This window comes from Bacillus sp. ISL-78 (assembly GCF_018613455.1).
Lineage (GTDB): Bacteria > Bacillota > Bacilli > Bacillales > DSM-1321 > Peribacillus > Peribacillus frigoritolerans.
In genome coordinates this window covers 345,596-403,266 of the sequence record NZ_JAGGQC010000003.1, presented here as the reverse complement: position 1 = coordinate 403,266, position 57,671 = coordinate 345,596, and the positions used below count along the sequence as shown (strand labels likewise).

Annotated in this window: 56 protein-coding genes, 1 pseudogene and 2 riboswitches (2 of these 59 running past the window's edge); of the genes and pseudogenes, 27 read left to right on the top strand and 30 right to left on the bottom strand. The window is 42.2% G+C overall.

The window, feature by feature from the left end; genetic code table 11:
* Positions 1-147: the 3' end of a MocR-like pyridoxine biosynthesis transcription factor PdxR gene (gene pdxR / locus J7I96_RS04440; RefSeq protein ID WP_214925505.1), read on the top strand. It extends 1,245 nt beyond the left edge of the window; 147 of the gene's 1,392 nt are visible here — the last part of the coding sequence; the start codon falls outside the window, past its left edge; the stop codon is at positions 145-147.
* A 65-nt stretch (positions 148-212) separates the two neighbouring features.
* On the opposite strand, the gene J7I96_RS04435 is transcribed toward pdxR, so the two are convergent.
* Entirely contained in the window at positions 213-632 is a 420-nt protein-coding gene (locus J7I96_RS04435) for a MarR family winged helix-turn-helix transcriptional regulator (RefSeq protein WP_034314851.1), read from the bottom strand.
* Positions 633-1,288: 656 nt separating this feature from the next.
* Positions 1,289-1,492, bottom strand: a complete 204-nt coding sequence (locus J7I96_RS04430) for a hypothetical protein (RefSeq protein WP_082196735.1) — start codon at positions 1,490-1,492, stop codon at positions 1,289-1,291.
* A gap of 127 nt (positions 1,493-1,619) precedes the next feature.
* On the opposite strand from J7I96_RS04430, the gene ytvI reads away from it, so the two are divergent.
* Complete coding sequence (gene ytvI, locus J7I96_RS04425; protein WP_214769712.1) at positions 1,620-2,663, top strand: sporulation integral membrane protein YtvI; 1,044 nt, start codon at positions 1,620-1,622, stop codon at positions 2,661-2,663.
* Positions 2,664-3,006: 343 nt separating this feature from the next.
* Here the strand turns inward: ytvI and J7I96_RS04420 are convergent, their stop codons facing one another.
* Positions 3,007-4,359: a hemolysin family protein gene (locus tag J7I96_RS04420; RefSeq protein WP_214769709.1), complete on the bottom strand. Its 1,353-nt coding sequence runs from the start codon at positions 4,357-4,359 to the stop codon at positions 3,007-3,009.
* A gap of 616 nt (positions 4,360-4,975) precedes the next feature.
* On the opposite strand from J7I96_RS04420, the gene J7I96_RS04415 reads away from it, so the two are divergent.
* From J7I96_RS04415 to uptA, 4 genes are all read left to right on the top strand, one after another.
* Positions 4,976-5,548, top strand: coding sequence for a YitT family protein (locus tag J7I96_RS04415; RefSeq protein WP_251025119.1), 573 nt, complete (start codon positions 4,976-4,978; stop codon positions 5,546-5,548).
* Between the two features lie 94 nt (positions 5,549-5,642).
* Complete coding sequence (locus tag J7I96_RS04410; RefSeq protein ID WP_214769706.1) at positions 5,643-6,356, top strand: FixH family protein; 714 nt, start codon at positions 5,643-5,645, stop codon at positions 6,354-6,356.
* Positions 6,357-6,448: 92 nt separating this feature from the next.
* Positions 6,449-6,613, top strand: a complete 165-nt coding sequence (locus tag J7I96_RS04405; RefSeq protein ID WP_214769703.1) for an Lmo0850 family protein — start codon at positions 6,449-6,451, stop codon at positions 6,611-6,613.
* A gap of 161 nt (positions 6,614-6,774) precedes the next feature.
* Complete coding sequence (uptA, locus tag J7I96_RS04400) at positions 6,775-7,404, top strand: undecaprenyl phosphate transporter UptA (protein ID WP_214770163.1); 630 nt, start codon at positions 6,775-6,777, stop codon at positions 7,402-7,404.
* A 56-nt stretch (positions 7,405-7,460) separates the two neighbouring features.
* Here uptA and J7I96_RS04395 read toward each other — a convergent pair whose 3' ends face one another.
* The 4 genes from J7I96_RS04395 to J7I96_RS04380 all read right to left on the bottom strand — a co-directional run bounded on the left by J7I96_RS04395 (position 7,461) and on the right by J7I96_RS04380 (position 12,322).
* Positions 7,461-8,792 carry a hemolysin family protein gene (locus tag J7I96_RS04395; protein WP_214769700.1) on the bottom strand — a complete coding sequence of 444 codons (1,332 nt, stop codon included), beginning with the start codon at positions 8,790-8,792 and terminating at the stop codon, positions 7,461-7,463.
* Between the two features lie 275 nt (positions 8,793-9,067).
* The gene (locus J7I96_RS04390; RefSeq protein WP_214925508.1) at positions 9,068-10,177 is read right to left on the bottom strand and encodes a sensor histidine kinase; all 1,110 of its coding nucleotides are present in this window, start codon (positions 10,175-10,177) and stop codon (positions 9,068-9,070) included.
* Positions 10,178-10,412: 235 nt separating this feature from the next.
* Entirely contained in the window at positions 10,413-11,306 is an 894-nt protein-coding gene (locus tag J7I96_RS04385) for a cation diffusion facilitator family transporter (RefSeq protein ID WP_396020050.1), read from the bottom strand.
* 491 nt (positions 11,307-11,797) lie between these two features.
* A complete protein-coding gene (locus J7I96_RS04380) occupies positions 11,798-12,322 on the bottom strand; it encodes a universal stress protein (protein WP_214769691.1) in 525 nt (174 codons plus the stop codon).
* Between the two features lie 319 nt (positions 12,323-12,641).
* Here J7I96_RS04380 and J7I96_RS04375 point away from each other — a divergent pair, with 319 nt between their 5' ends.
* Complete coding sequence (locus tag J7I96_RS04375) at positions 12,642-14,639, top strand: transglycosylase domain-containing protein (protein WP_214925511.1); 1,998 nt, start codon at positions 12,642-12,644, stop codon at positions 14,637-14,639.
* A 190-nt stretch (positions 14,640-14,829) separates the two neighbouring features.
* Here J7I96_RS04375 and J7I96_RS04370 read toward each other — a convergent pair whose 3' ends face one another.
* Positions 14,830-15,138 carry a hypothetical protein gene (locus tag J7I96_RS04370; protein WP_214769685.1) on the bottom strand — a complete coding sequence of 103 codons (309 nt, stop codon included), beginning with the start codon at positions 15,136-15,138 and terminating at the stop codon, positions 14,830-14,832.
* Positions 15,139-15,331: 193 nt separating this feature from the next.
* Here J7I96_RS04370 and iadA point away from each other — a divergent pair, with 193 nt between their 5' ends.
* The 6 genes from iadA to J7I96_RS04340 all read left to right on the top strand — a co-directional run bounded on the left by iadA (position 15,332) and on the right by J7I96_RS04340 (position 23,659).
* A complete protein-coding gene (gene iadA / locus J7I96_RS04365; protein WP_063577152.1) occupies positions 15,332-16,507 on the top strand; it encodes a beta-aspartyl-peptidase in 1,176 nt (391 codons plus the stop codon).
* A 618-nt stretch (positions 16,508-17,125) separates the two neighbouring features.
* Entirely contained in the window at positions 17,126-18,238 is a 1,113-nt protein-coding gene (pdhA, locus tag J7I96_RS04360; RefSeq protein ID WP_251025117.1) for a pyruvate dehydrogenase (acetyl-transferring) E1 component subunit alpha, read from the top strand.
* Positions 18,238-19,221 (top strand): alpha-ketoacid dehydrogenase subunit beta, encoded by a 984-nt coding sequence (locus J7I96_RS04355; protein ID WP_214770160.1) that lies wholly within the window; start codon positions 18,238-18,240, stop codon positions 19,219-19,221. Before pdhA ends, J7I96_RS04355 begins: the two co-directional genes overlap by 1 nt.
* Before the next feature lie 26 nt (positions 19,222-19,247).
* Positions 19,248-20,504, top strand: coding sequence for a dihydrolipoamide acetyltransferase family protein (locus J7I96_RS04350; RefSeq protein ID WP_214769682.1), 1,257 nt, complete (start codon positions 19,248-19,250; stop codon positions 20,502-20,504).
* Positions 20,505-21,929 carry a dihydrolipoyl dehydrogenase gene (gene lpdA, locus J7I96_RS04345; protein ID WP_214769679.1) on the top strand — a complete coding sequence of 475 codons (1,425 nt, stop codon included), beginning with the start codon at positions 20,505-20,507 and terminating at the stop codon, positions 21,927-21,929. It begins immediately after the preceding gene.
* A gap of 350 nt (positions 21,930-22,279) precedes the next feature.
* A complete protein-coding gene (locus tag J7I96_RS04340) occupies positions 22,280-23,659 on the top strand; it encodes an amino acid permease (RefSeq protein WP_214769676.1) in 1,380 nt (459 codons plus the stop codon).
* A 90-nt stretch (positions 23,660-23,749) separates the two neighbouring features.
* Here J7I96_RS04340 and hisC read toward each other — a convergent pair whose 3' ends face one another.
* Positions 23,750-24,862 (bottom strand): histidinol-phosphate transaminase, encoded by a 1,113-nt coding sequence (gene hisC / locus J7I96_RS04335; protein WP_214769673.1) that lies wholly within the window; start codon positions 24,860-24,862, stop codon positions 23,750-23,752.
* A gap of 173 nt (positions 24,863-25,035) precedes the next feature.
* Here hisC and J7I96_RS04330 point away from each other — a divergent pair, with 173 nt between their 5' ends.
* Positions 25,036-25,503 (top strand): Lrp/AsnC family transcriptional regulator, encoded by a 468-nt coding sequence (locus J7I96_RS04330; RefSeq protein ID WP_048687446.1) that lies wholly within the window; start codon positions 25,036-25,038, stop codon positions 25,501-25,503.
* Positions 25,504-25,618: 115 nt separating this feature from the next.
* Here the strand turns inward: J7I96_RS04330 and J7I96_RS04325 are convergent, their stop codons facing one another.
* Positions 25,619-26,017, bottom strand: a complete 399-nt coding sequence (locus J7I96_RS04325; RefSeq protein WP_214769670.1) for a carboxymuconolactone decarboxylase family protein — start codon at positions 26,015-26,017, stop codon at positions 25,619-25,621.
* A gap of 118 nt (positions 26,018-26,135) precedes the next feature.
* Between J7I96_RS04325 and J7I96_RS04320 the strand changes: the two genes are divergently transcribed.
* The 3 genes and pseudogenes from J7I96_RS04320 to J7I96_RS04310 all read left to right on the top strand — a co-directional run.
* Positions 26,136-26,564, top strand: coding sequence for an Lrp/AsnC family transcriptional regulator (locus J7I96_RS04320; RefSeq protein ID WP_214770154.1), 429 nt, complete (start codon positions 26,136-26,138; stop codon positions 26,562-26,564).
* 223 nt (positions 26,565-26,787) lie between these two features.
* Positions 26,788-27,720, top strand: a complete 933-nt coding sequence (locus tag J7I96_RS04315) for a catalase family peroxidase (RefSeq protein WP_214769667.1) — start codon at positions 26,788-26,790, stop codon at positions 27,718-27,720.
* A gap of 117 nt (positions 27,721-27,837) precedes the next feature.
* Positions 27,838-27,927: pseudogene (locus J7I96_RS04310) on the top strand (transposase); the annotation flags it as partial.
* Positions 27,928-27,981: 54 nt separating this feature from the next.
* Here J7I96_RS04310 and J7I96_RS04305 read toward each other — a convergent pair.
* Together J7I96_RS04305 and J7I96_RS04300 are read right to left on the bottom strand one after the other, a co-directional pair.
* The gene (locus J7I96_RS04305) at positions 27,982-29,652 is read right to left on the bottom strand and encodes an ABC1 kinase family protein (RefSeq protein ID WP_214769664.1); all 1,671 of its coding nucleotides are present in this window, start codon (positions 29,650-29,652) and stop codon (positions 27,982-27,984) included.
* A 14-nt stretch (positions 29,653-29,666) separates the two neighbouring features.
* Entirely contained in the window at positions 29,667-29,969 is a 303-nt protein-coding gene (locus J7I96_RS04300; protein ID WP_214769661.1) for a phasin family protein, read from the bottom strand.
* A 243-nt stretch (positions 29,970-30,212) separates the two neighbouring features.
* On the opposite strand from J7I96_RS04300, the gene J7I96_RS04295 reads away from it, so the two are divergent.
* Complete coding sequence (locus J7I96_RS04295; protein ID WP_214770151.1) at positions 30,213-30,962, top strand: glucose 1-dehydrogenase; 750 nt, start codon at positions 30,213-30,215, stop codon at positions 30,960-30,962.
* Between the two features lies 1 nt (position 30,963).
* On the opposite strand, the gene J7I96_RS04290 is transcribed toward J7I96_RS04295, so the two are convergent.
* Both J7I96_RS04290 and J7I96_RS04285 read right to left on the bottom strand, forming a co-directional pair.
* The gene (locus J7I96_RS04290; RefSeq protein ID WP_222620127.1) at positions 30,964-31,170 is read right to left on the bottom strand and encodes a hypothetical protein; all 207 of its coding nucleotides are present in this window, start codon (positions 31,168-31,170) and stop codon (positions 30,964-30,966) included.
* 88 nt (positions 31,171-31,258) lie between these two features.
* On the bottom strand, positions 31,259-32,050 hold the full coding sequence (locus tag J7I96_RS04285; protein WP_214769658.1) for a TIGR00266 family protein: 792 nt from the start codon (positions 32,048-32,050) through the stop codon (positions 31,259-31,261).
* A gap of 190 nt (positions 32,051-32,240) precedes the next feature.
* Here J7I96_RS04285 and glpK point away from each other — a divergent pair, with 190 nt between their 5' ends.
* Together glpK and J7I96_RS04275 are read left to right on the top strand one after the other, a co-directional pair.
* Positions 32,241-33,731: a glycerol kinase GlpK gene (glpK, locus tag J7I96_RS04280; RefSeq protein ID WP_214769626.1), complete on the top strand. Its 1,491-nt coding sequence runs from the start codon at positions 32,241-32,243 to the stop codon at positions 33,729-33,731.
* A gap of 68 nt (positions 33,732-33,799) precedes the next feature.
* Positions 33,800-34,267 (top strand): CBS domain-containing protein, encoded by a 468-nt coding sequence (locus J7I96_RS04275; RefSeq protein ID WP_214769613.1) that lies wholly within the window; start codon positions 33,800-33,802, stop codon positions 34,265-34,267.
* A 53-nt stretch (positions 34,268-34,320) separates the two neighbouring features.
* Here the strand turns inward: J7I96_RS04275 and J7I96_RS04270 are convergent, their stop codons facing one another.
* The 4 genes from J7I96_RS04270 to J7I96_RS04255 form a co-directional block, all read right to left on the bottom strand.
* On the bottom strand, positions 34,321-36,432 hold the full coding sequence (locus tag J7I96_RS04270) for a peptidoglycan D,D-transpeptidase FtsI family protein (RefSeq protein ID WP_214770148.1): 2,112 nt from the start codon (positions 36,430-36,432) through the stop codon (positions 34,321-34,323).
* 372 nt (positions 36,433-36,804) lie between these two features.
* Positions 36,805-37,158: a hypothetical protein gene (locus J7I96_RS04265; RefSeq protein WP_214769610.1), complete on the bottom strand. Its 354-nt coding sequence runs from the start codon at positions 37,156-37,158 to the stop codon at positions 36,805-36,807.
* A 74-nt stretch (positions 37,159-37,232) separates the two neighbouring features.
* On the bottom strand, positions 37,233-38,414 hold the full coding sequence (locus J7I96_RS04260; protein WP_214769607.1) for a DUF2515 family protein: 1,182 nt from the start codon (positions 38,412-38,414) through the stop codon (positions 37,233-37,235).
* Positions 38,415-38,435: 21 nt separating this feature from the next.
* Positions 38,436-38,603, bottom strand: a complete 168-nt coding sequence (locus J7I96_RS04255; RefSeq protein ID WP_214769604.1) for a hypothetical protein — start codon at positions 38,601-38,603, stop codon at positions 38,436-38,438.
* A 507-nt stretch (positions 38,604-39,110) separates the two neighbouring features.
* Here J7I96_RS04255 and J7I96_RS04250 point away from each other — a divergent pair.
* The 3 genes from J7I96_RS04250 to J7I96_RS04240 all read left to right on the top strand — a co-directional run bounded on the left by J7I96_RS04250 (position 39,111) and on the right by J7I96_RS04240 (position 43,262).
* Positions 39,111-40,862, top strand: coding sequence for an ABC transporter ATP-binding protein (locus J7I96_RS04250; RefSeq protein WP_214769601.1), 1,752 nt, complete (start codon positions 39,111-39,113; stop codon positions 40,860-40,862).
* Positions 40,859-42,877, top strand: a complete 2,019-nt coding sequence (locus tag J7I96_RS04245; protein WP_214925513.1) for an ABC transporter ATP-binding protein — start codon at positions 40,859-40,861, stop codon at positions 42,875-42,877. Before J7I96_RS04250 ends, J7I96_RS04245 begins: the two co-directional genes overlap by 4 nt.
* Before the next feature lie 136 nt (positions 42,878-43,013).
* A complete protein-coding gene (locus J7I96_RS04240; protein ID WP_214769586.1) occupies positions 43,014-43,262 on the top strand; it encodes a type B 50S ribosomal protein L31 in 249 nt (82 codons plus the stop codon).
* A gap of 97 nt (positions 43,263-43,359) precedes the next feature.
* On the opposite strand, the gene metC is transcribed toward J7I96_RS04240, so the two are convergent.
* On the bottom strand, positions 43,360-44,541 hold the full coding sequence (gene metC, locus J7I96_RS04235; RefSeq protein WP_214769573.1) for a cystathionine beta-lyase: 1,182 nt from the start codon (positions 44,539-44,541) through the stop codon (positions 43,360-43,362).
* Positions 44,538-45,650: a methionine biosynthesis PLP-dependent protein gene (locus J7I96_RS04230; protein ID WP_214769558.1), complete on the bottom strand. Its 1,113-nt coding sequence runs from the start codon at positions 45,648-45,650 to the stop codon at positions 44,538-44,540. The genes metC and J7I96_RS04230 overlap by 4 nt, the downstream gene beginning before the upstream one ends.
* Before the next feature lie 86 nt (positions 45,651-45,736).
* Positions 45,737-45,850: riboswitch (SAM riboswitch) on the bottom strand.
* A gap of 327 nt (positions 45,851-46,177) precedes the next feature.
* On the opposite strand from J7I96_RS04230, the gene fumC reads away from it, so the two are divergent.
* Together fumC and J7I96_RS04220 are read left to right on the top strand one after the other, a co-directional pair.
* The gene (fumC, locus tag J7I96_RS04225) at positions 46,178-47,560 is read left to right on the top strand and encodes a class II fumarate hydratase (RefSeq protein ID WP_214769555.1); all 1,383 of its coding nucleotides are present in this window, start codon (positions 46,178-46,180) and stop codon (positions 47,558-47,560) included.
* 109 nt (positions 47,561-47,669) lie between these two features.
* The gene (locus J7I96_RS04220) at positions 47,670-47,912 is read left to right on the top strand and encodes a hypothetical protein (protein ID WP_034314767.1); all 243 of its coding nucleotides are present in this window, start codon (positions 47,670-47,672) and stop codon (positions 47,910-47,912) included.
* A gap of 57 nt (positions 47,913-47,969) precedes the next feature.
* Here J7I96_RS04220 and J7I96_RS04215 read toward each other — a convergent pair whose 3' ends face one another.
* On the bottom strand, positions 47,970-49,115 hold the full coding sequence (locus tag J7I96_RS04215; protein ID WP_214769552.1) for an ABC transporter ATP-binding protein: 1,146 nt from the start codon (positions 49,113-49,115) through the stop codon (positions 47,970-47,972).
* Positions 49,116-49,228: 113 nt separating this feature from the next.
* On the bottom strand, positions 49,229-50,113 hold the full coding sequence (locus tag J7I96_RS04210; protein WP_214769549.1) for a PucR family transcriptional regulator: 885 nt from the start codon (positions 50,111-50,113) through the stop codon (positions 49,229-49,231).
* A gap of 180 nt (positions 50,114-50,293) precedes the next feature.
* Here J7I96_RS04210 and J7I96_RS04205 point away from each other — a divergent pair, with 180 nt between their 5' ends.
* Positions 50,294-51,331 carry an NAD-dependent epimerase/dehydratase family protein gene (locus tag J7I96_RS04205; protein ID WP_214769546.1) on the top strand — a complete coding sequence of 346 codons (1,038 nt, stop codon included), beginning with the start codon at positions 50,294-50,296 and terminating at the stop codon, positions 51,329-51,331.
* 119 nt (positions 51,332-51,450) lie between these two features.
* Here the strand turns inward: J7I96_RS04205 and J7I96_RS04200 are convergent, their stop codons facing one another.
* Genes J7I96_RS04200 through J7I96_RS04180 form a run of 5 tightly spaced genes read right to left on the bottom strand, consistent with a single transcriptional unit; the run spans position 51,451 to position 55,152 of the window.
* The gene (locus tag J7I96_RS04200; protein WP_251025116.1) at positions 51,451-52,269 is read right to left on the bottom strand and encodes an iron-containing alcohol dehydrogenase family protein; all 819 of its coding nucleotides are present in this window, start codon (positions 52,267-52,269) and stop codon (positions 51,451-51,453) included.
* 40 nt (positions 52,270-52,309) lie between these two features.
* Complete coding sequence (locus J7I96_RS04195; protein ID WP_214769543.1) at positions 52,310-52,555, bottom strand: hypothetical protein; 246 nt, start codon at positions 52,553-52,555, stop codon at positions 52,310-52,312.
* 52 nt (positions 52,556-52,607) lie between these two features.
* Positions 52,608-53,426 (bottom strand): MetQ/NlpA family ABC transporter substrate-binding protein, encoded by an 819-nt coding sequence (locus J7I96_RS04190; protein WP_214925515.1) that lies wholly within the window; start codon positions 53,424-53,426, stop codon positions 52,608-52,610.
* Positions 53,427-53,480: 54 nt separating this feature from the next.
* Positions 53,481-54,149, bottom strand: a complete 669-nt coding sequence (locus tag J7I96_RS04185) for a methionine ABC transporter permease (RefSeq protein ID WP_214769537.1) — start codon at positions 54,147-54,149, stop codon at positions 53,481-53,483.
* Positions 54,136-55,152 carry a methionine ABC transporter ATP-binding protein gene (locus J7I96_RS04180; RefSeq protein WP_214769534.1) on the bottom strand — a complete coding sequence of 339 codons (1,017 nt, stop codon included), beginning with the start codon at positions 55,150-55,152 and terminating at the stop codon, positions 54,136-54,138. The genes J7I96_RS04185 and J7I96_RS04180 overlap by 14 nt, the downstream gene beginning before the upstream one ends.
* 69 nt (positions 55,153-55,221) lie before the next feature.
* Positions 55,222-55,326: riboswitch (SAM riboswitch) on the bottom strand.
* Between the two features lie 282 nt (positions 55,327-55,608).
* Between J7I96_RS04180 and J7I96_RS04175 the strand changes: the two genes are divergently transcribed.
* A complete protein-coding gene (locus tag J7I96_RS04175) occupies positions 55,609-56,433 on the top strand; it encodes an MBL fold metallo-hydrolase (RefSeq protein ID WP_214769530.1) in 825 nt (274 codons plus the stop codon).
* A 62-nt stretch (positions 56,434-56,495) separates the two neighbouring features.
* Here the strand turns inward: J7I96_RS04175 and J7I96_RS04170 are convergent, their stop codons facing one another.
* The 3 genes from J7I96_RS04170 to J7I96_RS04160 all read right to left on the bottom strand — a co-directional run.
* The gene (locus J7I96_RS04170; protein WP_034314753.1) at positions 56,496-56,684 is read right to left on the bottom strand and encodes a hypothetical protein; all 189 of its coding nucleotides are present in this window, start codon (positions 56,682-56,684) and stop codon (positions 56,496-56,498) included.
* 84 nt (positions 56,685-56,768) lie between these two features.
* Complete coding sequence (locus J7I96_RS04165; RefSeq protein WP_034314751.1) at positions 56,769-56,972, bottom strand: YheE family protein; 204 nt, start codon at positions 56,970-56,972, stop codon at positions 56,769-56,771.
* 62 nt (positions 56,973-57,034) lie between these two features.
* On the bottom strand, positions 57,035-57,671 hold the 3' portion of the coding sequence (locus tag J7I96_RS04160) for a YheC/YheD family endospore coat-associated protein (RefSeq protein WP_214925517.1). It continues 560 nt past the right edge of the window; 637 of the gene's 1,197 nt are visible here — the last part of the coding sequence; the start codon falls outside the window, past its right edge; it ends in the stop codon at positions 57,035-57,037.

The window sequence follows — 57,671 nt, the reverse complement described above, 5'->3', positions numbered from 1 at the left end:
GCTGCCAGTGTTGGGGTTAAGGTCCACCCAACATCGGTTTATCATTCAAAGAATGTGAAAGATCCGACTATTTTGATTGGGTACGGTGGTTTAACCGAAAGGGAAATCGAAGCTGGAATCCGGCTTTTAAAAAAGGCATGGCTATAGCTTGGTGTGAAAGTAAGGAAATTCCTTGCTTCACACTTATTCAACAATGATATAAGCTACCCATTTTAGTTTCTTATATTATTGAGGATTTTAAGGACCGTCTGGAAAAATACTTCCTGTTCTTCTTCAGTAATGCCTTCCAGTGCTTTTCCTTCGATTTTTTCTGCAATCTTAAGACATTTTGTATGTACCTCTTTGCCCCGGGGGGTCAGTTCGATTCGTTTTTCCTGTTCATCTTTACCCGGAACTTGTTTAATCATATTATTCTGTTCCATGCTGTTGACCGAACGTGTGATAATCACACTGTCTACATCTAGGTAACTGCAAATATCTGGGATTGTGGAATAGCCACAGTTCTTTAAGTAATTCAGGATTGTCCACTGATTATGGTAAATTTCAAGGGCTGTAATTTGTTCATTCATTTTGCTGACTAATGATCTCGATACTTGTAAATATTGATGAAATAATTGAGTAGGGTTCGTCATATGATTCTCCTTTATAATGGTCGACCAGTCCATTATATTCTTTAATTCTTAAAAGTCTATTGTAAAGAATCATTTATTTCAGTCAATGTTTATTTTTGGAAGTAAAGCGGGGAAGGGCAAAATTCTGGCAATATGAATGAATTGAGGAAAAGCTCAGTCTTCCAAAAATCTAAAACAACAAAGGGGGGGCATCGGCACAATCACAAGAAGAACCTTAATTATGATGGAATATATTTCAGCCTAGAGACAAATTCAAGAATTCGAGTTTGCCTACAGTTGTCCATTTGGACGTAGATTTCGCTCCAGGCACTGGTACGGAGAGCCTCCTCGGCTTGCGCCTGCGGGGTCTCCCTTGGAGCGCTTTTCCGGCAGGGGTCTCGACACCCGCTCCATTCAACTTTGTTATAACATTTAGTTAGAAACCATACCTGAGGACTTGAAGGTTCAGCTTTGGGTAAGGTGGTGCCGTACACCAATAAAGAAAGATACGCTTTCCGGACCCTTTTAGTCTACTACTTGTAATATATGATGGAAAAAATATATTTTTCATTGAAATGGTCCATAAGTGCCGACGAAATTGGGAAAAGTAAAAAACGCGCTGAATGCAGTATATCCTGCAAACAAAAACCAGCCTCTAAAAAGTGGCCGGTTTTTGTTTAGAACTTCTCGCTGGTGGAGCGGTGCTTTGTTTCTTTTTTATTTCGTTCTTCTTGCTGTTCATATTTAATTTCATCAATTGGTAAATCATCAATGGGCATGACCACTTGATCACGTTCCAGCTGCTTTTCCTGATTTTTCTTGAAGGCCTTGGATTTATCATTACGCTCCTCAATATACTTTTCTTTGTCTTTATTATCCAATTTCAATCCCTCCATCTCTTTGTATCTCTTTTTCCCCTTATTGAGAAAATAAAACGTATAAGCGAAATATATGTGACCCCGTTTCATAAATATAAGGAGAACAGGAAAGTGCAAGGAGGTTTGTTCAGTGAATGTCGCCGTCTTTTTTCGCTGGTTTTGGAGGGGGATACTCCTTTTAGTCATATTAATCGTCATTCCCTATTCATGGGCGTTGATTTTAGCGTTGCTCACCGCCATTCTTTTGGATGGATTGGTCAGAATGATTGGTGAAACGGCAAAGCTGCATCGTTTTTGGGCAGTATTGATTTCATTTGTTTTATATGTAGGCGGGTTTATGAGCATCACTTATTTTTCTTTTTCGGTATTAATCAAGAAGGTCATTGTCTATTCGGAAGAATTTCCCGGTTTCATACGTGAAGTGTATTTGACGGCTATATTGCCAGTCATTAGGCAATGGGAACGGTATTCGCAAACTTTGCCGCCAAATCTCATTCAATCGGTGGAACAGACGATGGAAAAGGGAGTCATGGCTCTGGAGGGGTTCACAGAGGGATTTGTTCAGGATATGGTTCAGTTCGTTACACTCATTCCGGGATTTTTCATTGACTTTTTAATTTACTTAATCGCTTTATTCTTAATCAGTCTTGAATTGCCTAAATTAAGAAAAAAGGCAGTCTTTTATTTAAAGACATCCACCTATCAAAAGATTTCGCTAGTTTATCAAGATTTAAGTATGGCAGCCGTAGGCTTCATTAAGGCACAAATCCTGTTGAGCTTAATAACGTTCGTCATGGCTTATGGAGGACTATGGTTGTTAAATGTAAAGTATATGATTCCATTGGCACTGTTAATAGTGGTTGTGGACATTCTTCCTATCTTGGGGACGGGATCTGTGCTGGTTCCATGGGCAGCGATCGTTTGGGCTCAAGGAAATCATAATCTTGGTATTGGCCTCATCATCCTATTCCTGGTCATTACCATCATAAGAAGGACCATTGAACCAAAAATCTATTCAGCAAATATGGGATTAAGCCCCTTGGCATCGTTGGTCAGTCTTTATTTAGGGTTTAAGATGCTTGGTTTCCTTGGGCTTTTCCTTGGGCCTTCGATACTGATTGTTTATGATACGTTAAAGAGGGCAGGTGTCATTAAAACCAACTTCAAAATATGAAAGTTTATTAGATGTTTTTGGCCTGATTTCTTAAATTTGACATATCTTTTACCGCTTTACCTTGACCATTGCAATGATTGCAGTCCCGGGAAAAGAATTGAAGATAACGGGTTTTCCCTTTCCCTTTGCAGTGCTGGCAAATGGTTATGAGTTTCATGATTCTTCACTCCTTCAAAAAGTATCGCTTTTTTAACAGTATGAAACAATAAAGGTAGAACTATACTTCATGTGATCATCCAATGTTAAATGAAGCAGGTTTTATATAATATGTATTTATTTTATTTCATGTGCCAGATGAAAAAAAAAACCCCCGCTCCTATTGTTTTGGGAACGGGGGTTATAATCATGAAACGATTTCGGTTTGTGATATGATCGGGAATTCTTTCACTTCGCTTACGACTTTTGCTTGTTTATATATTTCAATATAACGGATATGGTGATCTTCCATTTCCTTTATCCTGAAGTTATAGGGACCATAAGTCAGGATATCACCTTGTTTGGCCTCATAATCCTCGGTAAGGATCCATCCGCCCATAGTATCAATATCTTCATCATTGATATCCAATCCAAGTAAATCATTCACTTCACTGACTAATACCTTGGCATCGATGATGTAGTGATCTTCTTTTAATTTGCGGACATCGGGAACTTCATCCAAGTCGAATTCATCGCGGATATCGCCAACGATTTCTTCAAGGATATCTTCAACGGTAACCAAACCTGACGTACCGCCGTATTCATCCATGAGGATGGCCATGTGGATCCGTTCCTTTTGCATTTTTAAAAGTAAATCGTGAATCGGGATACTGTCAATGACACGGATGATCGGACGAACATATCGGTCGATCGTTGACGCAGCCTGATTGTTCTTGTCAATCATTTCAGTGAATAGCTCTTTGATATTGACCATTCCGATAACATGATCTTTATCACCGTCAATGACAGGATATCGTGTGAAATTCTCTTCCGCCATTACGGTGAAAAACTGCTGGATCGTATCATCTTTGGATACCGTTGCGATTTCTGTACGTGGAACCATGATTTCTTTTGCGATCCGATCATCGAATTCAAAAATCTTATTCACATATTTAAACTCTGATTGGTTAATTTCGCCACTTTTGTAGCTTTCGGAAACAATGATTCGAAGCTCTTCTTCTGTATGAGCCAAATCATGTTCGGAAACCGCTTTTAATCCTAGCATTCTTGTAAGCGTCCTTGCAGAGCCATTCAGTACCCAGATGAATGGATACATGATTTTGTTAAAACCAATTAAAGGTTTGGAAACCAATAAAGTTACTTGCTCCGCTTTTTGAATCGCCAATGTTTTTGGTGCCAATTCCCCAACAACCACGTGCATGAAGGTAATGAAAGAAAAGGCAATTGCAACCGAGAGTGCATGTGAAGCTGAATTTGGAAGATTCAATTGATTCAAGAGTGGATGCAAAATCTTTTCAACTGTCGGTTCCCCAAGCACCCCAAGCCCTAGAGCGGTGACGGTAATTCCGAGCTGGCATGTTGAGAGGTATTCATCCAGGTTGGATATGACTTTCTTTGCTGAAAGAGCATTCGGCGTTCCTTCTTCAATTAATTGATCGACCCTCGTGCTTCTCACTTTAACAATCGCAAACTCCGTAGCTACAAAAAATGCTGTTAAAGCAATTAAAATGGCAATAAGAACCAAGTTTATTATGTCCAAATAGTCTCCCTTAACTCGCCTTCGAGACGAATAAGGAGTACACCTCCTACATTTTTAAAATATACAAGTATATTTTTTTTGCCGTGCTGAATATTTTCGGGATTGCTTCAAAAAGGCCTGTGGCAGTAAAAGTGCAGCCGCTTGAACTCCCATTTCTTTTAGTGATGAAGAGAATAATAGTATATGCCGATTAGCGATGCGTAGACGGGAAATAGAAGAATTTCTGTCTGAAGGAATGCAGCCATTTTCCAAAAGGATGCACATATCCGTTACGCAATGCAGCGCCCGTCCGTCAAAACGAACATTCTTTAATGCCCCATCAAATCACCTCAATCTAATTAATTTAAATACTTTCATTATAGAAAGAGTTAGTCATTCAGTCAAACAGCTTACGGCACCTTAAATCCGGTAAATTGCTTGTAAAGGATCAGTTTGAGCTAATAATTAGCTGTTTTTGACTGTTTTCTCTACTTTATTGCAACATATTATAGAATATTCAGAGAACTAAGGGCCGTTTCATAAAAATTGATCAGTTTCATTATTTTTTTGATGGTACAAACATATTCTATAGAAACCAAGACAAGTTTAAATGCAAGAATTAAAGGGGGTGGCAGCCATGAAGATCATGGAACGGATGGCAGCGATCATTGCCGGCAGCATGCTTGTAGGTGTGGGAATCAATTTTTTTCTGATACCTTATCATTTATTGGATGGCGGCATGATAGGGATTGGGCTGATTTTTCATTACTATATAGGACTTCCGACAGGGCTGGGTGTGATTTTGAGCAGCATTCCATTATATATATATGCTTGGTACTTTGAAAAAAAATTATTCCTGAACAGCCTGCATGGCTTGCTTTTTTCCTCTTTATGCATCGATATTTTTTCCGACGCTGTCACAGGATGGGACCTTCCCATTTATGTAAGTGCGATATTCGGGGGAGGGTTGATTGGACTTGGAATCGGTTTAATGCTTCGGTATGGGACCTCTACAGGCGGAACCGATATGTTGGCACAGATCCTTTCCAGGAAAAGTGGACTCAATGTTGGTCTGCTGATTTTTTTCATTGATGGGTGTGTACTGCTTTGCGGATTGAGCGTTGTGGGGACTTCAATCTTTTTATATTCGTTTTTAACGATCATCGCGGTAGCCATGCTGACTTCAGTCACCGTAATGCGAATCATTTGAAGTTAAACTATGTATAAAAATCTTAAAAAAGGAAAGGATGGGCAATATGAAGAGGACAGATTTTTAGTCTAATAAATAGTAAAGGGAAGTTCATATGAAAAAACTTTATATGTGTACTGCGTTGTTAGTTATGCTTGCAGGGTGTCAAGAGTCTGAAATGCCAGAGGATAAGGAAGTTAACAGTGCTGTTCCAGAATCGATGGATGCATCAATTGTCATAAAAGGGAAAGTGGAGCCTGGAAAAGAAGTCATTCTTGAAACGACAGTGAAACAGGGAAGCCAATTGGTGAATGAAGCTGATGAGGTGCTGTTTGAAGTGAGAAAGTCAGGACAGGATAAACGGGAAATGCTTGAAGCAAAGAATACTGGAAGTGGCATGTATCAAGTGATGCATACTTTTGAGGAACAAGGCAAATATATTGTAGTGTCCCATGTAACGGCTAAAGGCCTTCATGTAATGCCTGAAAAAGAAGTTGTCGTTCCTGAACATGAAAGTGAAGGTGCATCGGTTCATCCTAGTACGGATGTATCTATCGGGTTTCAAAGTAACCCTGTAAAGGCAGGAAACAGTTCGAACTTTGAAGCGAAAGTTGAATTGAATGGGAAGCCATTGACAAATGCAGATGTGAATTTCGAGGTGTGGAAGGAAGGCAGCGAAGAGAGTCATTTCACTAAAGCTGAAGAAGGTGGGAATGGAACATATCTAAATAAGGTATCTTTCGAAGAAGCGGGAACCTATAAGGTCCAGGTACATGTTGAAAAAGACGAAGTGCATGAACACCAACTGCAAACCATTCATGTCAATTGATTGTTTTTATGATCGAATTGTTTAAACAGGTTTTATCACTTCGTTAAATGGGAAGTTAAAGGATAACGGTAAAGCAGAAAGGGAGGGTAAGCATGAATAATCAAATAATCAACAAGTATAAAGATCTCGGGATTCATATTGAAAAAACGAAATCACGGCAGGAGATTTTCACTAGTGTTTCACAAAATGATTCATCCTTACTCACTACCGCTGTTTTTTCTCGAATTTCCCCAAAAGGGGAACTAAAAGAATATTGATGTAAAGGGACCGGAGTACATAACACTGGTCTTTTTTTGTGCAATCCTGAATGTGGTGCATTGTGAAACTGGATATGAAAAATCGAATAGAACGTTGTGAGCTGAATAGGATAGAAGGACAAACAATTTGAAATTAGCGGTAAGGGGAGTCCGATAGCATGATATCACAGCTTATTATGACGATATTGAATTGGTTTGCGGAAATGGGCTATTTGGGGATTTTATTGGGGCTGATGGTTGAAATCATCCCGAGTGAGCTTGTACTTGGATACGGTGGCTATTTGGTCGGCCAGGGGAAAATGAATTTTTGGGGAGCTGTTCTTGCAGGTGTGGCAGGCGGGACGATGGCACAATTATTTCTCTATTGGGCGGGGTATTATGGAGGAAGGCCCTTTCTCTTGAAATATGGAAAATATATTCTGATTAAAGAAAATCATATTGTACATGCTGAAGAGTGGTTTAAGAGGTATGGCGTGGGCGTGGTTTTTACGGCTCGATTCATTCCGGTTGTTCGCCATGCCATTTCCATCCCTGCCGGAATTGCGAGGATGTCCGTATGGAAGTTTATATTTTATACGGTTGCGGCTGTCATACCTTGGACCATATTGTTCCTGACCTTAGGAAGGATCCTCGGCGAGAATTGGCAGCAAATCCGGGAAATAACTGAACCTTATCTAATACCGGCTGCTGGTTTTTCCTTTATCCTCATCATGCTGTATATCTTATGGAAAAAAAAGAACACACCTCCAATCGTAACGGTCAAAAAAATGGGACGGTTTCCCGATAAATGAAAAAAATCGAAAAAACAGCCACGTAAAATAAACTTTTACGTGGCTGTTTTTGATCATTAACCTTGGGTAAGGTCCTCTTCAAGAGAAAGATGTACGACCTTTTTTGTGACCTCAATGGAACGGATGGCGTGATCTTCCATTTCAATCACTTTAAAGCAGAATCCGTCTTTTTCCATGATGTCCCCTACCTTCACATCATAGTTTTCCGTAAGGACCCATCCGCCTATAGTATCGACATCATCTTCTTCCAAGTGAATGCCAAGTAGATCATTCACTTCCTTTACAAGAAGTTTAGAGTCTAAAATATAGTGTCCATCTTTAATTTTCCTGATTGAGGCAACTTCATCGATATCGAATTCATCACGAATTTCCCCAACGATTTCCTCGAGGATATCCTCGACTGTGACAAGTCCGGAAGTTCCGCCGTATTCATCCATCAAAATAGCCATATGAATGCGTTCTTTTTGCATTTTTAACAGCAAATCGTGAATTGGTATATTTTCCATTACCCGAATGATCGGACGAGCGTAATTTTCAATCGCTTTGATATGGATTTCCCGGTTCTTAATAAGATCCGAGAAAACTTCCTTTAAGTTCACTAGGCCGATGACATGGTCTTTATCACCTTCGACAACAGGATATCGGGTGTATTTTTCCAATTTGGCCACATCGACGAATTCCTGTACCGTTTCATCCTTGGATATGGTCATGATTTCTGTCCTTGGAACCATGATTTCTTTGGCAACACGATCATCGAATTCAAAGATGTTGTTTACATATTTAAATTCCGACTGGTTAATCTCCCCGCTTTTATAGCTATCTGACAGGATGAAACGCAATTCCTCTTCCGTATGGGCTATTTCGCTTTCGGATGCTGGCTTAAAGCCAAATAATCCGACAACGAATCGGGAAGAATGATTCAAGGCCCAGATGAAGGGAAAGGCTATCTTATGGAAAAAAATCAGCGGCCCGGCAATTGCCAAGGTCACTTGCTCAGCCTTTTGGATGGCAACCGTCTTAGGAGCCAATTCACCTACAACCACATTCAGGAACGTAATCAGGGAAAATGAAATGACGAATGTCAGAATGCTTGTGACTTCTTGAGGGATATTCAAGGCATTGAATAAGGGCCCGACCAATTTGAGGACGGTCGGTTGCCCTAGCCACCCCAGTCCAAGGGCAGTAACGGTAATTCCAAGCTGTGTCGCGGATAGGTATTCATCAAGATCGGATGTAACCTTCTTTACCGCAATGGCTTTTTTGTTTCCCTCTTCAATCAATTGATCGATCCTGGAGCTGCGAACCCTTATGATCGAAAATTCCGAGGCTACAAAAAAGGCTGTTAAAGCAATTAAAATAATGACAAATAAAAAACTTAATATGTCCAATTAGTGTGGGACTTTATTGAATCGCCAGATGTGCCGAACGATTTAATTATCCCAGTCACCTCCCAAAACCAATAATGAATGAAATGATATTAGTATATAAAATGTTAGATGGAAAAATAATTCGTCTATCTTGTATGAAATCTGGTTTTTATTTTCAATCTATAGGATCATTCACCTCGATCAGTAGTGGAACCTTCCTATTAGTATAAGTAACTGGACGTCAATCAGTCAAAAATTTCACACTAAAATCCTAAGGAAAAAAGGATATTTATCCATTATTTAGTTTTTAATTGTATGGAAAAGGTCGTTAGGAAATCGGTAGAGTGACAGGATAAGGTTCCTTGATGCTTCAAAACGATTTCTTTACAGACGAATAATCCCAATCCGGTTCCCCTTTTTTTTGTGGTGATGAATGGCTCAAAAATATTCGGCAGGACGTCGTCAGGTATTTTCGGCCCATTATTCGATATATTTAAAGTAAGAATGCCGGGTGGCGATTCAGATCCTGAAATGTAAATGGACGGGGAAGGCATTCCTGCAACCACATCAAGAGCATTTAATATAATATTTAGTAAAACTTGACGAAATTCTTCTTTAGAACCGGAAATTACGGCATCCTCGGCAATATTGCATGTAATGGAAGCATTAACTTCCAAAATGCTGGGATATAAAAATTCGATCACCTCATTCACAAGCTGAGCAATGGAAAATAGATCAGGTTGTGTTGTTGAAGTCTCCTTTTTGGAAATATTAAGAAATTGAGTGATCCGGTAATTTAGCTGATCCAATTCCTTTGAAATGATATCAAGGTACTTTATCTCAGGTTGTTCTGCCTGTAATAATTGTATGAATCCCATGATGGAAGTCAGTGGATTTCTGAATTCATGGACAAAGCTCGAGGTCATTTGGCCAAGGAGCGTCAAACGGTCTTTATGGTTTGGGCTTATGAATTGATAGCGTTCTTCAAGTTCCATCGTTTTCAATTCGGTATAATGGGATAATGCAAAATGAATGAGTTTATCGAAGTAAACGTTTACCCGTTTTATTAGAGCCGATATTTCTTCTCTAGGTGCTTTGGAATTCAAAATGTGCTCTATGATGACGGATCTCCCGATGGTTGCAGTGGAAAAGAAATTTTCCATATCCAATTGCTTAGTAACGCGATCAGCCGCAATTTTTTCTCCTACGACCTTCAGTACATCGTCTATGTCAGTATCCGATTTTCCAACCTGATCCATTAGCAAATTAAAAATGTTTTCCACTTCTCCTTTAAAATACCCCAAGTATCCGTCCGGTAAATGCAGCAACTCATCTTTCCATTTGGAAATGATACTGTTTTTTTGAGAAGATAAAAAGTGAATGGTCATTTCTCGATTAGATACCATTTTGCCCTCCATACTGTAGGAAAATGAATTTACTTTGACCCAGAAAGTGCTTTATTTGAATAAAATTACAAAATATCAAAATAATTACAACTTGCTTTCATGATAACAGATTACTGTTCTTTTAACATGTGTCAATTGGATAAATATTCGGCAATCAATCAATAAATACCTTTTTTTGACACAGTTTTATTACAGTAATTACAGGAATTAATAACGAAAAAAGGTACCCGTAAAGTTAATGACGGTTACCTTTTTTATGAAATGCATATGGTTCGATGTGAACGATCACATGCTGGATATTATATTCCTTCAAAAGATTTTCTTCGATTCTAACGGTAATATCATGACCTTGAATGACGGTCAAAAGAGGGTTGACATGAACGGTAGTTTCGAGCAGGATTTCACTTCCATGCATCCGGGCTTTAATTTCACTCATGTCTTTAACACCCTCTGTCAGTATTATGGTTTGTCCGATCTTTTGCAGGAGCTGCTCGTCGAAACCATCGGTTAAAGAGATGGAAGCATCACGAAAGATATCCCAGGCAGTTTTGCATATGATGGCCCCCACGACTGCTGCAGCTATCGCATCCAGCCAAGGGATTCCCATCTTAGTGCCGATGATTCCAATGAAAGCACCAACACTGACAAGGGCATCGGAACGATTATCCTGAGCAACGGCATAGATGGAAGAGCTGTTGATTTTTTTACTTAATGTAAGGTTATAACGGTAGATTCCGTACATGAAGATTGCAGAGAATAGAGCGACATATCCGGTCAGCATACTGGGAACGGTTGTTGAATCTTGGTGAAAGAAGGATTCAATGGCACTGAATACAACCTGAAGGCCCACTGTGATCATGATGAAGGCAGCTACCAATGACGCTACGGTTTCCGCCCGTAAATGACCATATGAATGATTATCATCAGGAGGTCTCTTTGAAATTTTCAAACCAATCAAAACGGCTATGGAAGCGATGATGTCGGTCGTATTATTTAAACCATCAGCCCAAAGCCCTTTAGAATCACCGAAATAACCAAATGACAATTTAAGAGCAGACAAGAATATGTAAGCGGCAATGCTTATGTAGGCGCCTTTTTCAGCTGATATCGAATGTTTATCCATGTCCATTCCCTCCCCAATGTAAATTAGGCTTAATAAAGATACCAAATCAAACTTTAGTGAGTCTATAGAAAAATTGTCGTATTTAGCCATCTAACTTGGTTATCAGCAGGTGTATTGAAAGTCTGTAAAGAAGTTGGATAAATGAAAATATATTTACACTAAATGGTGAAAAGTGAATTCGAAGACATGTACAGTTTCTTTAATTCTCATTTAAGGAAACTAATAGTATATTCTAACCGATGATCGAAAATTAAATACTTCCACAAGGGGAGCCTAAGGATAAGAGTGAATGGTTCTGGTTCAGGCATTTTGAACCTGGTAGTCTGCACTGATGCAGGATGTAGTTTTTTGACAGCAATTAGCAACCCGTTGTCTTTCGGGTGCTCCGAATGTAATACTGAAAAAATCCTATTAGCAAAAAGGCCGGATTCTATATGAACCCGGCCTTATTCGGAGAATGTATTACTCGAACCATTAGGGAAAAAACCGCTCATTCTTCATTTTGCAATGAATACCGAACATGGTGCGTTTTTCGCAATGGAACTACTTGTACTGCCAAGGAAGAATTTTTCCAAACCGCTTTTATCGCTATTGCCCACAACGATAAGATCAGCAGAAGTTCTCGCTGCAAAGTCACATACGCTATCTGGCGCATGCCCTTCCAATAGTTCGAATTTCCCCGTCACTTGACATTCACTTAACAATCTCAACGTATTACTTTCTGCGTTCTGAATACTATTCTCGAGGGCGGAAGGGGTGTCATTTACCTTTTGATTTCCTGGCTGGTCAACTTCAACAACAGGATGTGTCTGGACTGGATCCACATAAAATCCGGCAGAGGGTACGAACCCCGGCGCGGAGGCGTTACCCATGATACGCTGTTCAACCTTATCATTTAGGACATGAACTACGGTCAACTCAGCTTTTGGAAAGGCCTTTTTCAATGTTGCTCCATATTCGACGGCCCGTTTACTTTCTTCATTTCCATCAAAAGCGACGACAATATGTTTCAAATCTTTCATTACTATCATCTCTCCCCGTTATAAGACCTTATAGTGTTATACCCGCTTTTAAATGGCTTCACGCCTAAAATCGGTATATAGATTGCCTTTTACGGGTAAAGGATAGATACGAGCATAGTTAAAATGGTAGGATGAAACCTGGTCCTTCAGTTAATTGGCAGGCACAGACGGTGAAGGGATATTATCGGTAAGGATGCCGATTCGCGTGTAAAGAGCTACAAGAAAAGAGCGCCTTTTATTCAATCGACGAGTTTTCTTTAACAAAAAGGGTAAAATATTTTTAATGAAACATGTCGCAGATGGGAAAATGGGGGTACAAATGAGAGGGTTAGTGAAATTAGGTCTAATTATAATATTGGCGATTGCGGTTTTAGGCGCCGGTTCACTATTTTATTTCAGGCAGGGTGCTGATATAAGTCATCTTGAAAATAGTCTTCAGCAACCGACAGGTATCTATGATCTGGATGGGAATCTAGCCAGTACGATCACGGCAAATAAATCCGAGGGCGTTGCGATAGATGAAATCCCGGAACATATGAAACAAGCAGTGGTTTCTATTGAGGATCACCGTTTTTATGAACATCATGGCATAGATTATCAAGGGATCATGCGGGCTTTGGTTAAAAATGCGAAGGCTGGAAGTGTTGTTGAAGGCGGGAGCACGCTCACCCAGCAGCTTGTGAAAATCACGATGCTGGAATCAGATCGAACACTGAAGAGGAAGATAGAAGAGTTTTTTCTAGCCCAGGAAGTTGAAAATAAATATACAAAAGATGAAATCCTGGAAATGTATTTGAATCAAGTTTATTTTGGCCATGGGGCATGGGGAATCAAAAAGGCTGCAAATATTTATTTTTCAAAAGAGGTCTCTGAGTTGACCGTTGCCGAGGGAGCTTTGCTGGCGGGAGTCATTAACTTGCCATCCAAACTTGATCCATACAAGAATTTGGACGGTGCAGTGAAGCGGCGTGATTTGGTTCTTTCGCGAATGGCGGAACATGGTTATTTGACGAAAGATGAAGAAGCGGCGGCAAAAAAAGATACGGTGACACTTCTTATGGGGGAGAAGGAAACCGATCCATTGAGAGGTAAGTATCCTTATTATGTCGATCATGTTTTATCGGAAGCATCGAGTAAATATGGAATTAAGCTTGAGGAGCTGCTTTCAAAGGGGTATAAAATTTACACGACCCTGGACCAGTCCATGCAGCAGGCTACAGAAAGCGTGTATGAGAATTCAGCCAATTTTCCGGTTGGAACGAGTACAGATGAACTGGTTCAAAGCGGGTCTGTCCTTCTTGATCCTGAAACAGGCGGCATAAAAGCACTTGTCGGCGGGAGGGGTGAACACCAATTCATGGGATACAACCGGGCAACCCAACTGACAAGGTCTCCTGGTTCATCCATTAAACCGCTTGTCGTTTACACGCCGGCTGTTGAAGAGGGATATGATATCACTGACCCTTTAAAGGATGAAAAAATGAGCTTCGGTGAATATGAGCCAACAAACCTGAGTGGTCAATATAAAGGAGAAGTCCCCATGTATGAAGCGGTGATGAATTCCTTGAATGTACCGACGGTTTGGCTATTGAATGAGATTGGAATCGATAGGGGGCTTGATTCACTTAAGCGGTTTGGGATTCCATATGACAAGGATGATCGAAACCTGTCTATCGCTTTAGGAGGGATGAAAAAAGGTGTGTCCCCGCTGCAGATGGCAGGAGCCTTTTCTGCTTTCGCCAACGAAGGGGAACGGATGGAAACCCACGCCATCGTAAGGATAGAAAATGCCGATGGAAAAGAGGTTGCCGCCTGGAAAGAGAAAAGCACCAAAGTGACCTCTGTAGGCGCCGTCGACAAAATGAACGCCATGCTGCTTGGAACAGTGGAATATGGCACAGCGAAAAACGCGGCTGTTTCCGGTTATGAAATAGCAGGTAAAACAGGATCTACACAAGTTCCCATCGAAGGAGTATCAGGGGTTAAAGATCAATGGTTCATCGGTTATTCACCTTCGCTGGTCTGTGCTGTTTGGGCGGGATATGATAAGACGGACGCAAAACATTATCTAACGACACACAGCAGTCAGGGAAGTGCGCTCATCTTTCAAAAAATAATGTCGAAAGCCTTACAGAATCAAGCTGCTCAATCTTTTAAAGCTCAAGATATCGGTCCGCTTATAGCAGAACAACAGGCACTTATAGCTGAGCAACAGGAGAAGGAAGAAGAGGAGAAGAAGAGACAATATTGGATTGATAAAGGAAATGAAATAAGGGAAGGCTTGAATAAATGGAGGGACTGGGAGGTTCCGTGGTGATTCCCAGGTCCGGGAGCATGATCAAGCCCTTCTAAATCAAATCAACAAAAAAAGACTGTCAATCATTGACAGTCTTTCATCATTCTTAAAAAATGAGATTTGCTATTATGCCGATTACGACGATTGCGCCTATCACCATTAAAATGGTTCTCATATAGATACACCCTCTTCAAAACGTAGTTGGATTCTTTTAAATATTTACGGTTTGGTTCGATTGGAAACGAAATGCACTTTCATCATTTTCTTTACAAATAGCCTGTACTTTTTCAAGCATGGTGTGTACATTCTCGCCTTCAAGTATGACTTTCATGGTTGCACACTCTTGAAGAATGAGCACAAAGGATACAAAAGTCGACAGTTTCTTGGCATCGACCAATTTATGGTTGCAGATAAAATATATATTCCCTTTAAATTCTTTTGTAACTTGATATAGGTTCATGATTTGTCGCATGGATAATCTTTTATTTGTTTGAATGTCAGAAGAAATCACTTTATTCATGTCGTTTACTCCTTTTGTTTTTATACTTTTGTAAAAGCATAATCAAGATGTCAATTCAGCTACAACGTTTAAAAATGAACAAGTATGTTTGGATTTTTTTATGTAATTGTTAGCGGGTCATGTTGTATATTTACCCGCGTGAAAGATTTTGAAACCTATTTGAAAATTTCAATTTTTTGAGGGGGAACGAACGATGCTCACGCTTATTAAAAATGGGGAGCTTTATGGTCCGGAATATATGGGCCAAAAAGATATCCTCTTGGTTGGAAAGCAAATTGGCTTCATTGAGGACCAGATTGATGTTCCTGCCAATTTCGTTGAAATGAAAGTGATTGATGCGAGTGGTCAAATTGTGGCTCCGGGTTTTATAGATGCTCACGTACATATTATCGGCGGAGGCGGGGAAGGGGGCTTTAAAACGCGCACACCTGAAATCCAATTAACAGATGCCACTTTAGCCGGTATAACGACATTGGTAGGGGTCATCGGCACAGATGGAACGACAAGGACGATGCCTGCACTGCTCGCCAAAGCGAGAGCGCTTGAAGAAGAAGGAATTAGCTGCTTCGTTCAGACTGGTTCGTATCAAGTTCCAGTCAAGACGTTAACCGGTAAGATCGAGGATGATTTGATTCTTGTGGATAAAATTATCGGTGTTGGCGAAATAGCCATTGCCGATCATCGTTCTTCGCAGCCGACTGCAGCCGAACTCGCTAAACTGGCCTCGCAGGCACGTAATGGAGGTCTGTTATCCGGGAAAAGCGGTATCGTCAATATTCATGTCGGCGACAGTCTAGATCATTTGCACGTAATTGAAGAAGTTGTCGAGACAACGGAAATTCCGATCACTCAGTTCTACCCTACGCATATAAACCGAAATCCGCATTTATTCAATGCTGGGGTGGAATATGCAAAAAAAGGGGGGTATATAGATTTTACGACAAGTACAATCCAGAAATTCCTTGAAGAAGGCGAGGTCAAAGCAAGTACAGCAATTAAAATGGCACTAGAAGAAGGCGTTGAAATCGGGCAGATCACCATAACTTCAGATGGGCAAGCCAGCCTGCCTGACTTCGATGGAAGCGGTAACCTGCGCGGTTTGAACATTGGTACCTGCATGTCGTTATATGATTGTGTTGTCGATGCGGTCCTCGAGGATGGAGTGGCAATTGCCGATGCCCTACGAGTTGTGACGGAAAACCCGGCAAACATTTTAAAGCTTTCTGCAAAGGGAAAGCTTTCGGTAGGTAAGGACGCGGACATCATCATGATGAATCAACGAACTCTAGAAATAAATAGTGTTATCGCGATGGGGCAGATGATGGTCAAAGATGGCCATGCTGTCGTGAAAGGAACATTTGAAAAATAGATCTTTTCTACCTTTGGGTGCAATTGCCGATGCAAGTCCTACCCCATCCTGAAATGCAAAAAGGGTAACATTGCTCTAATTTCGGATTTCTGAACCAGCCAAAAAACTGGCTAGCCGAGACCCCGCAGACGCTTGCTTTGATGAGGCTTGGCAGGCAGTCGGCGGAAAGGGAGCGGATTTCTGAAAACAACTGTCTGTTGAAAAAAACGTAGGCAGCTGATTTCTTCGAGTTTTTATACAGTCTAAGACCCATGTATTATATAATGGGTCTTTTTTGTGCTGAATACTTTTTGGAAAAGGTATGAATCGATCAAGTGGCATATCACATTTTGAAGGTAATCAATATGAAACTCCCCATTAAAGGTTCTCATTTTCAAAATGAAGGTGAAGTATCAGAAAACATCTTCTAAATAAAGGTAATATGTAAAAAATTCATTCTATTTAACATATTATTAAAAACATGGATGTATTATCCTTTTATATAAGGAAATGTAGTTTATGAAACAGCATTTAATCACAGACAGAAAGACCAATAAAAACATTTTGGGCTGTTATTTCATGACTGTTCAAAACCTAGGAAAGTTTGCGAAACAAATCTATCTTAAGGGGAGAAATGAAATGGAAAAGACGGGAAACCCAATAATGAAAGCGCATTCAAGTGGAGTTGAGCCGGAAATGTTTCGTGTATTGACTCCTGATGGGGAAATCATTGAAGCGATTGATGGAAAAATCGATAAATCACTTATGTTAAAGATGTATGAGAGCATGCTCCTGCTCAGAACATTTGACCGAAAATCAATTAATCTCCAGCGCCAAGGCAGGATAGGGACTTATGCACCTTTCGAAGGGCAGGAAGCGTCCCAAGCAGGAAGCGCTTTAGCATTGTCGGCAGGGGATTGGATGTTTCCCACATACCGTGATCATGGAGCCGCAATCATTCATGGACAGGAATTATACCGTGTTTTCCTATACTGGATGGCGCATTTTGATGGTTCGATTTGTCCAGAAGGAAAAAGGATATTGCCTCCAAGTGTTCCAATTGCCACTCAAATGGTTCATGCAGTCGGAACGGCTTGGGCAAGTAACCTTAAAGGCGAAAAGAATGTTAGCATTGCCTATTTTGGCGATGGAGCGACTTCTGAAGGGGACTTTCATGAAGCACTGAATTTTGCCGGCGTTTATAAAACCCCGACAATCTTTTTCTGCCAAAATAATGGCTACGCAATCAGTGTCCCTTTTGAAAAGCAATCGGCATCAAAAACAATATGCCAGCGGGCTGCCGCTTATGACATCCATGGGGTGCGGGTGGATGGAAATGATATTTTTGCCGTATGGATGACTGTAAAGGAGGCTGTCGAAAGAGCGGTTAAAGGGGAAGGACCTACATTAATCGAAGCCATTACATTTCGCTATGGCGCCCATACTACTGCAGATAATCCGAACATATATCGCGATCAGGACGAAATTTCAACGTTCTGGAGGGAAAACCGCGATCCCATTACACGCCTTAGAAAGTATTTGAATAAAGAGGGTCATTGGAATGAAGAGCAGGAAGAATTGGTGTTAAAGCAATTCAACGAACTGATCGATGCTCACCTTAAAAGGGCCGAAGCATATCCGAAATCCGACCCGCTTGAAATGTTTAACCATGTATATGCCGAGGAGTCATGGCATCTAAAGGAACAGAAGCAGGAATTGAACCAAATCTTAAGGAAAGGCGGGAAGAAATGATGGGCAAAAATTTAACGATGCTCCAGGCTGTTACGGAAGCGCTGGACCAAATGCTGGGTCATGATGATCGCGTGATGATCTTGGGTGAGGATATTGGAGTGAATGGCGGGGTTTTTCGAGCGACGGAAGGACTTTATGAGAAGTATGGAAAAGATCGAGTTGTGGATACGCCATTAGCTGAATCCGGAATCATCGGCTCTGCCATTGGTTTGGCTCTTAACGGGATGCTGCCCATAGTGGAAATCCAGTTTCTCGCCTTTATTTATCCGGGGTTCGAGCAGCTCGTTTCCCATGCTGCCCGTATGAGGTATCGTACTCGTGGGCAATTTGGGGTGCCCCTCGTAATCCGTACGCCATATGGTGCTGGAATCAGGGGTCCTGAACTTCATTCCGAAAGTGTCGAAACCTTCTTTGCCCATACTCCTGGTTTAAAGGTGGTTGCACCCAGTAATCCATATGACGCAAAAGGGCTGCTCATTTCAGCGCTGGAAGATCCAGATCCTGTGATTTTTTTGGAACCGACTAAATTGTATCGGGCTTTTAAGGAAGAAGTTCCCGACGAAAAGTACCGAATACCAATCGGTCAAGCAAAAGTGGTCCAGGAGGGTAGCGACCTGACCATTTTTGCATGGGGGGCCATGTTAAGGGAGGCATTGAATGCCGCGAAAAAGATTGAAGCAGAAAAAGGATGGAAGTGTGAAGTGGTCGATCTTAGAACTTTATACCCTTTAGATAGGGATTCGATCGTGCAATCCATTAAAAAGACAGGTCGTGCATTAATCGTCCATGAAGCCCACAAGACTGCCGGATTAGGTGCGGAGATTATCTCCATCATTAATGATGAAGCTCTTATTTACCTGAAAGCGCCGATTAAGCGTGTAACAGGATTTGATGTACCGGTTCCGCCGTTTACAATTGAAGATCATTATTTACCGACTGTTGACCGTGTAAAAAAAGGAATTGTCGAAACGATAACATTTTAATGGATTAAGGAGAAGGAGGATGACGCATGATGGAATTTAAACTTCCTGATGTAGGGGAAGGGATGCATGAAGGGGAAATTATCCAATGGCTCATCAAGGAAGGGGATGCGGTAAAACAGGACCAACCCATTGTTGAGGTGCAAACGGATAAAGTCAATGCGGAATTGACAGCTCCGGCAGCGGGAGTGGTTAAGAAAATATTTTTTTCCGTAGGGGATATCGTGGAAGTGGGGACCACTATATTCACAATTCAGGAAGAGAACGATGTGTCAGTTCCGATTACAGACATTAATGAAGAAGAAAACCAAGTCGGGCAATCCGGTGATGTAAATGTCAATGCGGAGCATATTACGACTAAACACCATCATCAGGCAGTGCGTGCGCTGGCAACACCATTCGTGCGTCAAATGGCCAGGGAAATGAAGATTGATATCGAGAAGGTTAAAGGCTCCGGTCCGGCTGGGCGAATTACCGAAAGTGACTTAAAGCAGTTTAAAGAAAATGATTCATATACACGGGAAAAGGCTAAACAGCATGATGAAAAGACAGGTCAAGAGTTGGCCCCGATAATGGGAAATGAGCGGGAAGAGCGGATTCCGCTTAAAGGGATTCGTAAAAAAATCGCTGAACATATGGTGAAGTCCGTTTCGACCATTCCTCATGTAACCCATGTAGATGAATTGGAAATGGACCGATTGAAGGAATTTAAAAATCAATTAAAGGAGTATTCAGATGATAAGGATATAAAATTGACTTTTTTGCCGTTTTTCGTTAAAGCCATTGTCATCGCCTTAAAGGAGTTCAAAACATTAAACGCTTCAATTGATGAAAGAACCAATGAAATCATCCTGAAAAATTATTATCATATTGGAATTGCGACGAATACAAATGAGGGTCTCATTGTTCCAGTGATCAAACATGCCGATCAAAAAACCATTTTCCAACTGGCTGATGAAATCAGGCAACTGGCAACTCAAGCCCGTGAAGGAAAGTTGAGTATTGATCAAATCACAGGCAGTACATTTACCATCAGCAATGTAGGACCGATCGGAGGGATGCACGCTACCCCGATCATTAACTATCCGGAAGCGGCCATCTTAGCTTTGCATAAAATGGAACATCGCATGGTCGTTCGCGATTTGGAAGGTGTTATCCGGTTAATGATGAATATGTCTCTTTCTTTCGATCATCGTTTGATTGATGGGGTAACAGCGGTACAATTTACCAATAAAATCAAGGAATTGCTGGAAAATCCAATTCGTTTAATTGTGGAGATGAGATAAATGGTAGTAGGGGAAGTTGCTGTTGAGACGGATATTGTCATCATGGGAGGAGGTCCGGGAGGATATGCTGCGGCTATCCGTCTCGGCCAGTTAGGAAAATCGGTCGTACTGGTTGAAAAGGATAAACTGGGCGGGGTTTGCCTTAATCGGGGCTGTATACCTTCAAAAGCATTGATTCACGCAGCTGATCGATATCATGGGCTTAATGATTTAGGGAAAATGGGAATCCAGCTGCCTCAGGAAAGAACCACTATGGACTTGGGAGTTTGGCAGGATTGGAAAGCGGGCATCACAACCCAGTTGGGGCAAGGTATTGCCCATTTGTGTAAGGAAAACGGAGTGACGGTGGTTAAAGGCCAAGCAACTTTTTTATCCGATGACCGCATTGGAGTTGAAACCGATGGCGATTTTGAAACCTACAAGTTTGAACAGGCAATTATTGCGACGGGGTCCAGGCCTTTCATTCCATCCTTCATTAAAGTCGATGGAGAATATATATTGGATTCGACTTCATCTTTGCAACTGAAGGAAGTTCCAGCAAGCTTGTCGATCATTGGCGGAGGATATATCGGAATCGAGCTGGGTATGGCATTTGCAAAGCTGGGTACTAAAGTGACCATCATTGAGATGGACAATCGCATACTCCCCCACGTTGCTGAAAACCTGGTAAAGGAAGTCACCCGGAATGCCAAGAAGCTTGGGATCAATATCAAAACATCCTCTAGGGTAGAGAAAGCGAGTGTAGTGGATGGTCAAGTGCATCTTCTTGTTTCCTCGGAAGAACAGGGGACGGAAGCGATCGTGAGCGAAAAGACCCTGGTTACAATTGGCAGGGTCCCTAACACTGAAGAAATTGGCCTGGATCGGGCTGGAGTGACGGTTGGAGAGAAAGGCCATATAGCAGTGGATATGGAATGCCGTACAAATGTCCCGCACATCTTTGCCATCGGTGATACCACGCCTGGTCCGGCTCTTGCCCATCGAGCGTCCAAACAGGGAATCGTGGCAGCTGAAGTGATAGCGGGGATGCCGAGTGCCGTTGACTCGCCTTATGTTCCCTATGTAATCTTCTCGGAACCACAAATAGCTGGTGTTGGTTTAAGCCGTGAAGAAGCTGAACAACAGGGATACAGCGTCAAGGTTGGCAAATTCCCGTTCAGTGCCAACGGAAGGGCGCTTGCAACGGATGAAACGGACGGATTTGCAGAAGTGATCGTGGATGCCAATAGCCATATATTGCTCGGAATGCATATGGTAGGTGCTGATGCTTCCAACCTTATAGGTGAAGGGGTCCTTGCCCTTGAGCTGGCGGCTCGGGTCGAAGATATAGCACTCAGCATGCATCCCCATCCAACCTTGACCGAGGGGTGGCTGGAAGCGGCTGAGGCAGTTTTGGGACATGCCATTCACATCGTAAATAAATAGGAAAAGGTAAAGTCATGGGGATTACCAATGTAATCCCCGATTAGAATGATTTATCTTAATGGAGTCAAAAACCTGGTAATTGTCCCCGAAAGGCAAGGCTATCGGTAAACTCACTCCATTTGGAATTCTGTCCCGGTTTGACCTTGGCCTGCAATGATTCCCTCTTGTAAAACCATCGGCATATTGATATCATTTTTACTTTGGGGAAGTATAGAGTTTTCAATAAGGCTTTGGATCCTTCCACTCCTAAACCATAACGGTTGATGAGATAACAAATCTATTCGCCATTCAACGATTGAAATGGGTTTAATTTATACGAGAAAATTATGGAATGAAGGAGGCAAATGTAAATGGAGTCAAATGGTGGGTCATTGCAAAAGAAATTATTGCCGAGGCATATTAGCATGATGGCAATGGGAGGGGCAATAGGTACTGGGATTTTTAAAGGAAGTGCCGAAACCATATCGTTAGCAGGGCCAGGAGTCATATTCACTTATATTTTTGCAGGATTGTTATTGCTAGTAGTCATGGGTGCCATAGCGGAAATGGCAATTGTCTATCCAAATACGAATATGAAAGGCTTCGTTCAGAAAGCATTCGGTAAGCGCTTTTCCTTCATCGTAGGCTGGATGTATTGTTTTATGTGGCTGTCCGTTTGTGTCATCGAGGTAGTGGTGGCAGGAAGCTTTTTGCAGTATTGGCTCCCGGTAATCCCGCTATGGATATTAAGTTTAGGGTGTGCGGCCTTCATCATTGGGATTAACATGATGAATGTCAAAAATTATGGTGAATTCGAATTTTGGTTTGCCGGCATTAAAATTACAATGATCATCTTATTCATCATATTGGGAGCCTGTATTTTATTTGGTGTGATCCCAAGCGGCGGATCTAATTATCTGCAAAACTTCACAGGGCATGGAGGATTTTTCCCGAATGGGTGGATGTCCATCTTTTCGGCATTACTGATCGTCATGTTCTCCTATGGCGGTTCCGAGTTAATAGGGGTGACGGTAACGGAAGCGAAGGATGCAGAACGCATTTTACCTAAGGTCATTAAAAACTATATTTGGAGAGTTGTATTATTCTTCACCTTACCGATACTTGTAATCTGCGGTTTGATTCCGTGGAATGAAATTGGCGACCAGGCAAGTCCGTTTGTACAGGTGTTGTCAATGTCAGGTTTTCAGGGATCTGCACATATCATGAATTTCATTTTGATTACGGCCGTCTTATCAGCCGCTAACTCTGGGATATATGGGTGTACCCGAATGCTGCATTCTTTAGCTGCAGAAGGGGAAGCTCCCAAGTCGTTCTCTTATGTATCAAAAAATGGCGTTCCCTTGTACAGTTTGCTATTAAGTGCAGGTGTATTGGTCGTCGGCTCCATGATTACTTTCGTTGCACAGGACAAGGCATTTACTCTATTAATGGCGTTTCCGGGTTTTGTAGTATCACTTGTATGGATCAGCATCTGCTTAGCGCAGCTTAAACTTCGCAATTCATATCCCAAAGCTCCGAGTTTTAAATTGTGGGGATTTCCATATGTAACCTTGTTTACCGTAATCACGTTAAGCATCATTTGTGTCACGTTCGTGTTCAGCGATCAGAATCGAATCAGTATCATTGCTTGCCTGATTGTGTTGGCTGCCTTAATCTCGATTTCGATTTTTAAATTTAAAAGTGTGGACAAACAGGAAACACCTATTATAGAAAAGAATATCGCTAAATAAATCCACGTAAAAGATACGACAGGGGCATAGGCGTCCATGTCGTATCTTTCATTACTGATCACTGATATTGTGCAACTTCATTTCGAGTGGTCATGCTCCAGATGTTTTATTGATTATATGTTGTAAGGATGCTATGAATCTCTCGTTTTCAAGCGGAGTGCCGATGGTCACACGGATGGTATTTTCATAGCCTAGCAAATGACCTGAACGGATGATGACACCCTGGATTAATAACTTCTCAAAAATCTCCCTGCCAGGCTGGTTCAATTTGACCATCAAGAAGTTGGCATGTGAAGGGAAGAAGGTTAAACCCATCTTGCTTAGTTCATTCTCTAAATATCTTCTTCCTTCCTCATTCTTACGAACACAATTCTTAACAAATGGATGGTCGTCGAGGGAAGCGAATGCCGCAGCCTGTGCTAAACGATTGGTATTGAAGGGTTCCTTCACTTTAACTAGCTCTTGTATGATGGAGGCATCCATTAAACCGTATCCAATCCTTAATGCAGCAAGTCCATAAATCTTTGAAAAAGTTCGTAAGATAACCAGATTTGAATGCATATTGAGAAATGGCAAGGTTTCTAAATATTCTGCATCATCGACATATTCATAGTATGCTTCATCAACGATCAGTAAAATATGTTTCGGCACCTTCTCGATAAAAGAGCGCAACTTTTCTTTTTGAACGATCGTTCCTGTCGGATTATTGGGATTACAGACGAATATCATTCTCGTTTTCTCTGTTATGGCTTCATACATACCCTGGAGGTCATGTACACCATTGATAAGAGGAATCTTTACAGGTGTGCCGCCGTCAATCAATACATTCGTTTCATACCGTGGAAAAGTCACATCAGCCATGATGACTTCATCATTTTGTTGGATATAGGTTCGTGTCAACAAACGTATCACTTCATCAGATCCATTACCTAAAATGATATGGTCTTTATTGATCTTCAATTTCCTTGCCAGCTTTTCAGCTAATGCAGGCGCCATACCTTCAGGATAAAAGGAAGTTTGCTCCATTTCGGTAAGCATGGCTTCTTTTGCTAGAGGTGAGTAACCGAATGGGTTCTCGTTGGATGCCAATTTAACGATCGTTTCAAGGCCAAGTTCACGTTGCACTTCTTCAATGGGCTTGCCGGAAACATATGGGCTAATGCTTTCGATGTTTTGTCGAACCGGGATTTTCGTAAAAGTCAATGCAGGTTCCTCCCTTTGGTAAATTCTGAATTTTCTTTTTCTATTTGATTATTTTAATGATAGAATATTAACTGTTAAAATTACATACAAAAAAGAATGTATTTTTCGCTATCCATACAACATTTTAAAGAAATATATGCTTATATTCCTTCATTATGAAAGGCGGTTGCTTCATGGATGAAATAGATGTCAGTTTACTGGAACTTTTACAAAAAGATGGACGCATTACGATTAGTGAACTATCGAAGAAATTGGCTCTCAGTCGACCTAGCATCTCTGAACGAATGTACCGCCTGCAAGAAAAGGGGATCATTGAGGGGTTCAGCGCAAGGGTTTCACCTTTGGCAATTGGAAGGGGTGTACTTGTGTTCATTCAGGTGAGTGAACTTAAGGTCCCTGTTACCGATTTTGAGCAATTAGTGAAAAATGATTTAGACATTATAGAGTGCCACCGTGTAACAGGAACAGTTGGATATTTTTTGAAAGCGGCTTTAGCTGATATGGACAGCATGAGATTACTGATAGATCGATTAATACCTTATGGACATCTGAATACATCTGTGGTTTTGACATCCCCGGTACCTTCACGCTCCATTCTTCCAAGAATCAATGAAATGGAGGATCATGGTGCGAAATCCTAGGCGGTCATTCAATTGATGATGATAAAGGATTTGGATATCGTTCAAACTAATGAAGGGTAGAATGTAGGTTTTTTACAGAAAGGAACGAGGCGGAAGGCCTGTTCCTTTTTTTGTGTTATTTTAAATCCATCAAAGCGCCGAAATATTGCTGGGCGGTTGTAAAACAAATGAATGCCAATAGTTCAGAAATCTCTTCATCACTGAACACTTCCTTCAATACTTGGAAAAACTTTTCCTCCGTTTTTTCACGTTGCAAGAGAAATACTTCCGCAAAGGCAATTGCATAGCTTTCTTTCATATCTTCCGGCTTTAGCGGAGTCCCTTTTGCCTGACAGTATGAGCAGCCATTACCGTATGCCAGCACCCTTCTGACGTTTTCCTTCAATTTTCCCGAAAGTTTCCCATCTGCAGATATGCAATCTGCGAGATCCGACCATTTATCCGAAATCTCTTCAGAATGAAATAATCTTTGAAATGGACTGGAGCCCTGTGATGATTTTTTTATTCTTGTCATGAACATCTCTCCTTTGAGATAATCCTATTATAAAAATCCAGGAATTTTAATTCCGTTTGTAAAGTAATGTGGTTTAATAATGAATGAATGTAAAGAGAAGAAGGGAAATAATTTAAAAATGAAAATAGATGAGAAAGACCAGAGCATCCTTGCCGAATTGACGTTGAATAGCCGAATCTCCATGAGGGAATTGGCAAAGAAAGTAAACCTCTCGGCCCCAACCGTTGCCGATCGGGTACGGCAAATGGAGTCGTTCGGGATCATTAAAGGGTATGTTGCCGAGATTGATCATAAAAAGATCGGTTTTCCAATTGAGTGTATCGTGGAAGCTACGATAAAAAATGGGGAATATGAGAAATTCAAAAAGTATATCTCCAAGGTACCGAATGTTGACTTTTGTTATCGCATTGCCGGGCAGGCTTGCTTTATGCTGAAAATCCACACTCAGAGCCTTGAAGAAGTGGAGGAATTCATCAATCGGACCATTCCTTTTGCAGCAACCGTTACCCATGTGATCCTTTCACAGGTAGAGCCGGAACAGGAATGAGTATTTTTATAGTGGAAGAAAAAGAGATCTGTATATGCCAATCATTTTGAACGGTTCTAGAATTAAAGGATAAAATCACGTGTCCATAAAGATATGACATATGTTTGCAGCGCCAGGTGTTTTTTTGCAATCAATGCTTTCGGTGATTCAAGAAAGAATAAGCTAATGGAATAAGGGGTACATGTAATAATGGATAATAATCTGAAAAGGTGGGGTGAGTATCATGGAAGGAACCGACGACTACAAACCTGAACTGGCCAGGGAAGCAATAAATGTGATTGAAAATGTAGCAGGAACACATCCTGGTTATCGGCGTGTGCATGCAAGGGGATATGTTTATGAGGGGGTTTTTACCCCAAACGGAAAAGCGTCCCCCTTAACGGTCGCTTCGCATCTACAGGATGAAGCCGTGCCGGCAATCATTCGGTTTTCAAATAGCTCACCGATTCCAAGCCATCCTGATGCCATTTCCCCTGTAAAGGGCATGGCAGTCAAGTTTCATTTGCCGAATGGAAAGGTGTCAGATCTTATTACTGTGACCATTCCGTTATTCTTTGCGAAAACACCGCAAGCGTTTGTTGATATTGCTGGCTTTTTCCAATCCGCAATGGAAGGTTTCCCCAATCTGAAAGAGCTTGCAAAAATCCTGTGGAAATACCCTGAAAGCAAGGCAAGCCTACAAATGCTTAAAGAAATGCGTTCTCCAGCCAGCTTTTCAACGTGCCAATATTACTCCATTCACGCATTCTATTTCATTAACAAGGAAGGAAGGCGGCAGGCAATCAAGTATGAGTGGGTGCCAGATGCCGGCCTTAGTATGTTAGAAAAAGGGGAGGTTGCCGAGCAGTCGCCGGAGTATCTGGATGAAGAAATGGAAAAAAGGCTTAAAGAAGGACCGGTGGGCTTTAAATTGAACATCCAAATAGGAGGGGAAAATGACCCGACTGACGATCCGACTAAAGCTTGGTCGGAAGATAAACAAGTAATCACGATAGGGCATTTAATGATCTCGAAAAAATCGGAAGTGTGTAAAGATACTTTATTGTTTGATCCAACCAATATTCCTGAAGGAATCGAATGCACGGAAGACCGGATTTTACATTTTCGCCACAGTGCGTATGCCGTTTCATATGAACGTCGGATAAATAACCAATGAATCAAATCAAGAAAAGGGAACCCCTTTACCAAAGGGGTTCCCTTGATTGTAGACAAACTCGATGAAAATCGAGTTTGTCTACATTTTTTTTGCTTGTACACTCACTGACTTTCAATCGGAATTCGATCAATGAGTAAAACAATTGAAGATGTTGAAACAAATATGGCTTACCGCTGGTTTTTGGGCTATGGTTTCCATGATAAATTGCTTCCTACTCCACGTTCGGGATGAGACCAATCTGAATCCCGTTTTAAGTGAGTTTTACATTTTTCCGGATCTGAAAATAGTGTAGAGCATGAGTAAGAACATCAGGGTTGCAACGACAAAACCAATTTCGATAACCGGTATCTTCCAAAGGATCAAGGTTTCCCCGCCTATTGCCGAGCCGATAATGAGACCGACCATGATTATGCTGAATGCAAGCAGGATGATACTGAAAGACAGCCGGTTCGAGATTTGATCAAGCTTATGTAAAAAAACTTGAAGTTCGGGAATGTTGATATCGAGCCGCAATTTCCCTTTTTTAATGATGCCTGTCACTTCCCTGATATCCTTGGGCAGTTCGGCAATGGCTTCAGCAGACTCGATGAATTGATTCCAGACGTTCTTCGCAATGTTTTTGGGGTTGTAGCGTTCTTTAAAAAGCTTTTCCCCAAAAGGTTCAGCTGCCTTCATGATGCTGAAATTCGGATCTAATCCTTCGACAATGGCCTCCATTGTAAGCAGAGCCTTGCCGAGCATCGTGAATTCGGGTGGGATTTGGACTTGGTGACGATTGGCAACCGTGAACAGGTCATTGACTGCTCCGCCTAAGCTGATTTGGCTTAATGGGATATCATAATATTTATTTCGCAGTTCATCAATATCCCCCCTTAAGGGGGCCATATCTATTTCGTCCGTCAAGAGACCCATATCTGAAAGCGTCTTGATCAATCCATTGGTGCTTCCGCGTTTCAGATTGATGACAAGCGAGGCGAACTGATATTTCGTTTCTTCCTCCAGACGTCCCACCATTCCAAAATCCATGAGTGCGACGACATTCCCAGGCAATATGATGATATTGCCTGGGTGGGGATCACCGTGGTAAAAGCCATCGATCAATATTTGATGAAGCATGGAGTTCGCTAATCTTTCCGCGATTTGCCGGCGATCATAACCTTCATCATCAAGCTGTTTATAATGATTGATCTTAATTCCCTGAATGAAATCCATTGTCAGGACCCTTTTTGTGGAATACTCCCAATGAATCCTTGGTACTTTAAACCCTTGATCATTGATGAATTGCTTGGCTATTCTTTCCCCGTTTCGACCCTCGGAGTTATAATCAAGTTCTGCGCGGAGTGATTTAGCAAATTCATCAATCATTTTTCTGATTTGGTAGCGTCTTGCCCAAGATATGCGTGCTTCCATAAGTCTTGCCAAATCATCGAGAATTTCCAAATCCGTTTCCACAGTCGGCAGAATATCTGGCCGCTGCACTTTGATTGCTACGACTTCCAGTGATGGAAGCCGAGCCGTATGAACCTGTCCAATTGAAGCGGTTGCCAGTGGGGTTTCATTAAATTCAAGGAAAATGTTTTCCAAAGAATCACCCAATTCGGCCTCGACAATTTTGCGGACCCTATCAAATGGAAAGGGGGTGACCTGGTCCTGTAACTTTTCAAGCTCGCGGACGATTTCGTCAGGAACGAAATCACGCCTCGTACTTGCAATCTGACCAAGTTTAATGAATGTAGGTCCCAAGCTTTGTAATATCGTATGCAGCCGCTCTCCGATTGAGCGGAGGTTCAGGTTTTCATCGGGTTGGAGTTTCGATCCCGCTTTATTCTCGGATAATCCAAGGCGATAGATGAAGTAACCAAACCCATTTTTCAAGAAGGCATTAATGATTTCTTGGTAACGATGTGCGTGTTTCAGTCGCTTGCGAAACATTCAAGTACCTCCTGTCAAGGTTGTAAGTTTTGGTTCTGTTTCTCCAAAATTACTATACGGCGCTCCAATTCCTCGACTTCTTCTTTAGTTGCCAAGTTTAGGCCATTGAGCGCTTGATTGACTTTGGCCTTAACGGAATCATCCAGCTGCTTTTGGGCTTGCTCCCCTTTTTCGACCCATTGCTTAATAAGGACCTTGGAGTCTTCTTTGCTGATATCGCCTTTTTTGACAAGAGAGTCCACCGTTTTTTCAATTTGCTCTTTTGTAGAAGCGGCAGCACCTAATCCTAAAGAAAACACATTTTTTAATAAGTCCATTTTTACATTCCTCCAATATAGATTTTTACACTGTAAGAAAGATAATAGCGGATGCCTTTCACTCTGGCTCATACTTGTTGTTACCATCTATCATACATCACTTTAGGGCAGCTACAAAAATATAAGGGTCCTTTGATTATTGATGATAAAGAAAAGGATTTTTAGTTAGGTCAAAATTGTTTGAAGTGGAGCGGATTGGATATTATGATAGGGAAAAGCGGCTGTGAAAGTGAGGTTGGAATAATGGGTTTCAAAAATAAAACGGTTATTGTAACAGGTGCTTCGAATGGGATAGGGAGAGGCGTGGCAAAGGGATATGCAGAAAGCGGCGCTTCAGTCGTTCTCGCAGATTTGGACGAGCGGGAAGGACTTCTGTGTGTGGAAGAACTCAATAGTAACGGTCATGAAGCCATGTTCGTTAAAACGGATGTACGCAGGGAAGGTGACATTCAACAATTGATGGATGTAACTCTAAAAACATACAAGACCATTGATATATTAATCAATAATGCAGGAAAGGCATTATTCAAATCGCTTTATGATCTGACGATAGAGGAATGGGACGATATGATGAATACGAATTTGCGCAGTGTTTTCCTTTGTTCCCGGGCCGCGGCAGAATCGATGCGGAAAAATGAAATGGGAGGTGCGATCATCAATATAGCATCAACCAGAGCGATGATGTCTGAGCCAGATTCAGAATCCTATGCAGCAACCAAAGGAGGGATCAAAGCATTGACACATGCGCTTGCATCTTCTTTGGGCAAAGAGAAAATTACGGTCAATTCGATTTCTCCGGGGTGGATTGAAACGGGAGATTATGAATCGCTGAGGGATAAAGATCACCAGCAGCATTTTTCCAATCGGGTTGGCAAACCGGACGATATTGCAAGGGCCTGTCTTTATTTGACGGCAACGGAAAATAATTTCGTTACGGGTGAGGATCTTATCGTCGATGGAGGCATGACAAGAAAAATGATGTACGAGGAGTAACTCATTTTTTTCGGTAGAGATATTGCAGTTCAGTCCCGAGCTCACGGTTGAGCAGCTGTTCCATTTCTTCAAGCTCTTTTATGCCGATAGGGGCATCGGCGGCTGTCCAGTGAACGGTATAAACAAAATAGTAATCTCTTATTTTCCGGAAAATAACAGGCGAATTCGGGAATTGATCAAAAATTGCCCTGATATTATAGCGTCTCATGTAGGACCACTTAACAAGCTGCATGTAGCTACCCATCCTTTTCAAAAGAGATCAATGACTGCCAGGATGGCAGCCATTGGTCCGGTTCTTATTTATCGTTGAATAAATTGAATAAGCCTCTAGCTACGCTGCCTTCTTCGGATGATCCTCCATTTTGCGGCGCTGCAGCAAATACACGGCTGGCAAGCCGGCTGAATGGCAAAGATTGCACCCAGACTGTTCCGGGTCCTTTTAATGTTGCAAAGAATAAACCTTCGCCGCCGAACAAAGCGGTTTTCACGCCCTTTACAGATTCAATATTATAATCTACCCCGCTAGTCATTGCCACTAAACATCCTGTATCGACGCGTAAAATCTCCCCTGCTGCCAATTCCTTTTTATGGATGGTGCCGCCGGCATGAACGAAGGTCATTCCATCTCCTTCTAGTTTTTGCATGATGAAGCCTTCGCCGCCAAAGAAGCCTGCCCCTATTTTTCTCTGAAACTCAATTCCGACCGAAACGCCTTTTGCGGCCGCCAGGAACGCGTCTTTTTGACATATGATTTTCCCGCCCAGCTCGCTTAAATCCATCGGGATGATTTTACCTGGATATGGCGATGCGAATGAAACGTGTTTTTTATCTCGTCCTTCATTCGTAAAAGCCGTCATGAAAAGACTCTCACCAGTAAGTAGCCGTTTCCCGGCCCCGAATAGCTTACCCATCATTCCGCTGTCACCATTTGAAGACCCATCACCAAAGATGGTTTCCATCTTGATTTGATCTTCCATCATCATTAAGCTTCCAGCCTCGGCAATCACCGTTTCCTGAGGGTCCAATTCCACTTCAACAAACTGCATGTCATCTCCATATACCTTAAAATCTATTTCATGATTATTCAATTTCCATTCCTCCTATCCACTTATTTTCATTGTAAAAGATAAACTCTTAACCTGCCAATATTATTCAGTTTTCTGCTGTAGTTTATATATTTTTTGTTTTCACGGGTATATCTAGTAAAATGTAGAAAGAAAAAACAGCATGACACTTAAGCTGAAATGAACCTTTTCTTAAGTGCAGGAGGAGACAGCCATGGAGACTTACATTCTATCATTGGACCAGGGAACGACAAGTTCCAGGGCCATTTTATTTAATAAAAGCGGGGAAGTTTTGCATATTGCCCAAAAGGAATTCACCCAATACTTCAGAAATCCAGGATGGGTGGAGCATAACGCCAATGAAATTTGGGGCTCCATCTTATCGGTAATCGCTTCCTGTCTATCGGAAATGAATGTAAGGCCTGAACAGATCGCTGGAATTGGCATAGCGAATCAACGGGAGACGACCGTGGTATGGGACAAGGAAACAGGTCAGCCGATTCATCATGCCATCGTCTGGCAATCCCGGCAAACAAGCGAAATTTGTACGCAATTGAAGAATGAAGGCCTCGATGGCTTATTCTTGCAGAAAACCGGATTATTGATTGATGCATATTTTTCCGGTACAAAGGTGAAATGGATTCTCGACTATGTAGATGGGGCACGGGAAAAGGCTGAAAACGGAGACTTATTGTTTGGTACGATCGATACATGGCTGATATGGAAACTTTCGGGTGGTAAATCACATGTAACAGACTATTCGAATGCTTCAAGGACGCTGATGTATAACATTCATGACCTGAAGTGGGACGAAGAGCTGCTGGAAATCCTGCAAGTGCCGCGATCGATGCTTCCGGATGTTCGTTCTTCATCGGAGATATTCGGGAAAACAGCGCCACATCATTTCTTTGGGCATGAAATCCCGATTGCCGGAGCGGCGGGAGATCAACAGGCAGCATTGTTCGGCCAAGAATGCTTTGAAAAAGGAATGGCTAAGAATACGTATGGCACCGGATGCTTCATGCTGATGAACACAGGAGAAAAGGCAGTGAAATCAGAGCATGGCCTGTTGACCACGATTGCATGGGGCCTGAATGGAAAAGTCGAATATGCCTTGGAAGGAAGTGTTTTTGTCGCAGGTTCGGCCATACAATGGTTAAGGGATGGACTGAAACTCTTGCATGATCCGAAAGACAGTGAAAAGTATGCTTTGCGGGTCACTTCAGCCGATGGTGTCTATGTAGTTCCCGCATTTGTTGGATTAGGCACCCCTTATTGGGATAGTGATGTCAGGGGAGCTGTATTCGGACTGACAAGGGGGACATCGAAGGAGCATTTCGTCCGCGCAACATTGGAAGCATTGGCCTACCAGACAAAAGATGTCCTTAGCGCCATGGAAGTCGATTCAGGGATTAACCTAAAGGCATTGAGGGTCGATGGCGGGGTTGTCAAAAACAACTTCTTGATGGAATTTCAAAGCGGCCTCCTGAATGTGCCAGTCGAAAGACCCGTTATTAGTGAAACGACAGCGTTAGGAGCGGCGTATTTAGCTGGGCTCGCTGTCGGATATTGGGAAAGTCAGGAAGAGATTTCAAAGCTATGGGCAGTCGATAAGAAATTCGAACCCGAGATGGAAGAACAGGAACGGAAGGATTTATATAATGGCTGGAAAAAGGCAGTTCAGGCGGCAAGGGTTTTTAAATAGAGTAAGTAAGGGTATTAATAGAGGAGAGATGGATACAGAACGTACAAACTTAAAAAAGGGGTGGTAATATGTTAGTTAAGGATTTCATGATAAGGGAAGTCTTTGTAGCCCGTCCTGATTTTACATTAAAGGAAATTCTGCGGATCTTGATCGAAAATAAAGTGGGCGGGGTCCCCGTCGTGGATGAACATGATAAGCTATTGGGAATGGTGACGGACGGGGATATCCTTCGTTACTTGACACCTGCAGAGGAAGCCATCATGGGGTATTTCACCTACATTACGGTTCTTCCCGGTGAAGAATTGGATGAAAAGGTTACATCCAAAATGAATGATAAAGTCTCACAAATCATTAAAAATAAAAGGATTACAAAGCTATCTCCCGAAGATCCGCTAGATGAATTGATAAAGGTCCTTTCCAAGCATCATTTCAAGAAAATCCCCGTCGTGGACAAAAATGATAAAGTCGTGGGCATCATCAGCAGGGGAGATGCCCTTAGGGCCCTTTATAAGGAATTCGTTCAAAAGCTGGAATAAATGTAACATTAAAAAAGGCCTGCTCGTAATCTAGCAGGCCTTTTTTGTATTCATCATTGAGTGCTTTCTACTGCTTTATCTGCATCAGATTCACCTTTTGCTCTTTTTTCCTTCAATTTAAAGTAGGCGTCCATTACGTCCCGCCCAATCCGTTTGTTAATATCATCAGAGGGTTTGCCTTGATAAACCCATGGCACGACGACAGAAAATGCCACTTCCGGATTATTGTGAGGTGCATAACCTACAAGCGTCAGATTGATAGTAGGGACTGGCGCGCTATATTGATTTCTCCGCGGTCCGTCGTAAAAGGCCTCGGCAGTACCCGTTTTTGCTGCCGCGCGGTAGGATTTCCCGCCGAAATATTTATATGCCGTCCCGCCTGGCTCCTGGGCGACCTGTCTGAATCCTTCCTGGACACGCTGCATCCAAACGTCTTTCCCGCCTAAGTCGTTTAATACTTTGGGACTCATTGTTTTAAAGACGCTGCCCAATTCATTGTGTTCGTTGGATGGATTCCTGATTTCCCTGACCATATGTGGCTCAAGCCTTTTTCCGCCATTTGCAATCGTCGAAACATACTGTGCCAATTGCATAGGTGTATATGTATCATATTGGCCAATCGATAAATCCAGCAGCAATCCGTCTGTTGACATATCGACGCCTTTAAACCCTACGGATTCATTTGGCAGGTCGATTCCTGTACGGACACCCAATCCAAATTGGGCATAATGATTCCGCATGATGGCATAAGCTTCCCGATTGATTCCTAACGGCCGGTTAGGGATATAATGCCCGCCGGCAATTCTGATCGCCGTCATGAACATATAGACATTCGACGATTTCTTTAACGCAGAGACATCGGTTACATAACCCAAATCACTATAAGATCCTTTCTTAGCCCCTGCTAAATGGAGTTTCCTGTCAAAAAAAGCTGACCCTGGTGCGATGGCTCCTGTCTGAAAGCCCGTATAGACAGTGGCCCCTTTGACAGATGATCCCATCGTATAGGAGGTCGTAATGTTTCCAAGGGCAAAATCGTTCATTTCGGTCAATCCGGTTTTACTGTTACGGCCGTATTGCCTGCCGGCCATCGTAAGCACCTCGCCTGTATTCGGGTCCATTAAAACGACGAAGGCACGATCCAAAAGGTAGGTATTTCCCTTAGCCTTGGTTTTGCGCAATTCGTTCTCGATGATTTTTTCAACCTGCTGCTGCAGCTCCATATCAATTGTAAGGACCAAGTCTTTTCCGCTTTGCCCTTCAGTGAGGGTATTCGTTTTGATGACTTCCCCTTTGCTCAGCACATTTTCAATCCGCGTCTTTTGACCGCGGAGGACATCTTCATATTGCTTTTCGATATAACTTTTTCCGACCCGGTCATTCCTGGTATAGTCGCGTGCCAGATAATAGTCGATATTTTCACTGGGAATGCCTTCTTCGGAAGAAGAGACCTTGCCAAGAACCGAGCGGAGGGTCTCGTCATACTTATAAGTCCTTTCCCAATCCGTCGTTACATCCACGCCTGGCATTTCATCCAAATGTTCACTGACCCTGGCGAATTCCTTAGTGGTGACATCTTTATTTTTCACGATCGACGGTGCAAGGGCATAGCCGCTATTGAATTCCCGGAATATGGCGATCACTTCCAATTCATCCTTGGTGAATTCGTTGATATCCTCATCGGTTACCCGTTCCATTTGAAGTTTGTATAAATCTTTTTGCTCCAGTTTCTTTTCGATTACTTTCTTCTTCTCGGCCTTGGTGATCAAGGCTTCGGCTTCTTTCGGATGCTTTAAAATCCAAAAATCCTTTTTATCCGGCAGGGTTACCTTTTTGGTATCCTTTTCTATCAAGGTGGCAAGGACCTCTGCCGTCTTCACCATATCGGCCGTTTTCGTATTCGGGTATTTCGTATAGGTGATGGCATTACGCGGCTCATTATCAACGACCGGATTCAAGTTGCGGTCATACATCTTGCCACGGGGAACGGGGGTATTGGCCACATCGTTTTCCGTTCGGTCGACTTCGCGGAGGTAATCATCCCCATATACGATTTGGACGATGCCAAGCCGGATTATTAAGCTTGAAAATAAAATGAATATTAAAAAGAACATAAAGTTCAGTCGGAAAGGAATTGGGGTTTTTTTCTTTTTTTCTTTGGCCATCATTAACATTCCTTTCTAGTAAAAGTAAAAAATAAGAAAATTCCTATCTCCAATGATATATAAAATTAACTTATTTTTCTATGCTTTATCCGTAAATTTATCTATATTTCCAAAAGAATGTTCTGTAGTTATATAATTCCTAGTAATCTTATAATTGGGAAAGTTGATATAAATATAAAGGCCGATGAATCCGAAGGGGGGGTAATAGATAAGGGGGGCGAAGCGGCACAACGGCAATCATAAGAGGGATGAGTGTTGGGGCGCTCCATCAAAAAAGGGGAACATAAACCAAGGTACTTGGAAAGAGGTCTTGTACATGAAATATTAATGGCTATAACCCTAATTCACTACAGCGACTTAAGTACCATGATTTTATTTTGCTTCATATTTCCTAACGGGAGTTTGAGTCGTGACATTGATGATTCCTTTGAAATATCCGCATAACTCAAGCCATTTTTCAGGGTAAATATAGTTGAAACGTTCAATGGTTTCCAGGGAGTGAAGCACAAGGCAATCGATTTGCCCCGTTTTTTTACTTTGTAAATTGGATAGAAGCTCATGCGGGATGGTGTAATAAGGGTGGATTTGATACGGATTGAGTATGACCGGGGAAATATTATTCTCTTCCATATACTTGTCCGTCACGATCTTTTGGATTGCAAAGCTTTCATCCGTATGTAAATCCCCGATTTTGTAATTCGGATTCAATAGTACAATGCCTCTCATTTGATTCACCCATTCTTTTTGCTAACCATTCTTGCCAAATGGGGGATGGGATATTCAAAGTAAGAGGCATCAAGCTAGAAAATGGCTTTTATTTCGTTAAGGGTTTTGAGCTGTTTGGCATTTTCGAGCACCTCGTTGGTGAGGTCCTCCTTTTTAATGTTCGGTAAACTTCGTAAATCTTCCATGAAGCTTTCATTCGTGAACCAATCAAAGGAATGGGGAGGAAAGAATAGTTGATCTTTCCATGCATCATGAAGAGTGGGGCTGTAGATTTTATCATCTTTTGACGTGGATCCATCAGATGTATATATGCTTGCCCAGTAATCCTCTCTGGAACCCGTGTGGGGAATCTCCTTTGTAAACTGGCCAACACCGCGAAAAACCACCGGATGCTGAAAAAGAAGCCCATATAATAATTTCCCCGTTTCAATACGCTTTTTCGGGTCGGCAAATCGTTCGACGGTTAGTCCTGTCAAGGAATGAAGTCCTTTTTGCTTGTTTGCATAAGGAAAGATCACTTTCATGAAGCCTAAGTATTCCTGAAGTTGAAAATCAAGCCTGCGGAGGATTTCACCATGACGGGTGCGTTTTAATATCCTTTCCTGAAGCGTTCTTTGTTCATTAATGATAAGGGCCGTTGTCAAAAGGGGGGAATGGGGCTCTTCGATGAAAGATTCCCAAATCGGGGCCATGAATCTTGAAATGCGGAATACTGGTAAATACCTTCTTAGCGGAATTTCTTTTCGTTTAGAATGTTCATATAAAAGAAGCTGGGGGAAGGCATCTGCAAATATGGCTGAATTGGCACGCTCAAGGAAAAGGAAAAATTTCTGCCGTTCCTCTCTGTCAAGGAGGTGGGTCATGTTTGAACTTTTCAAGTCAGTCATATGGTATCCTCCATTCCGCGAAACCATATGTGCTAAAAAGGACCAGTGGACTTCTGGGTTGCGATTGTAAAAGGCAAGATAGGCTTGTGTTCTTGTGATATTGTTCCGGTTCAAGGCAGCCGTTTCGGTTCGAATGCTTTTTATCAGAGCGGCTTCCTCGGGGAAAAAAGCTTTTGACTCATCAACAGGCTGAAAGAGCTCTTTTTGTAAACGGGATTTTAGCGCGTCAAATCTTTCAGCATCGATGATCGGTTTTGTTTTGGCGGGGTGTTTACCCAACAGCTTTTGCAAATATTGGGGAAGCATACATTTCACCACGGATGTTTTTCGATCATTATATGCAGAACCGTCAAGAAAGGGGCGTTGCATTTGCAACGCCCCCAGGTGATGTCATCTTTTTTTCTTCTTTTCCCGGTACAATAAAATATAATAAACTATCCAGAAAAGAAACACAGGAATGAAGGATAAAAATCTATATTGGAGCGGTACGGCAAATAAGATGAAAATCGCTGATAATAAAAAGGGAACCGCCAGGAGTATATATTTTCTCCATTGCATATGCTGAACCTCCTTAGGTTGCGTCATTCTTATTAGAATAAAGGATTATCCATCAATAATCTAGAAAAGTCACAATTGACAAAAATATGCAAACGTAGTAATCTTTAAAAATAAGTTAAAAATTACCATTAATCAATGGGAAAGGAGGCGAACGTCATGACTAAATCAGCTAAGCACAGTGATGTCACAATTGAATATCATACGTCCGCCTGCCCTGAGACCTTGTCTTTCCAGACATAGGATTCCTCGTTTCCATTCGATTTTAAAGCGCAGGTTGTGGATTTTTCGCGGCCTGCGCTTTTATATGTGTTATTACGCATCTAAAAAAGCTTCCGCTAATTGGCGGGGGCTTTTTGGCATTTTGGATCCAGGTGCATTAGCACCCTTTCCATATAAAGGATAGGAGGAACTATAAATGAGACAAAAGACATTGGAAATTTTATTGCAGCCGGGAGATCCAGAAAGCGGTTAGCGAGTGAAAGGTTTGACCAAAAGGGAGGGGAATTCATGTTTGCAATCTTTAAAAAACTGTCCTGGTTCTTTAAAGAACAGTGGCAGCGTTACACCTGGGCGATTTTATTTCTATGTCTAGTGAATATCTTGGAGGTTATCCCGCCAAAACTTGTCGGGAATGCCATCGATGATATGAACAATGGCAGCATGACGCAGGAAGGGGTCATGAAATACGTTATTTATTTGCTCATGTTACTGATCGGCAGTTACCTATTTGGTTACTTATGGAGCTATCTGTTATTCGGCGGCGGAAACTTGGTCGAACGGAAACTAAGGTCAGGGTTTATGGGCCATTTGCTGAAAATGACGCCGAGTTTTTATGAAAAAAACCGTACAGGAGACTTAATGGCAAGGGCAACGAATGATTTAAAGGCAATATCCCTCACAGCTGGTTTCGGGATATTGACCCTCGTAGACGCGGTGCTGTTCACCATCACGGTAGTGGTCATGATGGGAGCCACGATCAGCTGGCAGTTAACGATTGCGGCGGTACTGCCGCTTCCGATCATGGCAGTGCTGATGCAAATTTACGTGAAGAAAATTTACAAGCGTTTTACGGAGGCACAAGCAGCTTTTGGCACTTTAAATGACAAGGTCCTGGAATCCATTTCTGGTGTCCGTGTTATCCGGGCCTATGTCCAGGAACGGGAAGACGAAAAGCGATTTGAGGAAATGACCGAGGATGTATATCGCAAAAACCTAGCCGTGGCAAGGATCGACGCCCTCTTTGATCCGACAATCAGCATTATCATAGGCATCAGTTATTTAATCGGGTTGGGCTATGGGGCTTATCTTGTGTTTCAACAAGCCATAACGCTTGGCGGACTTGTTTCGTTCAATGTATACCTAGGCATGTTAATCTGGCCGATGATCGCGGTGGGTGAACTGATCAATGTCATGCAAAGGGGAAATGCTTCGCTAGACCGTGTTCAGGATACCCTTTCGTATGAAGCGGATGTGAAGAATTCAATGGGGCTGGAGAGTATTACGAACCCGGGGAATATCCAATTCAATTCAGTGCATTTTACATACCCTTCCTCAACGGTTGTGAATCTATCCGATATTTCCGTTCAGCTTGAGCGCGGTCAAACATTGGGGATAGTGGGGAAAACAGGTAGTGGAAAAACGACATTCGTAAAGCAATTGCTGCGGGAATATCCTTTAGGAACGGGTGAAATCGCTTTTGCAGGCAAGCCGCTGGAGCAACTGCACCTTGAAGATATCCGTAAATGGATCGGATATGTTCCACAGGACCATTTTTTATTCTCGAAGACTGTTAGGGAAAATATCTTATTCGGTAAAATGGATGCAACGGAAGATGAACTGGCTGAAGCTATCCGGCTTGCGGATTTTGAGAAGGATTTAATGATGCTGCCAAACCGTCTGGAGACACTCGTCGGTGAGAAGGGTGTCGCTCTATCCGGTGGGCAAAAGCAGAGGATCTCGATTGCCAGGGCATTGATCAAAAATCCGGAAATCCTTATATTGGATGATTCCTTATCCGCTGTCGATGCAAAAACGGAAACGACGATCATCGAAAATATCCAAAATGAACGGGCAGGGAAAACGACCATCATAACAACCCACCGCTTATCAGCCGTTCAGCACGCGGACAGGATTATCGTATTGGACAGCGGAAAGATCATCGAAGAGGGGACTCATGCGGATTTACTGCTGAATGATGGCTGGTATAGCGAGCAATATGAACGACAGCAGGTTGACGAAGGAACGGAGGTGAAGGCATGAAGGTCGTAAAGAAACTTTTTAATTATGCTGCCCTTTATAAAAAATTGATCATTGGCGCCCTGATCATGCTTGCACTTTCGGTAGCGGCTGATTTAACGGGTCCTTTCGTTGCCAAGAAAATCATCGATTCACATATACTTGGCATCGAATCTTCCTGGCATGAAGCAGGTAAAGGAAAAGATGCAGTTAAATATGATGGTAAATGGTATAAACGGGCTGATTACTTTGCAAAAGGTGAGAAGAAAGGCAGGGAAGTCCATGTTCTGCAGGTTGGCAATCAATTTGCCTTCGTAGATGAAGCTGTCCCTATCGATGGGCGCAGAACCTTGGAGAACCAATCATTGATCATCAAGAAAGACGGGAAAGAGCAACGTGCGCAAGCAGTGAAATTGACGAGTCAGGAAGTGATGGGATTTTATCAACCGGAAATCCCGCGGATCATTAAGCTTGTGGCTTTTTATTTTAGCCTTGTCATTCTTTCCTCCATTTTTCAATATGGCCAGAGTTTTTATTTGCAGAAAGCGGCAAACCGAATCATACAGAAGATGCGAAATGATATTTTTAGGCATATTTCCCGTCTTCCGATACGTTATTTTGATAATATGCCAGCGGGTAAAATTGTAGCAAGGGTCACTAATGATACGGAAGCGATCCGGGAATTATATGTAACCGTGCTCGCCAACTTCTTCTCGAGTACCATTAATATTTTCGGCGTTCTAATTGCATTGTTTATTCTGGATCCACGAGTCGGTACCATTGGCCTCCTACTCATTCCGATCATCGTTATCTGGACGATGGTATACCGTAAATTCGCCTCGAAATATAATCACATCATTCGGGAACGGGTCAGCGATATTAATGGGATGATCAATGAATCCATTTCTGGTATGAACATCATTCAGGCATTTGGACGTGAAAAGGAGACGAAGCAATCTTTTGAAAATCTGAACCGGGAGCATTTTTCCTATCAAAATAAAATGCTCCATTTGAACTCGTTGACGGGTGGAAACTTGATTGGCGTCATTAAGATTTTGGCGCTGATGGCCTTCGTCTGGTATTTCGGCGGGATTTCCCTTACAGCGAGTTCGGCCATTTCCTTAGGGATGATGTATGCCATTGTTGATTTAATCAGCCGCCTGCTACATCCGCTTCATGGAATCGTCAATCAGTTCGCTAATCTTGAACAGGCGCTTGTTGCAGGGGAGAGGACGTTCAGCTTATTGGATGAGAAGGGATTGGCAGTCAGTGATGAAAACATATCCAGATACAAAGGAAACGTACAATTCGAAAATGTTTCTTTTGGTTATAAGGCTAAAGAATATGTGTTAAGAGACATTTCCTTTTCCGCTAAACAAGGGGAAACGGTCGCTTTAGTTGGCCACACCGGTTCAGGAAAAAGTTCCATAATGAATTTATTGTTCCGCTTTTATGACAGCAGTGAAGGCCAGATCAAAATCGATGGCAGAAATATATTGGATATCCCACATCAGACGCTTAGGGAGCATATGGGGATCGTCCTTCAGGATCCCTATTTATTTACTGGTACCATCGCCTCCAATATCAGTCTGAATCATAAAGGCATCACAAGGGAAATGGTTGAAAAAGCATTAAGAGATGTCGGGGGGGACAAAGTGCTGAAGCATCTTCCTTTAGGGCTTGACGAACCCGTGATCGAAAAAGGCGGAACGCTGTCTTCCGGACAGCGGCAGCTAATCTCTTTTGCCCGTGCCCTTGCATTCAATCCGGCCATATTGATCTTGGATGAAGCGACAGCAAGCATCGACACCGAAACCGAGGCAATTATCCAGGAGGGTATGGAGGTGCTGAAAAAAGGGAGAACGACCTTCATCATTGCACATAGGCTTTCCACGATAAAAAATGCCGACCAAATTCTTGTACTGGAAAAAGGGCGGATTGCTGAGCAAGGTACACATGAGGAATTAATGGAACTGAAAGGGAAGTACTACCAAATGTATGAACTGCAGGCTGGTCCGCATAAAGGCATGGCTGGCTGAACACAATGGAATAAGGGTGAATCGTCTAGATTAAACTATAATGAGGGTACCGACTTTTGGTACCTTCAAGCATAATGATTGATAATAGTAATCATTACGTTTAACATATACCTATACTGACGATGAGGTGATAATAGTGAAACAAGAAATTCATCCTGATTATAAACAAGTGGTATTCATGGATACCAATAGTGGGTATAAATTTTTGACAGGCTCCACGAAGACGTCCAATGAAACGATCGTTTGGGAAGACGGTCAAACATATCCATTATTAAAAGTGGAAATCAGCTCGGATACGCACCCTTACTATACAGGAAAGCAGAAGTTTGCTGAAAAAGGCGGACGGGTGGATCGCTTCCTGGATAAATATAATATGAAGAAATGAGAGTCAGGCCATCGGAAATCGATGGCCTTTTTTTATGAGAGTTAATAATGATGCAAGGGAAAAGGGTGCCCATAATATATGAGGCACCCATCCTTATTCATTTTGCAGCAATTGCTTCCCCTTTGGCAATATTTACGAGGGCCGCATCGAAGTCCTTAATTAAATCGTCCGGATTTTCCAGTCCGACAGAGAGGCGGAGCAAGCTATTCGTGATGCCTCGCTTTTCCCTTTCATCAGCAGGCATGGCCGCATGGGACATTTTGGCCGGGTAGGATAATATGGATTCTACCGCTCCCAGGCTTACGGCAAAAACAGGGAGCTCAACAGTGTTCACGAAGGAACGGAAGATTTCCTCACTTTCCAATTCAAATGAAAGGACCGCCCCCGCTCCGAGTGACTGGCCTTTCTGGATGGCGTGCTGTGGATGATCGGCTAGGCCGGGATAATACACGTTTTTCACCAAGGGCTGCTCCTTTAAGTAGGCTGCAATCTTTTCTGCCCCTTTTTGTGAATGTTCCATTCTAACTGACAAGGTTTTCAAGCCTCTCATTACGAGCCAGGCATCCTGGACACCAAGGACCGCTCCAAAGGAGTTTTGGAGCGAACCGAGTCTTGCCGCCAATTCCGGGTCTTTCACGACCGCAAGCCCAGCTACCACATCACTATGTCCGGATAAAAACTTCGTCGCGCTATGAAGGACTACATCAGCGCCCAGATTCAGCGGTTTTTGCAATGCGGGCGTCAAGAATGTATTATCAACAAAACTTAAGGCGCCGGCTTTTTTTGCAATATCACATACAGCTTGAATATCGGTCACTTTAAGTAACGGATTTGAAGGCGTTTCGATGTATATGGCCCTGGTATTTGGCTGAACGGCCGCTTTGACACTTTCAAGGTCCGTCATGTCAACGAAGGTATGCTCAATATTGAAACGGTTCAATACGCTTGTGACCATCCTGAACGTTCCGCCATACACATCTTCGGAAATGACGATATGATCCCCGGCAGACAATAGCAGGAAGGCTGTTGAAATGGCAGCCATACCTGATGAAAAGGCAAAACCGTGAGTGCCTTCCTCAAGTTCGGCAATGATGTCTTCAAGTGCCTCGCGGGTTGGGTTCCCGCTTCTGCTGTAGTCATATTTGCCGAATTGATCGATATCGGATTGATGGAAAGTCGATGCATGCTGGATGGGGACGCTCACACCGCCCGTTGCCGGATCGAATTTATGTTGATTATGAAGCAATTTCGTTTCAAAGCTAAATTCATGATCTGTCATCGTAGTGCCTCCCTTTTTACATGTGCGAATGCTTGCTGCAAGTCACCAATCAAATCGTCGCTATCCTCGATGCCAACGGAGAAGCGGAGCAGTCGATTACAAACCCCGTTTGCCGTTCTGACCTCAAGCGGTATATCGGCATGTGTTTGTGTGGCAGGATAGGTGATGAAGCTTTCAACCCCTCCCAGGCTTTCTGCAAAGGAAATTAATGAGAGCGATTGTAAAAATGGGTTGACTGCCGCTTCATCAATGATACGGAAAGAAATCATGCCGCCTCGGCCTGGATACAATACGTCCGTAACACAATCATGCTCCGATAAGTAATCTACAAGTATCTTGGCATTCTTTTCATGACGCTCCATCCGCAATGCCAGGGTTTTCATTCCGCGCATCAACAGCCAAGAATCAAATGGGCTCAAGACAGCTCCAGTGCCATTATGATGGAAGGCAAGTGCATCACATAATTCAGCGCCGCTAGCAACGATCAGTCCGGCGAGCACATCATTATGACCACCGAGATACTTGGTTGCACTGTGAATCACAATATCCGCTCCAAGCAAGATGGGTTGTTGAATAAGAGGCGTGTAAAAAGTGTTATCAACGATTAGCAATAAATCATATCGTTTAGCCAATGCGGCAACCGCGCTAATATCCGTTTGCTGCATAAGAGGGTTAGTGGGAGTTTCGATGAAGATGGCTTTCGTGTGAGGAGTGATGGCCTTTTCGATATCCTCCAAACAACAAGTGTTTACATAGTCACACTGCAATCCCCATTTTTTAAAACCTTGTTCTAACAGCCGATATGTACCGCCATAAAGATCTTCACTGACAATCCACGCATCCCCGGATTTAAAAAGGGCGAGTATAGTGGAGATGGCGGCCATTCCTGAACTGCAGGCATAGCCTTGGTCTCCTTTTTCCAGATCGGCGATCGATCGCTCCAATAGCTGGCGGGTAGGGTTACCTGTCCTTGTGTAGTCGAATCCCGTCGATTGACCGATTCCTTCGTGTCGAAAAGCTGTTGAAAAGTATACCGGCGGATTGACTGTTCCTGTCGCCGTTTCACTGCGATTTCCTAATTGAGCAAGATATGTTTCAGGTTTATACATGGTTTTCACTGCTCCTTTGAGTTAAATAAAATAAAAAAAAGTCTTCTTTAAGAAGAAGACTTTGATTAAGTAGGGACGAGTCATTCTTCTTATCTTCCAAGTACATAAACTTGTGGAATTAGCACCTTTTCATTGGTTTGAAACAAATGAAGGTTGCTGAGGTGTCATCGGGCCATTCCCTCTACCTCTCTCGATAAGAGTTTAGATTATTCAATTTCTTTTGAATTTACTATATATACAAAATACTGTCAAGGACATTTTGGGAGTGATGTTGTGTTTGTGTTCATGGCCAGGTCAATTGAAGCCTAGCGGTGCCTACACTTAATGTGTCAAAAAAGAATATCCGAATTTTCATCTAAATATGAATGGCCTAGGATGTTTTCAGAAATATGGAAAGGGTCAGCGGGATATTTTTGCTTTAAAATAATAAAGTTTGTACAATGTATGGAGAGAAAGAATAATCCGACATTATTCATTTCATATGCAAAAATTCTTCAATGAATAGTACAAACATAGGAGGAGAACACATGGAATACAGAATCGAACGAGATACGATGGGTGAAGTGAAAGTTCCTGCTGATAAATATTGGGGAGCACAAACTGAGAGAAGTCGTAACAATTTCAAAATCGGTAACGAAAAAATGCCGATTGAATTAGTTCGTGCATTTGCATACGTTAAACAAGCTGCCGCAAAGGTGAACTATGATCTTGGTGATCTTTCCGAAGTTAAAAAGAACGCCATCGTCAAGATTTGCGGCGAAATCCTTGAAGGTACGCTTGATGAACATTTCCCGCTTGTAGTTTGGCAAACGGGAAGCGGTACGCAAAGTAATATGAATGTGAATGAAGTGGTCGCTAACAAAGGGAATGAATGGTTAAAAGAAAATGGTGAATCGGAAACCCTTCACCCGAATGATGACGTTAACAAGGCTCAAAGCTCAAATGATACTTTCCCGACCGCCATGCATATTGCAGCCTTTATGGAAGTCGCTGAAAAATTGGTTCCTGCCATCAAAGCACTTCGTGATACATTCGATACGAAAGAAAAAGAATTTTGGGATGTCGTGAAAATCGGCCGGACCCATCTTCAAGATGCTACACCATTAACATTAGGACAAGAAATTTCCGGTTGGAAAGCGATGCTCGATAAAGATTTGGCGATGATTGAGGAAAGCAGCCAAAAACTATTGAACCTTGCCCTAGGCGGAACGGCTGTAGGAACCGGAATCAATACAAAGAAAGAATTCCCGGGACTTTCTGCCAAACAAATTGCAGCGGATACAGGATATCCTTTTGTCACATCTGATAATAAGTTCCATGCATTGACTAGCCATAACGAAATCGTCTACGCACACGGTGCTTTGAAAGCATTGGCGGCGGATTTAATGAAAATTGCCAACGATGTCAGATGGCTGGCAAGTGGACCTAGAAGCGGAATCGGCGAAATAGCCATTCCGGAAAACGAGCCCGGCAGCTCCATCATGCCAGGTAAAGTCAATCCGACCCAAAGTGAAGCGCTTACCATGATTGCAACACAAATCGTGGGTAACGATGCTACAATTGGCTTTGCAGCAAGCCAAGGTAACTTTGAATTGAATGTATTCAAACCAGTCATCATCTATAACTTCCTGCAAACGGTCAAATTATTGACGGAAGGCATTCATTCCTTCAACGATAATTGTGCGGTTGGCATCACTGCAAATGAAGATAAGATCAAAGAAAATGTAGAGCGTTCCCTTATGCTGGTAACAGCGTTGAACCCGCATATCGGTTATGAAAAGGCAGCCAAGATCGCCAAAACTGCCTTCAAGGACAACTCCACGTTAAAAGAAGCGGCGTTGAAACTGGGGTTCCTGACGGAGGATGAATTTAAAGCATGGGTCGATCCTGCTAACATGGTTAATAAATAATTGGATGGAAACACCCTCCCTCTAGCATTAGGGAGGGTGTTTCCATGTGTTAAAATAATGGAATCGACAAATACTGAAATCATAAGTATCGGGAACAGGAGGTAAAACAATGTCTATATGCCCGCTTTGCAACGGCCTAAGAAAAATTCATGTGGATTGCCCGGAATGCGGCAGTGAACTTGAGGATAAAGGGAAATTCATGGATTATGCTGATGATTACAGTGCTTATATGGATATCGACATACTTAAAGAAAACGACGGATACCCTCAATCCCTTCAAAAAGGGCAATGCCCTCATCTCATGAAATGCCCTGAATGCGGACATGATGAAGTGGTATTGGTCCAGGAATGAATCTCCCTTTATTTGAATAAACGTAAAAAGACCCATAATGAATGGGTCTTTTCATGTTTAATTGGCAGATAACTTCATGCTTTCCTGCATCTGTTCATCTTCTTCAACTAAAATGCGATGTTCGGTCCCTTTATCAAAAAAGTGTGCTTTATTCATGTCTAAGGCAAGTTCGATCTTTTCGCCTGCCTGGATAATGTTATTGGCATCGACCCTTGCAACGAAGTCCTGCCCCTCTAATGTCGAGTAGAGCATGATCTCCGCGCCCATGAGTTCGGCTACATCAATTTGGGTCGTGAATGTAGTGCTAGGGGACTCCGTGAAATAAGCTCCTTCATTATGGAAATCTTCCGGACGGATGCCAAGGATTACTTCTTTTCCGACATATCCTTGATCACGTAGCATTTTCATCTTAAATTCAGGTATTTCAAGCGCTTGTTCGCCTATTTTGATTGTGCCTTCTTTTAATGTTCCGGTAAAGAAGTTCATGGCAGGCGATCCGATAAAGCCGCCGACGAACACGTTTATTGGTTTCTCATAAACATCCTTTGGGGCACCGACCTGTTGGATGATACCATCTTTCATTACAACAAGACGTGTCGCCATGGTCATTGCCTCTGTTTGGTCATGTGTGACATATATCGTTGTGGTGTCGAGCCGTTTATGAAGTTTAGCTATTTCCGCACGCATTTGAACCCGCAGCTTTGCGTCGAGATTGGATAATGGCTCATCCATCAAGAAAACTTTTGCGTCCCTTACAATTGCACGGCCAAGTGCAACACGCTGGCGCTGACCACCTGAAAGCGCTTTAGGTTTCCTGTTTAGCAGCTCTTCAAGTCCAAGAATCCTTGCCGCTTCATTGACTCTTTGCTTGATTTCAGCTTTTGGCGTTTTCCTGAGCTTCAATCCGAATGCCATATTGTCAAATACGGACATATGAGGATATAAGGCATAGTTCTGGAAAACCATCGCAATATCGCGATCTTTAGGGGGGACGTCGTTGACTCGTTTGCCGTCTATGTATAAATCCCCTTGGGAAATGTCTTCCAGTCCGGCAATCATCCTTAATGTCGTAGATTTACCGCAACCGGAAGGTCCCACAAAAACGATGAATTCCTTATCGGCAACACGAAGGTTGAAATCTTTAACAGCCGTCACCTTTTTATCATAAATCTTGAATATATGATCTAACACTAACTCTGCCATGAAAAATCCCCCTTTTAAACTCTTAAATTACTTGTACCAATTAGCTATAGTCTAAGCTATGGGTTTTGAAAAAAGTATGGGCATATTGCACAAAAAAGTGCTTACATTGGAAATTAATCATTCAGTATAAGTATCAAGTATGCAGTAAGGGCATGACGGAAGTTTCTAATATCGAGACCAGTTCTTTCAGAAAATTTATCGATTCGGTACTGTAAGCTGTTCCGATGTATATAAAGCTGTTTGGCGGCATATGTGGCATTGGAATTACATTCGATATACGTTTTTACCGTTTTGATAAGCTCAGTATCCTGCTTGGTCTTGCCAAGAATTTCATTGATAAACCAATTTGCATTCTTAAACGATGGATCATTTATTAATGAGTACGGGATGATGTCTGCCAGATCAGCCACCTTTATATCCGGCATATGCACCTGTGCCACTTCAAAACACTTTTTCTCCTGAGTCCAGTGATGGCGAAGGTCTTGATCTACAGGGTGAAAGCGCCCGGTGAACATACGGGTCTTTACATAAAAGTCACTTTCAAGCGTGGAAGTAATGGCGATCAATTCTTTATTTGATAATGGTTCATCCTTGTCCGTTTCAATTAAGACGCCTGCCGTTTCATTTTCCCAGATAATAGCAGAGTCAGATGGAACGAAAGCGAGGAAGGCCCCTTCAAAATCGGTGTTGGAAAAATCAGCATGAGTCAACTTGAAATGAAGGAATCGAACATTCTCCCAGTTCGTTAAAGGCAATGGTGCATTCGGTTCTGATAAAAAGTTTTTCCATGATGAGCCTGGATGTGCATTGAGGTTATTTGGGTTTATGGAAGGAACAAAAAGCAGTTCCAATAAACGGATTTCTTCGGCTGTGATTTCTGAACGGGGAATACCAATTATACTTCTGAAGTCTTCGAACCAAACATAATTAGAAATATCATCAGTATCCTTTTTATTGGTAAGGGCGTTCGGGAATTTTTGTTTAAGATTTTCAAGCATCGTTTCCACCTTCTTTCTCCCTTTCCATATCATTATAGCGAAAAAGAATAAAGTTCAAAAGATTAGGATATCTTTAGTTTTTCCGAGAAGGGAAAACCAAAGAGAAGTTGCAAGTATTATTAATTTCAGGAAAGGGTATTGCGTATGCTTTATGGAATATCGTTAAAGAGGGGGGATCTTATGAACATTTTAATACTGGGTGGTACACGGTTTTTAGGCCGATATTTAGCAAAAGCTGCAATAGAGAAGGGGCATGATGTCACACTTTTTAATCGTGGAAATGATCCTTATGTTTTCGCCGAAATAGAACAGTTAAAAGGGGACCGCGACGGGGATCTTGAAAAGCTGAAAGGAAGACAGTGGGATGCGGTCATTGATACATCAGGCTTTGTCCCTCGAACTGTATCGAAATCTTGCAGATTGCTTAATCAAGTTAAACATTATACATATATTTCAAGCATCTCGGTTTATAGTGATCCTACCGAACCAGGTATTGATGAAAATGGAGAGGTTCATGCACTAAATGAAGATAAAGCAGAAGAAATAACCCGCGGAACGGCTGGACCGATATACGGTGAATATTATGGACCGTTAAAATCATTAAGCGAAAAAGCAGCTGAAAACGAACTGCCGGGGAAAGTCTTGTCAATTCGTGCTGGGCAAATAGTAGGTCCATTTGATTACACTGACCGATTGCCGTACTGGCTTAAAAGAATAGCGGAAGGGGGAGAAGTTTTAGCGCCTGGACGTCCTGGACGTCCAATCCAAATTATCGATGCAAGGGACTTGGCTCAATGGATCATCCGAATGATGGAAAAAGGCGTGACAGGAACGTTTAATGCTGTTGGACCAGAATACACACTGACTATGGGGCAAATACTTGAAGGCTGCAAAAAGGTTACAAGAAGTAATGCTGCCTTTACATGGGTCTCTGAAAAATTTTTAAATGACAATAGAGTAGAGCCGTGGGGAGAAATGCCCTTATGGATACCGGAAGAATTCCCTTTACCAGGAGGTAAGGAACCTTTGAATGGGTTTTTGGCTGTCGACAACGATAAAGCCATCAATAATGGACTAACATTCCGTCCCCTATCAGAAACTCTCGAAGATATATGGAATTGGGAAAAGGGCCGTCCGGAATCTGCCGAGAGAAAAGCAGGCATGCACAGACAACATGAAAGTGATCTTCTTGGATTATGGAAACAGACAGTAGGTTGAGATCTTCTTTTATTATACTGAAGTATTAATGGAACATTATGTATGCTTGGTGAAAAGGATGATTTTAAACAATGAGGAATCAAATAAAAAGCGATGGGTAAAAAACCCCAATCGCTTTTTTAGTCCATGGATGGATTTGCATGGTTTGTAAGGATTTCAAGGTTTTCCATGGCGGCTGCCACTTTTTCCTTGTTGATATCAGGGAAGAGAAGATGGATGTCTTCCCCTTTTTTGACAGAGTGGGTAGCAATCTGTTGAAGTTCCGCTTTATGTTCAACAGTTAGGCCAATATCAAGCAATGTCATCGGCAATTTAAGTACCTGGTAGATGGGCAGCAATTGTTTGATTTCCGAGAATTTCCCTTCTAGCACAAGCTGGACTAAAATGCCATATGCCACTTTTTCCCCGTGAAGTAAATGATTCGCTTGGGTGATGGAAGTCATGCCATTATGAATGGAGTGGGCACCGGCAACGCGCAAATACTGGCCGCCAAACCCGTCGCCAAGACCACTGATGATGATGTTCGTTTCAATTACACGCTGCAGCGCATCTGTCCATTTCCCTTTTTCTAAATCAGCTAAGGCTTCCTCGGCATATGTCAATAAAACTTCCTGGCATTGCCTCGCAGCCAAATGGGCCAATTCAATACAAACGGACTTGGTGGCAAGCTTTTCGGCCAGTGCATTGCCCTCGTACCATTTCGCCAATGTATCGCCGATTCCAGCACGTAAATAGTTAATTGGCGAATTAAGAAGAATTCTTGGTTCAATCAATAACATCCAAGTGCTTTTTTCATGAATATCATAACGGGCATATGAGCCATTATCATCATAAATGACACTCAACGGTGTCCAGGCAGCGCAGGTGGAAGCCAAGGTTGGAATGAGGATGATTTCCTTTTGAAGCGAGTTTCCGGCCGATTTGGCCAGGTCGAGCAACTTACCGCCGCCAATGCCAATTAATGCATCTGCACCATGTTCAAGAGCTGCCTTCTACGCGTTCAATTTCCGGGTCACTGCATTCCCCGCCGTATGTGAAAAAAATCGTCTCAATATTTTCTAAGGAAGGAAAAAAGGGTTCAGTAACTTCCCAGGATTTTCGTCCATGAATAACGAGCACTTTACGGATGTTCCCTTTATTCAGTTTCCCTTCCAGGTTTTCAAGGACATTTGCTTTACAAGCGTAATAAGCGGGACCGCTGCGGACCTCCAGTAAGGTATTCATCCTAAATGAAAGGCCTGTTTCCGGTAAAGGGAAGCAGGCCTTGGTTATTTGATCAATTCATCCAGTCTGGTTTTCCGAATCCGGCAAATTTGTCATCGATCACTTTTTCAAACTGGTCGGATTCCACTACTGATTTAATATCCTTGGCAAATTGAGCGTCTACATCTTTTGTATTCACTGCAACCACGTTTCGATACATATCCGGCATTTTTTCTAAAACTAGGGCATCCTTGAGGTCCATTTTCGCTGCAAGAGCAAAGTTGACAGGGACCGCCGATAGGTCAACGCTGTCTGTTGCGCGGGGCAACTGAGCGGATTCCAATGGTTTTAGCTGGATGTTTTTTGGATTTTTCGTTACATCCTTTTCAGATACTTTTAGAGGGTCGACATTTGGATCGACTTCAATCAACCCTTCATCCACCAGCACTTTTAGTGCACGGGCCAGGTTAACCGGATCATTGGGCACTGCAAGGGATGTACCGTCCTTCACTTCTTTCAATGAATTATACTTATTAGAATATATGCCCATTGGTGCTGTTGGAACTATGATAAGGTCGGAAAGCTTTAAATCATTTTCTTTAGCGAAGTTATCCATGTACACTTTATGCTGGAACAGGTTGGCGTCGATCGAGTTGTTGCCAAGTGATTTATTCGGCTGGATATAGTCGGTGAATTCGACGATCTCTATTTTGTATCCGAGATCTTCCAGACCTGGTTTGATGGCCTCCTTAACCATATCGGCGTACGGCCCGGTAGTCGCCCCGATCTTCAATTCTTTTTTGTCTTCAGTATTTGGGGATGCATCGCTCCCGCAAGCTGCCAAGCCGAGTGCAAGTGCACAGACTGATAATAACGAAGCTATTTTCTTCATTTGAAATTCCTCCTGAGTAATGAAATGTATTGAATCATGAAAAAATGACTGATCCTATCGCTTGTTAACCATGTATGAGACTTTATCACCAACCATTTGAATGAGTTGCACAAGGCAGATCAGCACGACGATCGTCGTGATCATGACTGTGTTGTCATATCGGTAATATCCGTACCGGATGGCCAGGTCGCCTATTCCGCCACCGCCGATTGTCCCGGCCATTGCTGAGTAACCGATAAGCGAAATGGTCGTTAATGTCAGTCCTTGAATGATTCCCGGTTTTGCCTCTGGAAGAAGTACATCCTTAATGATCATCCATGGAGTGGCACCTACGGCAATTGCAGCTTCAATCACTCCTCTGTCTATTTCACGTAATGCCGTTTCAACAATCCTTGCAAAAAAAGGTATTGCGGACACGGACAGGGAAACAGAAGCTGCTCTTGGCCCTATCGTCGATCCCGTAAGTAGGTCCGTTAAAGGAAGGAGGGCGACCAAGAGAATGATGAACGGGATTGAACGGACAATATTGACTGCGAAACCGAGAGATCGATTCACGATGCTATTTTCAAAAAATAAATTCCTGGTTGTTGTAAATAGCAATACTCCAAGCGGTAAACCGATCAGCAGGGCTACTGCAAGAGAAACGCCGACCATATAAATCGTTTCAAGAAAGGCTTTATTAAGATCAGGTAAAATATTGACGATGGGATTAAGCAGTGACATGTTTTAACACCTCCACAGAACTGGAACGATTTTTTATATATTCCAGTGCCGAATGTATTTGGTCGGAATCGCCAATTAACTCGATGATTAAAATGCCTAAAGGAACATCCTGGATATACTCAATTTTACCGTGTAAAATATTCCCCTTTACTGGATGGGATTGGAGAGTATCCGAAAGAATCGACTCACCGGCGGTTTGCCCTTCGAATTGGATCTTAATAATCGTACCTTGACTTTCTTCAATCAAGTGCGAAGGGAGTTCGAAATCCAGTACACTGCTAATGAATTGCTTCGTTAACTCCTGTTTAGGCTGTGAAAATATTTCATAAACGGGTCCTTCTTCAATTACCCGGCCATCCTGCATGACGGCGACTCGGTGGCATAGTTCTTTGACCACTTCCATTTCATGTGTAATCAGGACGATGGTGATACCAAGCTCACTGCTTATCTTTTTCAATAACTGTAAAATCGCCTTTGTAGTTGTTGGATCAAGGGCTGAAGTCGCTTCATCACACAATAGTACAGTGGGTTCATTTGCTAAGGCGCGAGCTATGACGACCCGTTGCTTCTGTCCACCGCTAAGCTGTGCCGGATAGACATCTTTCTTATCGCTGAGCCCTACGATTTCCAACAATTCCAATACACGTAGCTTGATTGCGTCCTTCGATCGATGTGCGGCCTTTAAGGCGAAAGCGACATTTTCAAAAACGGTTTTTGAACTGACCAGGGAAAAGTGCTGGAATATCATTCCGATTTTTTGGCGTTGTTTACGAAGCTCTTTACTTGATAAAGAGGTTAGATCAATGCCGTCGATGATGATATTTCCACCTGTCGGACGTTCAAGCAAATTCAAGCAGCGGAGTAATGAGCTTTTTCCAGCTCCGCTGTAGCCGACAATTCCATAAACTTCGCCAGTTTGAATGGTTATAGATATGTTATCCACTCCGATAACTCGGTTTTTTTTCGAGACGTATTCCTTTCGGACTGAACGGATTTCAATCATGAGCTTTCCCCCTTAAACATTAAAAAAGCTGCCTCCATCATTCAGAAAGAGGCAGCGAAATCATATCTCGTCTTATCTTTCAGAATGCAATCATTCTGCAGGAATTAGCACCGTTCCCTAAGGGCGGTTGCCGGACATCGCAGGGCCTGATCCCTCCGTCACTCTTGATAAGTAAATTATTATTTTAGAATATTTCAAGTTTTATAATATAATCTATATTATTTGTAAAACCCGACAATGTCAATCGTTTCTTTGACTTTTTTGTCATTAAATCTGGTACAGTCCGTTAAAACGATTCATGGAAAATGGGCTATTATGCAATAATCCAGCCGTTTCATCGAGGAAACTTATTCCTATATTTCCTTGTCAAAAAGGTAAAGTGGTACTACATTTATTATAGTGAAGTTAAAAAAAGGAAGATGAAACTATTTTTGTACAATGATGGGAGGAAACCGAATGATAGAGATTAACACGATAAATGATGTGGTTTGCGTGCATGGGACTCCTGGCGGAAACAAGGCGGGGATGAGTGTGTATGTCTTTTTAACGGATGGCCTGTTGATAGATACTGGCGCACAGATTTTATTGGAAGAGCTTATTCCATTCTATGAATCGGCAGACTTCGACTCAGTGGCCCTGACTCACTATCATGAAGACCATACTGGGGGCGCTGCCTGGATACAGGAACATAAAAAGGTGCCGCTTTTCATCCACCCGATGTCAGTGGAGGTTTGTGCAAAGGATGCTATATATCCTGAATATCGCAAAATTTTCTGGGGAAAGCGAGATGCTTTTAAAGCTGAGCCGCTAGGGAAGGCTATACAGTCTCGTACCCAAACATGGGAGCCGATTTTCACCCCCGGCCATGCTAAGGACCATATGGTGTATTTGAACCATAATAATGGCGTACTCTTTTCAGGAGACCTTTTTGTTACACCGAAAACAAAGCTTGTTTTACGGGAAGAGTCTGTCCCGGTCATCATCGATTCCATAAAAAGATTACTTCAATATGACTTCGGGGATGTGTTTTGCTGCCATGCTGGGCATGTCCCTGATGGGAAGGACATGTTTCGGAAAAAGCTTGATTATTTGGAAAACCTCCAAGGTGAAGTTTTACGCTTACATTCTCAAGGACTGACCGTTCATGAAATTCAGCAGCTCGTTTTACCGAATCGCTATCCCCTTATCGAAATATCTGGGCATGAATGGGATTCAGAACATATCATTACATCGATATTAAACGAAAATATTTTAAGTGCGAGGGAGAATGGGACTGATTGAATTATCGTTTTAACGGTCTGACCAATATAAAAGAGAGCTCTCCATAAGAGAGCCCACATTATTCATTTATTGACATTGGGATCTGTTTCATCATAAAAATCATGTGCTTCTTCGATGTTCTGAAGGTTTGCGACTTCGTACACATTTCCGCCCGCCATTCCTTCATTGATGATACGGTCGATATCCAAGTAAACGGAGTCCTTGCCATCATATTCGGTATCCTTCAAAAATGTCATTTTTTCTTTATCCAAAATAAATCCCTCCTAGCCTTTTCTTTAGTTTAGGCAAAGGAGTTTTTTTTATTCTGTTTAGCGATTCATGAATGGAAAGGGGGGTCATTCATATACATGGAAAATCATTAAATCATGTATCATGCTTTTAAGTTTGGTTTCATCTGTTTCGGAAGGCGGATTGGCTGTCCACTCGATGGATCCATCTTTATGATACAAGGCTTTGACTGCCTGCTTATTGAAATAAAAGGAAATTTTCCATCCTGGCAGATTCTTATGCAATGGTTCCCATTGAAAATGAGTGATCATATGTATTACCTCCATATAACTGTTTCTCATTCGATTATAATGGAAAACGGCAGCTGGAGGTGTTATTTTCTTTTCAGGTTAGGAAAAGTTAATTCAATGAAAAGATTTTTTAAATGCAAAAGCCTGTTTTTTTCAATTTCTTCTTCATCGAATTGCATCGGCTTTGAGTTCACTTCGTATATGAATAGCGAACCCGATTCGTCTTCCCCTATATCAATGGAAAACTCACCGAGAAACCCGATCTTTTTTGAAAGTATCTCTCCGCATTTTTGGGCGATATTCGCTAATTTTAGATCCAGTTTTTTTGATTTAAGGTCCTGATATGGAAAAAGCTTTCCGCCTCGGGGAGTGTGGGTGGTGATTTCCTGAGTTTGCGACATCCTTACCGCTTTGCCGGTCACTTTATAAAAACCTTTTTCATAATGGACGAGAATCCGGTAATCATAACGATGTCCAAAGAGTTTTTTTGGTATGATCGCCTGTTGAGCAAGATAGCTCCTTTTTAATAAATCCCTTTTTTTGGTTTCCCAGAAGGAAGCAAAATCCGGGAAGGACTCACTATGCTTTAAGCTATTGAACAATAGGGTATAATCATCATTTTTGGCAATGGTATAAATTCCCTTCCCTTGGCTTCCTTTGCATGGCTTAAGGTATATATGCCTGTATGTCTCCAGGAAAGAATCAAGGCAACCGCTGTTT

What these genes read in the sequence shown, in the direction of transcription:
- J7I96_RS04435 (WP_034314851.1), bottom strand. Translation starts at nt 632, where the DNA reads ATGACGAACCCTACTCAATTATTTCATCAATATTTACAAGTATCGAGA.
- J7I96_RS04415 (WP_251025119.1), top strand. Translation starts at nt 4,976, where the DNA reads ATGAAGATCATGGAACGGATGGCAGCGATCATTGCCGGCAGCATGCTT.
- J7I96_RS04410 (WP_214769706.1), top strand. Translation starts at nt 5,643, where the DNA reads ATGAAAAAACTTTATATGTGTACTGCGTTGTTAGTTATGCTTGCAGGG.
- J7I96_RS04405 (WP_214769703.1), top strand. Translation starts at nt 6,449, where the DNA reads ATGAATAATCAAATAATCAACAAGTATAAAGATCTCGGGATTCATATT.
- J7I96_RS04390 (WP_214925508.1), bottom strand. Translation starts at nt 10,177, where the DNA reads ATGGTATCTAATCGAGAAATGACCATTCACTTTTTATCTTCTCAAAAA.
- J7I96_RS04385 (WP_396020050.1), bottom strand. Translation starts at nt 11,306, where the DNA reads ATGGACATGGATAAACATTCGATATCAGCTGAAAAAGGCGCCTACATA.
- J7I96_RS04380 (WP_214769691.1), bottom strand. Translation starts at nt 12,322, where the DNA reads ATGAAAGATTTGAAACATATTGTCGTCGCTTTTGATGGAAATGAAGAA.
- J7I96_RS04375 (WP_214925511.1), top strand. Translation starts at nt 12,642, where the DNA reads ATGAGAGGGTTAGTGAAATTAGGTCTAATTATAATATTGGCGATTGCG.
- J7I96_RS04370 (WP_214769685.1), bottom strand. Translation starts at nt 15,138, where the DNA reads ATGAATAAAGTGATTTCTTCTGACATTCAAACAAATAAAAGATTATCC.
- iadA (WP_063577152.1), top strand. Translation starts at nt 15,332, where the DNA reads ATGCTCACGCTTATTAAAAATGGGGAGCTTTATGGTCCGGAATATATG.
- pdhA (WP_251025117.1), top strand. Translation starts at nt 17,126, where the DNA reads ATGGAAAAGACGGGAAACCCAATAATGAAAGCGCATTCAAGTGGAGTT.
- J7I96_RS04355 (WP_214770160.1), top strand. Translation starts at nt 18,238, where the DNA reads ATGGGCAAAAATTTAACGATGCTCCAGGCTGTTACGGAAGCGCTGGAC.
- J7I96_RS04350 (WP_214769682.1), top strand. Translation starts at nt 19,248, where the DNA reads ATGATGGAATTTAAACTTCCTGATGTAGGGGAAGGGATGCATGAAGGG.
- lpdA (WP_214769679.1), top strand. Translation starts at nt 20,505, where the DNA reads ATGGTAGTAGGGGAAGTTGCTGTTGAGACGGATATTGTCATCATGGGA.
- J7I96_RS04340 (WP_214769676.1), top strand. Translation starts at nt 22,280, where the DNA reads ATGGAGTCAAATGGTGGGTCATTGCAAAAGAAATTATTGCCGAGGCAT.
- J7I96_RS04330 (WP_048687446.1), top strand. Translation starts at nt 25,036, where the DNA reads ATGGATGAAATAGATGTCAGTTTACTGGAACTTTTACAAAAAGATGGA.
- J7I96_RS04325 (WP_214769670.1), bottom strand. Translation starts at nt 26,017, where the DNA reads ATGACAAGAATAAAAAAATCATCACAGGGCTCCAGTCCATTTCAAAGA.
- J7I96_RS04320 (WP_214770154.1), top strand. Translation starts at nt 26,136, where the DNA reads ATGAAAATAGATGAGAAAGACCAGAGCATCCTTGCCGAATTGACGTTG.
- J7I96_RS04315 (WP_214769667.1), top strand. Translation starts at nt 26,788, where the DNA reads ATGGAAGGAACCGACGACTACAAACCTGAACTGGCCAGGGAAGCAATA.
- J7I96_RS04305 (WP_214769664.1), bottom strand. Translation starts at nt 29,652, where the DNA reads ATGTTTCGCAAGCGACTGAAACACGCACATCGTTACCAAGAAATCATT.
- J7I96_RS04300 (WP_214769661.1), bottom strand. Translation starts at nt 29,969, where the DNA reads ATGGACTTATTAAAAAATGTGTTTTCTTTAGGATTAGGTGCTGCCGCT.
- J7I96_RS04295 (WP_214770151.1), top strand. Translation starts at nt 30,213, where the DNA reads ATGGGTTTCAAAAATAAAACGGTTATTGTAACAGGTGCTTCGAATGGG.
- J7I96_RS04290 (WP_222620127.1), bottom strand. Translation starts at nt 31,170, where the DNA reads ATGAGACGCTATAATATCAGGGCAATTTTTGATCAATTCCCGAATTCG.
- glpK (WP_214769626.1), top strand. Translation starts at nt 32,241, where the DNA reads ATGGAGACTTACATTCTATCATTGGACCAGGGAACGACAAGTTCCAGG.
- J7I96_RS04275 (WP_214769613.1), top strand. Translation starts at nt 33,800, where the DNA reads ATGTTAGTTAAGGATTTCATGATAAGGGAAGTCTTTGTAGCCCGTCCT.
- J7I96_RS04270 (WP_214770148.1), bottom strand. Translation starts at nt 36,432, where the DNA reads ATGGCCAAAGAAAAAAAGAAAAAAACCCCAATTCCTTTCCGACTGAAC.
- J7I96_RS04265 (WP_214769610.1), bottom strand. Translation starts at nt 37,158, where the DNA reads ATGAGAGGCATTGTACTATTGAATCCGAATTACAAAATCGGGGATTTA.
- J7I96_RS04260 (WP_214769607.1), bottom strand. Translation starts at nt 38,414, where the DNA reads ATGCAACGCCCCTTTCTTGACGGTTCTGCATATAATGATCGAAAAACA.
- J7I96_RS04255 (WP_214769604.1), bottom strand. Translation starts at nt 38,603, where the DNA reads ATGCAATGGAGAAAATATATACTCCTGGCGGTTCCCTTTTTATTATCA.
- J7I96_RS04250 (WP_214769601.1), top strand. Translation starts at nt 39,111, where the DNA reads ATGTTTGCAATCTTTAAAAAACTGTCCTGGTTCTTTAAAGAACAGTGG.
- J7I96_RS04245 (WP_214925513.1), top strand. Translation starts at nt 40,859, where the DNA reads ATGAAGGTCGTAAAGAAACTTTTTAATTATGCTGCCCTTTATAAAAAA.
- metC (WP_214769573.1), bottom strand. Translation starts at nt 44,541, where the DNA reads ATGACAGATCATGAATTTAGCTTTGAAACGAAATTGCTTCATAATCAA.
- J7I96_RS04230 (WP_214769558.1), bottom strand. Translation starts at nt 45,650, where the DNA reads ATGTATAAACCTGAAACATATCTTGCTCAATTAGGAAATCGCAGTGAA.
- fumC (WP_214769555.1), top strand. Translation starts at nt 46,178, where the DNA reads ATGGAATACAGAATCGAACGAGATACGATGGGTGAAGTGAAAGTTCCT.
- J7I96_RS04220 (WP_034314767.1), top strand. Translation starts at nt 47,670, where the DNA reads ATGTCTATATGCCCGCTTTGCAACGGCCTAAGAAAAATTCATGTGGAT.
- J7I96_RS04215 (WP_214769552.1), bottom strand. Translation starts at nt 49,115, where the DNA reads ATGGCAGAGTTAGTGTTAGATCATATATTCAAGATTTATGATAAAAAG.
- J7I96_RS04210 (WP_214769549.1), bottom strand. Translation starts at nt 50,113, where the DNA reads ATGCTTGAAAATCTTAAACAAAAATTCCCGAACGCCCTTACCAATAAA.
- J7I96_RS04205 (WP_214769546.1), top strand. Translation starts at nt 50,294, where the DNA reads ATGAACATTTTAATACTGGGTGGTACACGGTTTTTAGGCCGATATTTA.
- J7I96_RS04195 (WP_214769543.1), bottom strand. Translation starts at nt 52,555, where the DNA reads ATGAATACCTTACTGGAGGTCCGCAGCGGTCCCGCTTATTACGCTTGT.
- J7I96_RS04190 (WP_214925515.1), bottom strand. Translation starts at nt 53,426, where the DNA reads ATGAAGAAAATAGCTTCGTTATTATCAGTCTGTGCACTTGCACTCGGC.
- J7I96_RS04185 (WP_214769537.1), bottom strand. Translation starts at nt 54,149, where the DNA reads ATGTCACTGCTTAATCCCATCGTCAATATTTTACCTGATCTTAATAAA.
- J7I96_RS04180 (WP_214769534.1), bottom strand. Translation starts at nt 55,152, where the DNA reads ATGATTGAAATCCGTTCAGTCCGAAAGGAATACGTCTCGAAAAAAAAC.
- J7I96_RS04175 (WP_214769530.1), top strand. Translation starts at nt 55,609, where the DNA reads ATGATAGAGATTAACACGATAAATGATGTGGTTTGCGTGCATGGGACT.
- J7I96_RS04165 (WP_034314751.1), bottom strand. Translation starts at nt 56,972, where the DNA reads ATGATCACTCATTTTCAATGGGAACCATTGCATAAGAATCTGCCAGGA.